Origin of the sequence: Thiomonas sp. FB-Cd (assembly GCF_000733775.1) — a bacterium.
Taxonomy (GTDB): domain Bacteria; phylum Pseudomonadota; class Gammaproteobacteria; order Burkholderiales; family Burkholderiaceae_C; genus Thiomonas_A.
In genome coordinates, this window is record NZ_JPOE01000005.1 from 228616 (window position 1) to 286041 (window position 57426).

Annotated in this window: 51 protein-coding genes and 1 tRNA gene (2 of these 52 cut by a window edge); 22 read left to right on the top strand and 30 right to left on the bottom strand. The window is 61.9% G+C overall.

Going from position 1 to position 57426, the window contains the following annotated elements; genetic code table 11:
* From CD04_RS0114670 to CD04_RS0114750, 17 genes are all read right to left on the bottom strand, one after another.
* Positions 1–299 carry the 5' end (the start) of a 4-oxalomesaconate tautomerase gene (locus tag CD04_RS0114670; RefSeq protein ID WP_031408059.1) on the bottom strand. The gene continues 811 nt to the left of window position 1, outside the view, so the window shows 299 of its 1110 coding nt (coding positions 1–299); it begins with the start codon at positions 297–299; the stop codon falls past the left edge of the window.
* Between the two features lie 87 nt (positions 300–386).
* Complete coding sequence (locus CD04_RS0114675; protein ID WP_031408061.1) at positions 387–1331, bottom strand: LysR family transcriptional regulator; 945 nt, start codon at positions 1329–1331, stop codon at positions 387–389.
* A gap of 129 nt (positions 1332–1460) precedes the next feature.
* Entirely contained in the window at positions 1461–3431 is a 1971-nt protein-coding gene (gene recD / locus CD04_RS0114680; protein ID WP_231480652.1) for an exodeoxyribonuclease V subunit alpha, read from the bottom strand.
* The gene (recB, locus tag CD04_RS0114685) at positions 3428–6985 is read right to left on the bottom strand and encodes an exodeoxyribonuclease V subunit beta (protein ID WP_031408065.1); all 3558 of its coding nucleotides are present in this window, start codon (positions 6983–6985) and stop codon (positions 3428–3430) included. Before recB ends, recD begins: the two co-directional genes overlap by 4 nt.
* On the bottom strand, positions 6975–10454 hold the full coding sequence (gene recC, locus CD04_RS0114690; protein WP_031408066.1) for an exodeoxyribonuclease V subunit gamma: 3480 nt from the start codon (positions 10452–10454) through the stop codon (positions 6975–6977). The genes recB and recC overlap by 11 nt, the downstream gene beginning before the upstream one ends.
* Before the next feature lie 694 nt (positions 10455–11148).
* Complete coding sequence (gene arsC / locus CD04_RS0114695; protein ID WP_031408067.1) at positions 11149–11568, bottom strand: arsenate reductase (glutaredoxin); 420 nt, start codon at positions 11566–11568, stop codon at positions 11149–11151.
* Between the two features lie 31 nt (positions 11569–11599).
* Entirely contained in the window at positions 11600–12907 is a 1308-nt protein-coding gene (locus tag CD04_RS0114700; protein WP_031408069.1) for an arsenic transporter, read from the bottom strand.
* Positions 12908–13050: 143 nt separating this feature from the next.
* Positions 13051–13587: an arsenate reductase ArsC gene (locus CD04_RS0114705; RefSeq protein WP_031408072.1), complete on the bottom strand. Its 537-nt coding sequence runs from the start codon at positions 13585–13587 to the stop codon at positions 13051–13053.
* 38 nt (positions 13588–13625) lie between these two features.
* On the bottom strand, positions 13626–14111 hold the full coding sequence (locus tag CD04_RS0114710; protein ID WP_031408084.1) for an ArsI/CadI family heavy metal resistance metalloenzyme: 486 nt from the start codon (positions 14109–14111) through the stop codon (positions 13626–13628).
* 5 nt (positions 14112–14116) lie between these two features.
* Positions 14117–14470, bottom strand: coding sequence for a helix-turn-helix transcriptional regulator (locus CD04_RS0114715; protein WP_031408089.1), 354 nt, complete (start codon positions 14468–14470; stop codon positions 14117–14119).
* Between the two features lie 88 nt (positions 14471–14558).
* A complete protein-coding gene (locus CD04_RS0114720) occupies positions 14559–14939 on the bottom strand; it encodes a DUF2784 domain-containing protein (protein WP_031408098.1) in 381 nt (126 codons plus the stop codon).
* Between the two features lie 278 nt (positions 14940–15217).
* Positions 15218–16501: an amino acid deaminase gene (locus CD04_RS0114725; RefSeq protein WP_031408106.1), complete on the bottom strand. Its 1284-nt coding sequence runs from the start codon at positions 16499–16501 to the stop codon at positions 15218–15220.
* A gap of 128 nt (positions 16502–16629) precedes the next feature.
* A complete protein-coding gene (locus CD04_RS0114730; protein WP_031408108.1) occupies positions 16630–17985 on the bottom strand; it encodes an FAD-binding oxidoreductase in 1356 nt (451 codons plus the stop codon).
* Complete coding sequence (locus tag CD04_RS0114735; RefSeq protein WP_031408110.1) at positions 17975–19186, bottom strand: cyclopropane-fatty-acyl-phospholipid synthase family protein; 1212 nt, start codon at positions 19184–19186, stop codon at positions 17975–17977. Before CD04_RS0114735 ends, CD04_RS0114730 begins: the two co-directional genes overlap by 11 nt.
* A gap of 253 nt (positions 19187–19439) precedes the next feature.
* Positions 19440–20801, bottom strand: a complete 1362-nt coding sequence (locus CD04_RS0114740) for a sigma-54 dependent transcriptional regulator (protein WP_031408112.1) — start codon at positions 20799–20801, stop codon at positions 19440–19442.
* Between the two features lie 71 nt (positions 20802–20872).
* On the bottom strand, positions 20873–22312 hold the full coding sequence (locus CD04_RS0114745) for a HAMP domain-containing sensor histidine kinase (protein WP_051849319.1): 1440 nt from the start codon (positions 22310–22312) through the stop codon (positions 20873–20875).
* Positions 22309–23199, bottom strand: coding sequence for a PhnD/SsuA/transferrin family substrate-binding protein (locus tag CD04_RS0114750; protein WP_031408115.1), 891 nt, complete (start codon positions 23197–23199; stop codon positions 22309–22311). The genes CD04_RS0114745 and CD04_RS0114750 overlap by 4 nt, the downstream gene beginning before the upstream one ends.
* 207 nt (positions 23200–23406) lie before the next feature.
* Between CD04_RS0114750 and CD04_RS0114755 the strand changes: the two genes are divergently transcribed.
* The 4 genes from CD04_RS0114755 (at position 23407) to CD04_RS0114770 (ending at position 29028) form a co-directional block, all read left to right on the top strand.
* A complete protein-coding gene (locus tag CD04_RS0114755; RefSeq protein WP_031408116.1) occupies positions 23407–23946 on the top strand; it encodes an arsenate reductase (azurin) small subunit in 540 nt (179 codons plus the stop codon).
* A gap of 29 nt (positions 23947–23975) precedes the next feature.
* Positions 23976–26498 (top strand): arsenate reductase (azurin) large subunit, encoded by a 2523-nt coding sequence (locus CD04_RS0114760; RefSeq protein ID WP_031408118.1) that lies wholly within the window; start codon positions 23976–23978, stop codon positions 26496–26498.
* Between the two features lie 393 nt (positions 26499–26891).
* Positions 26892–27929, top strand: a complete 1038-nt coding sequence (locus CD04_RS0114765; RefSeq protein ID WP_031408119.1) for an IS630 family transposase — start codon at positions 26892–26894, stop codon at positions 27927–27929.
* A gap of 514 nt (positions 27930–28443) precedes the next feature.
* Entirely contained in the window at positions 28444–29028 is a 585-nt protein-coding gene (locus tag CD04_RS0114770) for a nitroreductase (protein ID WP_197033186.1), read from the top strand.
* Positions 29029–29497: 469 nt separating this feature from the next.
* Here CD04_RS0114770 and CD04_RS0114775 read toward each other — a convergent pair whose 3' ends face one another.
* From CD04_RS0114775 to CD04_RS0114790, 4 genes are read right to left on the bottom strand one after another with little or no spacing between them, the layout of a single operon-like run.
* Positions 29498–30127: a molecular chaperone TorD family protein gene (locus CD04_RS0114775; RefSeq protein WP_031408123.1), complete on the bottom strand. Its 630-nt coding sequence runs from the start codon at positions 30125–30127 to the stop codon at positions 29498–29500.
* A complete protein-coding gene (locus tag CD04_RS0114780) occupies positions 30120–33194 on the bottom strand; it encodes a molybdopterin dinucleotide binding domain-containing protein (RefSeq protein WP_031408125.1) in 3075 nt (1024 codons plus the stop codon). Before CD04_RS0114780 ends, CD04_RS0114775 begins: the two co-directional genes overlap by 8 nt.
* 4 nt (positions 33195–33198) lie before the next feature.
* Positions 33199–34377: a hypothetical protein gene (locus tag CD04_RS0114785; RefSeq protein WP_031408127.1), complete on the bottom strand. Its 1179-nt coding sequence runs from the start codon at positions 34375–34377 to the stop codon at positions 33199–33201.
* Positions 34370–35302: a 4Fe-4S dicluster domain-containing protein gene (locus CD04_RS0114790; RefSeq protein ID WP_231480653.1), complete on the bottom strand. Its 933-nt coding sequence runs from the start codon at positions 35300–35302 to the stop codon at positions 34370–34372. Before CD04_RS0114790 ends, CD04_RS0114785 begins: the two co-directional genes overlap by 8 nt.
* Before the next feature lie 451 nt (positions 35303–35753).
* Here CD04_RS0114790 and CD04_RS0114795 point away from each other — a divergent pair, with 451 nt between their 5' ends.
* Positions 35754–36827 (top strand): permease, encoded by a 1074-nt coding sequence (locus tag CD04_RS0114795; RefSeq protein ID WP_038168431.1) that lies wholly within the window; start codon positions 35754–35756, stop codon positions 36825–36827.
* Here CD04_RS0114795 and CD04_RS25330 read toward each other — a convergent pair.
* The gene (locus tag CD04_RS25330) at positions 36811–36993 is read right to left on the bottom strand and encodes a hypothetical protein (protein WP_197033139.1); all 183 of its coding nucleotides are present in this window, start codon (positions 36991–36993) and stop codon (positions 36811–36813) included. The two genes, CD04_RS0114795 and CD04_RS25330, sit on opposite strands and share 17 nt — an antisense overlap.
* 19 nt (positions 36994–37012) lie before the next feature.
* Between CD04_RS25330 and CD04_RS25335 the strand changes: the two genes are divergently transcribed.
* From CD04_RS25335 to CD04_RS0114860, 13 genes are all read left to right on the top strand, one after another.
* Positions 37013–37129, top strand: coding sequence for a hypothetical protein (locus tag CD04_RS25335; RefSeq protein WP_197033140.1), 117 nt, complete (start codon positions 37013–37015; stop codon positions 37127–37129).
* 22 nt (positions 37130–37151) lie between these two features.
* The gene (locus tag CD04_RS0114805; protein ID WP_031408133.1) at positions 37152–37529 is read left to right on the top strand and encodes a carboxymuconolactone decarboxylase family protein; all 378 of its coding nucleotides are present in this window, start codon (positions 37152–37154) and stop codon (positions 37527–37529) included.
* Positions 37530–37564: 35 nt separating this feature from the next.
* A complete protein-coding gene (locus CD04_RS0114810; protein ID WP_031408135.1) occupies positions 37565–37801 on the top strand; it encodes a thioredoxin family protein in 237 nt (78 codons plus the stop codon).
* Between the two features lie 94 nt (positions 37802–37895).
* Entirely contained in the window at positions 37896–38192 is a 297-nt protein-coding gene (locus CD04_RS0114815) for a hypothetical protein (RefSeq protein WP_051849321.1), read from the top strand.
* Entirely contained in the window at positions 38189–39139 is a 951-nt protein-coding gene (locus CD04_RS0114820; protein ID WP_031408138.1) for a cation diffusion facilitator family transporter, read from the top strand. Before CD04_RS0114815 ends, CD04_RS0114820 begins: the two co-directional genes overlap by 4 nt.
* Positions 39136–40374 carry a hypothetical protein gene (locus CD04_RS0114825; RefSeq protein WP_031408140.1) on the top strand — a complete coding sequence of 413 codons (1239 nt, stop codon included), beginning with the start codon at positions 39136–39138 and terminating at the stop codon, positions 40372–40374. The genes CD04_RS0114820 and CD04_RS0114825 overlap by 4 nt, the downstream gene beginning before the upstream one ends.
* 175 nt (positions 40375–40549) lie before the next feature.
* Complete coding sequence (locus CD04_RS0114830; protein ID WP_156030302.1) at positions 40550–40828, top strand: hypothetical protein; 279 nt, start codon at positions 40550–40552, stop codon at positions 40826–40828.
* A gap of 98 nt (positions 40829–40926) precedes the next feature.
* Positions 40927–43548 (top strand): cation-translocating P-type ATPase, encoded by a 2622-nt coding sequence (locus CD04_RS0114835; protein WP_081858036.1) that lies wholly within the window; start codon positions 40927–40929, stop codon positions 43546–43548.
* Between the two features lie 130 nt (positions 43549–43678).
* Positions 43679–44095 (top strand): DUF2202 domain-containing protein, encoded by a 417-nt coding sequence (locus tag CD04_RS0114840; protein ID WP_051849498.1) that lies wholly within the window; start codon positions 43679–43681, stop codon positions 44093–44095.
* A 16-nt stretch (positions 44096–44111) separates the two neighbouring features.
* Positions 44112–44549 (top strand): OsmC family protein, encoded by a 438-nt coding sequence (locus CD04_RS0114845; protein ID WP_031408147.1) that lies wholly within the window; start codon positions 44112–44114, stop codon positions 44547–44549.
* Positions 44546–45961: a TolC family protein gene (locus CD04_RS0114850; RefSeq protein WP_031408149.1), complete on the top strand. Its 1416-nt coding sequence runs from the start codon at positions 44546–44548 to the stop codon at positions 45959–45961. The genes CD04_RS0114845 and CD04_RS0114850 overlap by 4 nt, the downstream gene beginning before the upstream one ends.
* Positions 45958–47130 carry an efflux RND transporter periplasmic adaptor subunit gene (locus CD04_RS0114855; protein WP_031408151.1) on the top strand — a complete coding sequence of 391 codons (1173 nt, stop codon included), beginning with the start codon at positions 45958–45960 and terminating at the stop codon, positions 47128–47130. The genes CD04_RS0114850 and CD04_RS0114855 overlap by 4 nt, the downstream gene beginning before the upstream one ends.
* Positions 47127–50246 (top strand): efflux RND transporter permease subunit, encoded by a 3120-nt coding sequence (locus tag CD04_RS0114860; RefSeq protein WP_031408153.1) that lies wholly within the window; start codon positions 47127–47129, stop codon positions 50244–50246. The genes CD04_RS0114855 and CD04_RS0114860 overlap by 4 nt, the downstream gene beginning before the upstream one ends.
* A gap of 57 nt (positions 50247–50303) precedes the next feature.
* On the opposite strand, the gene panD is transcribed toward CD04_RS0114860, so the two are convergent.
* Positions 50304–50672 carry an aspartate 1-decarboxylase gene (panD, locus tag CD04_RS0114865; RefSeq protein ID WP_038168432.1) on the bottom strand — a complete coding sequence of 123 codons (369 nt, stop codon included), beginning with the start codon at positions 50670–50672 and terminating at the stop codon, positions 50304–50306.
* Between the two features lie 82 nt (positions 50673–50754).
* Entirely contained in the window at positions 50755–51276 is a 522-nt protein-coding gene (locus tag CD04_RS0114870; protein ID WP_081858037.1) for a DUF3291 domain-containing protein, read from the bottom strand.
* A 70-nt stretch (positions 51277–51346) separates the two neighbouring features.
* Here CD04_RS0114870 and CD04_RS22050 point away from each other — a divergent pair, with 70 nt between their 5' ends.
* Positions 51347–51781, top strand: a complete 435-nt coding sequence (locus CD04_RS22050; RefSeq protein WP_038168433.1) for a hypothetical protein — start codon at positions 51347–51349, stop codon at positions 51779–51781.
* Positions 51782–51951: 170 nt separating this feature from the next.
* Here CD04_RS22050 and CD04_RS0114880 read toward each other — a convergent pair whose 3' ends face one another.
* Entirely contained in the window at positions 51952–53229 is a 1278-nt protein-coding gene (locus tag CD04_RS0114880; RefSeq protein ID WP_031408158.1) for an RNA-guided endonuclease TnpB family protein, read from the bottom strand.
* Positions 53230–53382: 153 nt separating this feature from the next.
* Between CD04_RS0114880 and CD04_RS23865 the strand changes: the two genes are divergently transcribed.
* The gene (locus tag CD04_RS23865) at positions 53383–53568 is read left to right on the top strand and encodes a hypothetical protein (protein WP_156030303.1); all 186 of its coding nucleotides are present in this window, start codon (positions 53383–53385) and stop codon (positions 53566–53568) included.
* Positions 53569–53900: 332 nt separating this feature from the next.
* Here the strand turns inward: CD04_RS23865 and CD04_RS0114890 are convergent.
* Positions 53901–53976 (bottom strand) — tRNA-Arg (locus CD04_RS0114890).
* Positions 53977–54245: 269 nt separating this feature from the next.
* Between CD04_RS0114890 and CD04_RS24840 the strand changes: the two genes are divergently transcribed.
* Both CD04_RS24840 and CD04_RS24845 read left to right on the top strand, forming a co-directional pair.
* The gene (locus CD04_RS24840; protein WP_231480735.1) at positions 54246–54692 is read left to right on the top strand and encodes a hypothetical protein; all 447 of its coding nucleotides are present in this window, start codon (positions 54246–54248) and stop codon (positions 54690–54692) included.
* Positions 54693–54709: 17 nt separating this feature from the next.
* Positions 54710–54904, top strand: a complete 195-nt coding sequence (locus CD04_RS24845; RefSeq protein ID WP_231480714.1) for a cytochrome c5 family protein — start codon at positions 54710–54712, stop codon at positions 54902–54904.
* Between the two features lie 112 nt (positions 54905–55016).
* Here the strand turns inward: CD04_RS24845 and CD04_RS22060 are convergent, their stop codons facing one another.
* The 4 genes in view from CD04_RS22060 to purU are tightly spaced (at most 56 nt apart) and all read right to left on the bottom strand, a layout consistent with a single transcriptional unit that may run on beyond the window.
* A complete protein-coding gene (locus CD04_RS22060) occupies positions 55017–55613 on the bottom strand; it encodes a DUF2946 family protein (RefSeq protein ID WP_038168435.1) in 597 nt (198 codons plus the stop codon).
* A gap of 1 nt (position 55614) precedes the next feature.
* On the bottom strand, positions 55615–56646 hold the full coding sequence (locus tag CD04_RS0114910) for a YheT family hydrolase (protein WP_081858038.1): 1032 nt from the start codon (positions 56644–56646) through the stop codon (positions 55615–55617).
* Between the two features lie 13 nt (positions 56647–56659).
* Positions 56660–57112 carry a nuclear transport factor 2 family protein gene (locus tag CD04_RS0114915; RefSeq protein ID WP_031408169.1) on the bottom strand — a complete coding sequence of 151 codons (453 nt, stop codon included), beginning with the start codon at positions 57110–57112 and terminating at the stop codon, positions 56660–56662.
* A 56-nt stretch (positions 57113–57168) separates the two neighbouring features.
* A protein-coding gene (gene purU / locus CD04_RS0114920) for a formyltetrahydrofolate deformylase (protein WP_031408171.1) crosses the window boundary here: on the bottom strand, positions 57169–57426 show its final stretch. It continues 618 nt past the right edge of the window; 258 of the gene's 876 nt are visible here — the last part of the coding sequence; the start codon falls outside the window, past its right edge; it ends in the stop codon at positions 57169–57171.

The following is a 57426-nucleotide window of genomic DNA, read 5'->3' on the forward strand; positions in this document are numbered from 1 at the left end:
GCTGCCAACATGTTGCCGCAATTTGGCGTCGTATCGACCACTGGCTTGTCAACCATGACCTGTGCGAAGAGAAAATCCAAGTCGACCCCCGGTTCACGACCGAGTCGGACGATTCCAACTTTGCTTGTCAACGGATGGGCACCACCAAGGCCGTCAATCTCGCGCCTGTCGGGTGAGCCCATTGCTGCCAGCAAAACCCGATCGCGACTCAAAATATCCGCAGGGAGGTCACCCTCGTTGAAAAACGGCCCACGAGACGTACCGCCGCGCATGAAGAGGCATGGGATTGGAGTTTGCATGGTGTGAGGTGACTCCACAGGTTGGAGTACGCCCATTATGGCAACGCTGCCGGCACCATCCAAGCGGGGCAGCTGCGCTAGCAGCTATCACGAATTGATATGGTTGCCACCGCTGACCTGCGTACGGATCAAATCAGCAAGCATGCGCATCGTGTGGCGCATCAGGGGGGTCGTTGGCTTGTGTGCTGACGACGCGAGGAAAAGCCGGCTAAAGATCTGTGGCCTCACGATGCGGCTGGTACGAAATGCCATCGGCAGCCCCGACGTCAGAACCGCTCCTTGCGTCAAGATCGCGTGGCCGTGCCCCCGCCGAACGAGATCAAGAATCGACTGGACGCCTGAGACCTCCCAGGCAACTTGCAATTTGATTCCGGCAAGGGCAGCCTGCGCTTCGATCATCTTGCGAATCGCATGGGTCCGCTCGGGGATCACAAGTGGGTACTGCGGTAAATTTTCGAACAACACGGAAGCGTTCGCATCCGTTTCTGCTGCCGAGCGGTGATCAATGGAGTCGACGCCCGATGGGCTTACGAGGCATAAAGCCTCGTCCAAAACTGGCTGAACTTCGATCGCCTCTTGGGCCTCAGGATTCAGGACAAGGCCAATATCCACGCGGCCGGTTGCAATCCACTCCGTAATGTGCGTCGAGAGTCCTTCAACGATCGCCAACTTGGCCTTGGGTAGCGATTCCCTGAACCCATCAACCAGCGGTAGCGTCAGAAGCCGTCCCATACTGGGGGGAAGTGCGATGACAATGCGCCCCATAGGCTCATCGCGAGTGGCCTCAAGATCTTCACGCGCCAGCGAAATCAGCTGCAGGATTCCCACACTGTGTTCGAACAGTCGCTTTCCCGCCTCCGTTAAAACCACGCCTCGGCCTGTGCGTTGCAACAAAACGGTACGCAGATCCGTTTCCAGCAAGCGCACTTGACGGCTGAGGGCCGGCTGGGCGATATCGAGAATTCGTGCCGCCTTGCTGAAGCTTCCAAGTTCGGCAACGCGAACAAAGTATTCAAGCTGTTTCAGATTCATCGCTCTATTGGATCACTTCGAGCGTTTCACGCATGGCGCGAACACATCGAGCCGCTCCCGCCGTGAACGGGAGATGTCCACTTCGCCGAACGCGGCGAAGTGGCGCTTACAAAAAGACGAACGCACAGGTCAACGGCCCGAAGGACCGCCAATCCGATCCAGCAAGCCGCTGCTGCGTTTGGTCATCCTCGAGATACCATCAGACAGTGCTTCAGGGCGCTCGGTCAAGAGCGTAAAAGCGGCGCGCGCCCTTGTAATTCCCGTGTAGATCAACTCGCGCACAATGCCGCCACCAGCTGGAAGGGCAAGGACTGTATGTTCGAACTCGGATCCTTGCGCCTTGTGTACGGTCAGAGCAAACGCCGTTTCCACGTGTGCCAAGCGACTGACGCTAATCGAGTGCACGCCACCGGCGCTGGCGAAATACACACGCAACCCTGCCTGCCCCGCACCGCTGCGCAGGACGATGCCGATATCGCCGTTAAATATGCCAAGATGACGGTCATTACGCGTCACGATCACCGGCCGCCCCTCATACCATTCGGCCTGCGCCGCAATGAGCCCCCTTGCTCTGAGCCCCACCTCGATCGCGCGGTTGAGTTCCTCAACGCCCCAAGGCCCATGCCTGACCGCACAAAGCACACGGAAGCGGTCGAAGGCCTGCAATACACCCAGCGCCCATGCATTGCGTTCGTGTTCCGTCGCCGCGCCGACCCGCACGAGCGCAAGGTAGTCGGTGAAACCATTGCCGCTCGCGCCTTCGCGGCCACCGAGCGCCAACGCTACGACCATATCCGGTTCGGCTCTTGGCACCCATTGCAGCGCGCCGGGCATGCCGAGAATCTCGGTCGCAGCCACTGCATCGCCGGCGTTGACGGCTAAAGCGAGTCGCCCGATGTCGCCGCTGAATCGCCGACTTTTCCGGAGCATGACTACCTGCTGAGCAAGATCCGATCCGTCCGGGTCAATCAGACTCGCAGGCAACGCCATCCCACACGCGAGCCGGATCGCTTCTGCGGTCTCGCTCCTGTAATGTCCACGTTGTGCGCCCGCACAGAGGTCTCCGAGAACTGCCCCCGCCTCAACGCTGGCGAGCTGGTCCTTGTCACCGAGAAGGATCACCCGGGCCTGTCCAGGCACGGCATCGAGCAAGTCTGCCATCATTTCCAGATGAACCATCGATGCCTCGTCCACGATCAACACGTCGACGTCCAGAGGGTTGCCGGCGTGGTAACTCAGCTTTCGCGTGTCCGGACGCGATCCTAACAATGCATGCAAGGTGCGCGCCGGCGGAACATGCGCTGCCAGAGCAGCAAGCGGCGTGCTCTCGCCGAGCTGCCCGACGACCTCGGCCATCGATTGATCGATTGACTGCTTCAAGCGCGCCGCAGCCTTGCCGGTCGGTGCGGCAAGCGCCACGCGCACCCGTGCCGGGTCATCCGCCACCGCGAACAGCACGGCCAGAAGTCGTGCCGCGGTAAAGGTCTTCCCCGTGCCGGGCCCGCCCGTGATGACGCTAAAACCTGCGCGCAACGCAAAGGCGCAGGCAACCTTCTGCCAATCCAGTCCGGACTCGGGCGAGTCGGGGAACAGGCGATCCAGCCAAGGCCGCACCAAAGTCGGATCAATCTCGCAGGGAAGCGTCGTGCGACAGCGCACCTGCGATGCCACACGACGTTCGAAATTCCAATACCGACGCAAGTACAGGTAGGCGCTGTCAAGCACAAGGGGCTGGCCTGCATCTGAGCCCTCCCCCACCACGTAAACGGCCTCACAGGCACGGAGTCCCGCCAGCAACGCGTCCCGCGCTGTGGCATCCAGACCGCGCAGCTCACGCACCAGTTCCGCGGACAAACCGAACTCGCCCGCTGCTGCAGGCGGCCACTCACTGAGGTCTAGACAGCTATGCCCGCGTCCCTCCAGCTGCGCGAGGACGGCTGCGGCCAGAAGCGCGGGCGCATCAACGCTCGGCGCAAGGTTCGCAATGAATCGCGCAAAGGCTACGTCAAGGCGACGCAGCCATCCTGCCTCAGCCCATCGTCGGAGCAAAACCAACAGCTCGCCCTGGGTACGACCCGCCACTGCCAAATGCTCGCTCAAGGGCTCACCTCATCGGATTGTGACAACGCGGCTTCGAGCCGCTCGAGCAGCTCCAGGTTGGCTGGCATGACGAAACATCCCGACGCGGGGCCGCGGATGCCACGGATGAACAGATTCATGGCGCCGCCAAGCTGGCGGACCGGGTCGTAGCTGGCACCCAGACGAGCCCTCAACAGGCGGTGTAACGCCGACAAATACAGCATGGCCTGGACGTCGTAGCGATGTGCGGCGACTGCGTTCGTGATTGCCTCTGCCGTGTAATCGGCGTCGCCTGCGCCGAGCGCGTTGGACTTGTAGTCGAGCACCCACCAGCGGCCTTCCCACTCGAACACAAGATCGGCGAAACCCATCACCAGGCCCTGCAGCGCTCGCTCGGTCAGCGGCGCACGCTGGCGCCCCGGCAGCAAGCGCTCACCGCAGATGGCGTCGATGGCAGCCGCACGGGCCCCGGCAACTGGAAACCAGAATTCCATCTCGGGCAGAAGGCTGTTGAGCTGTGCAAGCGACGCCCCCAACTCCGGCAGGGGCGTCACCACCAACTCCTCGAACCATACGCAAATCTGCTCTGCCCGGTTACCCCACCCCAGTCGGTCACTGCGCTGCGCCAGACGATCGCGCAGGGCACGATTACCCTTGAGCCCGAAACCCTGCGTGGCGAGCCAGGCTAGCTGATCGTGCAGGAACTTACCGGCGAACGCACCCCGCGGAAATTCATGTCGTGGCGCATCCCGCGTTGGCTGGATAGCCAACTCCTGCACCTCGTCTTCGAGATTTTGCAAAGCAGCGCGCCGCTCGCCAGGCCAGGCACCGAGACCGCGAACCAGCGCCGTGAAGCTGCTGATCGACCAGTCACGCTCGAAGCGCCCGGTGTACATCGGCGGCTCGCGTAGTGCGGTGGCGGGCGCCGACGGAACAAGGCGCGTGAACCCGCACTGTACGTCCGCAACTTCGAGACACGTCGCTGGCAGCGCCCCAAATGCGTCGCGCACAAGTGCAGGTATGGCCTCGGCTGCCTGTTCCTGGTTGCCGCCCAGCAAATAGCCCAAGGCACTTTTGTGCAACGAGCACGACCGCGCATTGCGCACGCTAACCGCTGCAACGCCCAGCCACAGGGCATGGCGCGCGCGCGTCAGGGCGACATAAAGCAGCCGAAGGTCCTCCTGCAGACGCGCGACGTCATCAACCGCGCCTGGCCCATCATCATCGGCTTCGCGAAAATTGCACGCGAAGGGCAAATACACGACCGGGTACTCCAGCCCTTTAGCCTTGTGGATGGTGACGATCTTGACAAGATCCGCTTCGCTTTCGAGTCGCACCTGTTGCTCCTCGAGTGCGCCCACCTTGCCTTTGACAGCTTCAGCCATCCAGCGCACGAGTGCCTGCTCGCCCTCAACCAATGAGCTGGCCTCTTGGAGAATCTCAGCGAGGTGCAGCATGTTGGTCAGCCGTCGCTCGCCGCCCTCGCTCCGAAGCCAGCGCGCGGGCAGGTCAAGGCGGTGCAAACTCTGTCGCAGCATGGCAAGAACGCCCTGCCGCTGCCAAACGCCTTGAAGTTCCAGAAGCAGCTCGCTTCGCTCCTCAAATGCGCGGTCGTCTGTTGCCAAGGCAGCCATTTCGGCCAGGCTCAGCTCCAGACTTGGCGATGCAAAGGCTGCGCGTGCGAGGCGACCGTCGCGCGGCTGCCCCACTGCGCGCAACCAACGCAGAAGGTCAGCCGCCTCGGCGCTGGCCAATACCGAATCGCGATCCGACAGATATACGGATGCAACGCCTCGGCGGCTGAGAGACCGACGCACCGCATCAGCCTCGATCTTGCCGCGCACCAAAACCGCAATATCGGCCGCCTGCAACCGGGCGAGCGTTCCGTCACCGTGCACGAAACCACAGTCGGGTGCATTCAGCATGCGCACCATATGCTCGGCGCAGAGCTCGGCAAAGCGCGTGCGCACGCTCGTCATCGAGGCGAGTTCGGCTGCATACACCACGTGCATGGCAGGAGCCGCTCCGGCTGCGGTCACAAGCGCTTCGCTCCGACCACGAGCCCGCACTGCGACGAAGGGAACGGGGTCATCGCGCGCGTCGCGAAACTGGAAGGCGCCAGGCCCCTCGCGCGTCTCAGCCCGCTCGAAGAGGCAATTGACCGCATCGACGACTGCGGCCGTCGAGCGGAAATTCATCGCAAGCGCGTAGTGCCTGCCCGTGGTCGCGTGCCTGGCCTGGATGTAGCTCTGGATATCCGCGCCGCGGAAGGCATAAATCGATTGCTTGGGATCGCCAATGAGGAGAATTGCCGCGCTCGCGTCATTGGCTGCGATGTCGTAGACACGATCGAACAGGCTGAATTGCCGAGTCGACGTATCCTGGAATTCATCGATCATGACCACAGGATATTGTTTACGAATGCGCCGCCTCAGGTTGTCACCTCGGGCGCCTGCCAACGCAAGGTCGAGACGCTCCTGCATGTCTTCGAACCCGTAAGTGCGCGCCGCATCCTTGAGCTCGCGCAAGCGCCGCTGCACGAGCCCGGCAGCGGCACGACCCAGTTCGACGCTGACGTCGGGAGCCGCGGCCAATGCGGTAGCCAGATCCCGAAACGCCTCGAATTCATGCGGAATCGCGACTGCTTCGCCCTTCTTGAGTGCAGCGCGCAGCCCTTCGCAATTGAGCCGGTCCCAGGCCCGGTTCGGCAAATCCAGTGCAATCTCCCCGACACCGATAACCCAGGCGTCGATGGCGTCAAACCACGCACTGACCTTGGTCGCGTCCACCATGTTGGCTTTGAAGCAAGAGCCCATTGGCGGCAGGCGCTCAAGCAGCCAGCGGCGCAGCAATGGGGAGCGCTGTGCCCATTGCGCCTTGACCGGTGCCATGGCATCCTGACTTGCAGCCATGGCCCGCGCCCACACAGCCCCAAGTGCACATCCCACGGCGTCTCCGGCACGCCCGCGAATACTTGCCTTGAATACCTCGAGATTGGGCCAGACAGCAAGAATACCGGCAAGTGTCGCACCGTCCAACGGATAGGTCTCCTTCCGCCACACATCGCGCACGGCCTGCTCGAACAATTCACTTTCGTCTGCGATGAGTTCGACATCAAACAGGCTTTCGCTGTCAAACGCATGCTCGCGAAGCATGCGCTGGCACCAAGCGTCGATCGTGAATACGGCTGCTGTGTCCATTGCATCGGCGGCTGCTTCCAGCTTCCAAGCAGCTTGTATGCGCGCGCCGTCCGAAGCATATTGGGCGAGAAGATCCCGAAGAAATGTATCGTCGGAATCCGGCTCGCGCTTGCCGCGAAAGCACGCCGCGGCGGCGGCCAGGCGCACGCGGATGCGCTCCGACAACTCCTTGGTTGCCGCGCGCGTAAAAGTCATGACCAAGATCTGATCCGGTCCGAGCGGTTCGGCAAACGCCTCGCCCGAAGCACCATGCCCGAGCACCAGGCGTACATACAGCGCTCCGATGGTCCATGTCTTGCCCGTGCCAGCACTGGCCTCAATCAGTCGGCTTCCCCACAGGGGCAAGCGCAAGGGGTCGAGCAGCTCACTTGCCATCGGCGTTGCCCTCTTCGTCGCCGGCCAGCCCGGTGTGCTCGAGGATGCCTGCGCGCTCCGCGGCCCATTCGCTTATCGGTGCAAAGAGTAACTCGGCGTAATGGGCGAAACGCCCATCAGCACGCAGGGCATCGAAGTCGGGGAAGATACGCGCAAGGCTAGGGTCCTCGCGATCGCAAAATGGCGCCCCATAGCCGCCTTCGTACGTGCGCTGCGGACCGTGCCCTTCGACTTCGGCGAGCGCCGTGCGCGCAGCCCAGGGCAACGGCTGTTCCATGCCGGCGCGCCAAGTCTCGAGAATCTGGCCAAAGCGCTGGTACGCCTGCTCGCGCGCCAGCGAAGGCAGTTCGAGCACGACGTCTCGCCCGACAAGATAGCCGGTGAACGCGACCCCGCAATTGGTGGCCGCGAGCATTCGCAGCCACGGTTCGATCAATCTCTCGCTAACAACGCATCGGTCGCCTTCGGATCCCTTGCACAGCTCCGAAGCTGTCATACCGATCCACACCGGACCACGCGCAGCCCCACGCAGCCCGACGAGCCAGTCATCGAACACGATACCGTCATGCTCGAACCGCAGCGGAACTTTCGGCGACTCCGTGGCGTAGCGCAACGCAAGCTGGCGCCAACTCTGCAGCATGGGCAGTGCGTCTGTGGCCAACTCCTGCGCGATCAATTCCCCGGCCCCGGCCATGGGCAGACGCCCGCTGCCGATGACGCGCTTCATGCGCCGCGCAATGACATGGCGCGGGTCCTGGGTCAAAGTCATGGGCGGGTCTGACAAGATTTCCTGCAGCAACGAATGCCGCTGCAGGCCGTCGAGCTTGAACATCTCCTCATCTTCCACCGCTTCGTCGTCAACATCGAAGGACACGTCGAGCCGTGCCCGAAAGAAGGCCTTCACCGGATTACGCAAAAATGCGGCAAGTTGCGAGACTCCCACCGCCACACCCGTGTCGTCAAACACAGGCATCGTCGCCGGCTCACGCGCTGGGTCGTGCCGATACGCTGCTCGCCATTCCCTCGCCCACGTATTGAGCGGCCCTCCTTCGAAGTAGCGGCGGCTGAATGGCTGAAGCGGATGCACAGTCGTGATCTGCTGCAACAGCAACTCACCGGATGGATCCGCCTGGACTCCGGCTTCTGCGGCCCAACCCGCTGCGAGGTAGTCGCGCAGTTGCCCCACCAGCACCGAGGGTGGAAGGTCGCTGTTGTCGCGCGGACTACGTCCGCTCCAGCTGATTGACAGGGTGCGCCGCGCGGAAAGCAGCGCCTCGAGCATGAGGTAGCGGTCGTCGTCGCGGCGCGAACGATCTCCTGGACGGTACAGCCCCGGCAACGCCATCAGGTCGAAGTCACTGCGACTGCCGACGCGAGGATAGTCACCGTCATTCATGCCGAGCAGGCACACGACTTCAAAGGGAACCGATCGCAGCGGCAAGAGGCTGCAGAAAGTGACCCCGCCCGCAAGAAAACGCCCCGACTCGCCAGGCGCTTCGAGCCCTGCAAGCCAAGCCTCGCGGAACACCGCAAGCGGAATATCGCTGGAGAAACCCGCGCTCTCGCAGGCGTCGAGCCACCCGGACAGCGCGTCTTGCATCGCTGCCATCGTCAGGCGCTCGCGCTCGTCGGTGGGTTCCATCCAGTCTCGCAACAGATCGCGCGCTCGCTGAGCCCAGGCTGACGGTGCCACGGGCACCGCGGCAAGCGACCACCAATGCTCGAGCGCATCAAGGAAGCTCGCAAGTACGCCGACAAGGGTGGCGTCGAGCCCCCCAATCTCGTCGTAGGGTTCGATGTCCTTGAAACCGTCGGTGCTGCCGCTCGCATAGCCAAGCAGCATGCGACGAATGCCTGCCGTCCACGTATTTTGCTCGCCGCAGGCCCCGAGACCGAGGCTGCCGCGCTGGCGCGCATCGAGACCCCACCGGACTCCGGCGCCGTGAATCCACTGCGCCATGCGGGGTTTGTCAGCCTCATCCAGGCCAAAGCGTGCTGCAATCGCCGGCACGTCGAACAGATCGCGTACCTCGCTACTGGTCATGCGGCGGGCCGACACGTCAAGGATCCATTCAAGCGCCAGCATGAGTGGATTGCTCCCGCGCTGCGTCAGGTCGGAAATGTCAAATGGGATATAGCGAGCATCGCTTCTGGGGTATTGCCCAAAGACCGCCCGGATTGACGGCGCGAAGACGTCAATATCGGGCACCATAACCACGATGTCACGCGGCCGCAGTGGTGGCGTCGCGCCGAGCATCGTCAGCAACTGATCGTGCAGAATCTCGACCTCACGTTGCGCACTATGCGCGATGTTGAACACGATCGAGCGGTCGGCCTCCGGTACTGCAGCATGCGCGCTGGCCTGCGCCCTGGGGTGCTCGTCGAGCGGCAGCAAATCCCGGATCGCAGCCTGCAGCTGCTCGAGCAGGCTGTGCCCTGGTGTCAGATCGAACAGGTCGGTGCGCGGCAATGCAAAGCGCCGGCGTGAACTCTCGGCATCATCGAAGGCATCGAGCTGGCGCATGAAGTCCCGTCCCTGACGGCCCCATGCGGCCAAAAGGGGGTGGGCATGGGCGTGCATGTCCTGCAGCGGGACAGCAGCCAGGTCGAGCCCGCCACGCATCGCATGACGGCGCGCTGCAGCGTGCAGAAGCTCGCGCCCGTCGATGATGTCGGCCCAGTGGTAGCGGGAGGGATTCGGAACGGCGATGATGACCTGGGCATGCCTGGACAACTCGGCAAGAACATCGAGGGTCACGCCAGGAACGGTCGCGGCGCCGAACAGGGTGACCCGGCGCGGCAGGGGCGCAGCGAAACCGCTGCCCGTCTTCAGACGCTCGATCGCTTCGCGGTGCACCACGGGTCGCACCGCAGCTCGCTGCTCGGTATCGAGTTCGGCAACCAGAGCGCGCCAAAGCCGGGCCTGCCATAACTCCTGTGCAGGCAGGGGCCGCCTGAGGCCATGGGCATCGACGGTGACCTCAATGCCACGCTCCCAACAATCGAGCCAGTCGGCCCGGTAGATCTGGTACTGATCAAACAGATCAGCCAGATGCTGCGCAAGTTGCAGCAGCCGCTCTGGGCTTTCGTCCCGCAGGTAGGCCCTGATCGGCTCGAAACCGGGCCCCTCCACAAGATCCGGAAGCAAACGCATCAGGCGCCAGGTCAGGGGACTTTTGTCGAGCGCAGACTGCCCCGGGAGCCGGTCGCGACCCAGGATCTGCCGATAAAGACGCCACAAAAAGCGCGCCGGCAATTCAATGCTGCTTGCGGCGCAGATCCCGGTGGCCAACGCCTGCGTGGCCTTGAACCACTCGCCGGCCCCGTTGCTTTGCACCAGGACAACTTCCTCCTCTAACGGTTGCAGCGGCCATTTGGCCAGGCATTGCAGGACGAGGTCGTGCAGCATTTCAAGGCGGTTGCCATGAAGCACGATCAATCCGGATGGAATTTCGTTGGTCTTATTCACTTGGTGCGAGAAAGTCGTGCGCAGAAGAACGTGGGCCGGGCCAATCCTAGGGTATCGATGCGGAATGCGCGTGCGCATTTGGCGCGAAGCAGGGACCTACGGGGTGACCGAGCGCCGATTCCTCCCCAAGCGGCCGTCGCGCAGGGCTCGCGCGCCAAACATCAGCAACCGACCGCAAGTGGCATGGTGCGTCCTTACCGATCAAGGCCCAGTGTCAAAGACTCGCGGCAGTCATTATGCTGGGCGCGATGTGCCGAGTTGCGAGCGCTGCCTCGCCAAGCCATGCGTGTTTCAGGTGTCTTGTGCTTACAAGACCATGAGACCTTCCCACGCAGGCACATCGAGGGCACATCCCGCGCGCGGCCCCCTCCTCCTCGAGCGCGCATGGGCACGGTACGCGCCAGCATGCGGGGTGCAGTGAGGTCATCAATCCAGCCAATCAGTGCGCCCAAGCTTGCCGAGCATCGATGTGCGACCAAACCCTGCCGTTTCACAAGGCAGCCCGCTGATCGGGCGCATCGGTATGGCGACTTTCCGCGGTCATGTGCGCAATATGCGCATGCACAAGAGAGACACAGGAACTTGGGAGCATGAGCAACGGCACGAATCGAGCTGACGGCTGGCGAAGCCGCCCTCCCGCGCCGTTCGCCTCACAGGTCGATCGGAGCAACGAGCAGCCGACGCCCGACGGCTTTCAGCGCACGCGTCGGTTTTGCGCGTCGATCACGACGTCGCCATCTTCCTTGCGGAAGGGTCCCCGTTGCCGCTGCGGCAGGATGTCGAGCACGGCCTCGGAGGGGCGGCATAACCGCGTGCCATATTCGGTGACGACGATTGGCCTCTCGATCAAGATCGGATGGGCGAGCATGGCGTCGAGCAGGGCATCGTCGGACACGGTGGCATCATCCAGCCCAAGCTCATCATAGGGAGTGCCCTTGCGCCTCAGCAGCTGGCGCGGCGCCATATTCATGGCGCTCAGCAATGCAATCAGGGTGGCCCGATCAGGCGGAGATTTGATGTATTCAATAACGTCGGGCTCGACGCCAGCGTTGCGAATCAGCGCCAGGACATTTCTGGAGGTGCCGCAGGCGGGGTTGTGATACATGCGAATCATGACGTGCGAAGGGTTTGGTGGAATGAAGGCTTCACCCCAAGCGCAGGCGCAGCGCCAGAGCTGTGAGGGTCGCGAGCAAGACAGGCGTGGTCAATAGCAGGCCGACACGAAAGTAATAACCCCAACTGATGGTCATGCCCTTGCGTGCCAGCACGTGCAGCCACAGCAGCGTAGCCAGACTGCCGATGGGGGTGAATTTCGGCCCCAGGTCGCAGCCGATGACGTTCGCGTACACCATGGCCTCGCGCACGGGCCCGCTCACGCCCTGAGCTTGATGAATGCCCAAGGCTCCGATCAGCACCGTGGGCATATTGTTCATGACCGCTGAAAGCATCGCGCTGATGATGCCTGTTCCCAGCGCCGCTGCCATCACTCCGTGCTGCCCGACCGATTCCAGCGCATGCGCCAGCAGCAACGTGAGTCCAGCGTTGCGCAAGCCGTAGACCACCAGGTACATCCCCAGGCTGAACAGCACAATCTGCCAAGGCGCTCCCTTCACGATCTTCCACACGTCGATACGCGCACCCCGTCCGCTGCGCCACCAGCGCCCAGCCAGCGCCAGCATCAGGGCTGCAGCGATGCCCGTAACAAAAGACACCGGCACGGCGTAGGCGGCTGTGGCGAAATAGGCCACGAGCAGTAACCCGAGCACGGGGAAGGCCCAACGGAAGACCAGCGGATCCCTGATCGCGCTGCTTGGCGCATCGAGCAATGCGATCTCGTAGTGCCGAGGAATGTCGCGCCTGAAATAGACAGACAAAATCAGCAGGGTTGCCGCAAGCGCCACGGCGTCCACCGGCACCATCACGCTGGCGTAGCGGTCGAAGGGCAGCTGGAAATACCCGGCGCTGACTATATTGACCAAATTGGAAATCACCAGCGGCAATGAGGTGGTATCAGCGACAAACCCCGTCGCCATGACGAAGGCCAGCGCCGCCTTGGGCGAGAAGCCCAGCGCCAACAACATGGCCAACACGATGGGCGTGAGGATCAGCGCTGCGCCATCGTTGGCAAAGAAGGCCGCAATCACCGCGCCGAGCAGGACGATGAGGGGAAAGAGAAGCCGTCCGCGGCCCCCACCCCAGCGCGCCACGTGCAGTGCGGCCCAGTGGAAAAAACCAGCCTCATCGAGCAGCAAGGAAATGATGATGAGTCCAACGAAGGTGAACGTGGCATCCCACACGATGTGCCACACCACCGGAATGTCGTTCCACTGAATGACACCTGCAGCCAGTGCCACGGCCGCACCGCCGAGTGCACTCCAGCCGATGCCCAGACCACGGGGTTGCCAGATGACGAATACAAGGGTGGCGATGAAAATCAGGAGTGCAAGGAGCATGCGTTGGGCGTCGGAAGAGATTTTGTCGGCAAGCTGCAGCGATGGGCGAAAGGGAAAAACCAGTCAGGAGCTGGCGACCCGTGCCATGGGGGCCGATCGGCTCCGAAGCCACATGAGCCTGAGTGGCGGCGCCACGTCGCGTGTCAGATTGAGTCTGTCGCGCTCCGTGCGTCTTCTTGCTGCTCGACCGGCATCTGGCCAATCTTCGCGATCTCGCGCTTGATGGCCGCCGCGTCCAGCTTGTCGAGCGGCAGCGCGACGAAACTCTGCACCCGGTTGCGAATTTGACGAAACACCTGAGCGAAGGCTCGCCGCTTGTCCGCATCAGTGCCCTGCGCGGCAGCAGGGTCTTCGAAGCCCCATTGCGCCGTCATCGGATGGCCAGGCCAGATTGGACACATCTCCCCAGCAGCCTTGTCGCAAACGGTGAAGACGAAGTCCATGTGCGGCGCGCCCGGCGCGGCAAACTCGTCCCAGCTCTTGCTGCGCAGCGTTTCGGTGGGATAGCCGATGGCGCGCAGTTGCTCGATTGCGTAGGGGTTCACGGTCCCACCGGGGTGACTACCCGCGCTGAACGCGCAAAACCGCCCCTTGCCCAGCGTGTTGATGAGCGCTTCGCCCAGGATCGAGCGGGCCGAATTGCCTGTGCACAGCACCAGGACGTTATAGGTCTTATCCATGGTTGCCTATCGTCTTGGCCTGGATGCGGTAAACAAACTCAACAGCAACTGCGGCCAGCCTTGCCTGAGGCAGAGACGCTGCAGCAAGCATCTGCCCTCGTCGTCTTGGCATCGGCAGCAGGCACGCAGCACGCATGCTCGTCCGCACCGTCATTGAACATCGGGATCGTGTCAAGCGTGTGATAGGTTTCCCAGGCAATGCCCACCGGGTCGTGGGCCCAGTATTTATCGGAGCGCGCATAGCAGCAGGCGGCGCCTGGCTCCGCAACGTAGTCCGCGTCCATGCTTTCCAAACGCTTCTGCATCTCATGCAATTCGTCGTCGGACTCCACCTGCACGCCTAAATGGTTGAGCCCGGGCGCGGCGCCGCGTTGCGAGATGGCGAAGTTCACCCGCGGGTCATCCATCATCCACTTGGCGTAGTCCGGCTTGTGCACCGTGGGGCCAGCGCCGAACAAGCCGGAATAAAAGCGAACGGCATCGTCCAGCGCAGGCACGCTGATATGCACGTGAAAGCGCTTCATGATCGTCAATCCTCCAATGTGGTTGACACCGCTTGCGCTGCGGCGCACGGCGCCTGGCGCACGGTGTTGCAGGGGTTGCCACCGCAACAGTTGTCGGTCAGGAATGCCAGCAGGGCGTTCATGGCGCCAAACTGCGCCACATAGATGACGAACCGCCCTGCCTGCCGCGACGACACCAGCGCGGCGTGGTTCAGTTCCTTGAGGTGAAAGGACAGCGAGGAGGGCACGATGCCCGTGGCCTCGCTGATTTGTCCTGCCGCCATTCCGGCGGGCCCGGCCTGCACCAAGGTGCGAAAGACGCGCAGACGGGATTCATGGGCCAGTGCAGCGAGAGCCGAAAGCGCTTGTTGTGTTTCCATGATTCGATAATACTCGAAAAATTGAAGGAAGCCTGGCTCAATTTCGAAAGACGCCATGGCTCGTCGTGGCTCAGGGCGCCGGCTTGGCTTACCCTTTGAGGCGCCGTGCTCGCACAAGCCTTGGCCATAAATACCCATACACGAAGGCGTTGACCAGCACAACGCCAATTCCCAGCCCGATTTGCATCCGGCGGGAGAGACCATCCGGGTAGATCATTGCGAAGAGGTAGTGCGCGAGAAAGCCGCCCTGGTAACCAGCGACACCAGTGGCCACGCGCAACCAGTCCTCAAGGAATGTCAGTGGGCAAATCCATCCATTGATTTCAACAACCGCGCCCCATGCTGCTGCGGCGAGGTGCCAGCCGAGCAACTTTCGGAATCGCATCGCCAACAAACCGCCGCCTACGACGAACAGGACGAAAGCACCGTGAAACAGCAAAAGCGCGTCGAGGGCGAAGGCAACCATCATGGCAAGTACGCATTGCGTGCCGCTAGAGCAGAACCAAGGAGATTCGACATGAGCCTAATCGCTCGCCCGAAATAATCAAATGGATTGTCGCGATAGGTCCCGACTCAGTCCGGTCCGAGCGCCACGCGGCCCATCAGCCGTAGCCGACTGAGCATGTCCAAACGACCACTGTCGCATCTGCTTTCGTGTGGTTCGAAGGCACCATCAGGCCCTGCCCCGGGCCGATCCCCGGGGCCGATTGATCTCCGCGCCAACTGCGGACGATTGCAGCCACGCGATCAAAAGAAAGTCACGATCGCATCGACCACGCGATAGTCATCGTCGACGATTGGCATCCATCGCCACTTGTCGAAGGTTGTACACGGGTGTGACAACCCAAGAACAATGCGATCCCCAACGGCTAAAGATCGCATGTCGCCGCGAAGGTAGGCGTGCTGATCATTCATTCCGCTGACTTGCCACCCTTTCGGCGCCTCGACGCGCAGGGCCTTGCCACGTGCATAGGTGGCAAGTGGTAGGGGCCACCCCATGTCGAAGGATATGTCTCGTTTGCCGACTGCGAGAATCGCCAGGTCCGGCTCGGGGATCGACTGCACCGTGGTCCATACCTCCATTGCTGCCTTCAATCCAAGGCCCTCTGAGCAACCAAGGCGGCGGTCAACGGCCGAAACAAAACGCCTGTAATGGCCTTGATCATGGGTGATATAGCAGCCGGAGCGCAAAATTCCCGTCACTGGACGCGACAGACGTTGCCGTAGCGCGGGAACCACCAGATCGAAGATCCCCGAGCCACCAGCGGACAGGATGACTGTGGTGCTGTCAAAGAGGTTCTCTCGATCGGCGAGCACCGCCACGTCGGACACCACTCGCATGAGATCCTGGGCAAACGCACGATCGTGGCCGTCCTCCCCCGTAGCGCCCAGCCCCTCGTAACACTCGATGCCGACGAGTCGTACGCACGAACTGCTTCTGGCCTGGCGGGCCAACGCCATCGCCGCCTCTTCGGTCCTGCAGCCGGTGCGTCCGCCGGCATACCCAATTTCCAAAAGCACATCGAACGGATGGTCCTCATCCACTGCCTCGATCAGATCGATCTGTTCCGTCGAGTCGATCAGGAACAGGATCTGAAGATTCGGGTTTTCGCGCTTGAGGTGGACTATTGCCCGCAAGTCAATGGATGTGATGACCTCATTGGCGATTAACACATGCAGAGCTCCCGCAGCAATGGCGACCTGAAGCTGCTGGACCGTGGCCACGGTGATCCCCCATGCGCCGCCCGCCAGTTGGCGTTGAAAGAGCTGCGGCGACATCGTTGTCTTGCCATGAGGCGCCAAGGCAATCGCGTTCTCAGCGCAGTACCGCTGCATCCAGCGGATGTTGTGGTCGAGTTCGCGCTGCTTGATCACGGCCAACGGAAGTGGCAGATTGCCAGCGAGCACGTCCCAACCTTGCATGCCGATTTCCGAGCGCCTGAGCACTGGCGAAGCGTGCGGATATCCCTTCATACCTGGGTGCAGGATGGGATCAAGCCAAGATTGAGGCAGATCGACGCGAGCGGGCATTGGGGTTTCCTTGGTGCACGGGGTGACGGCCGTCCTGCCCCGGCCGCTGTCCCGGCCTGATGCAAAACGTGCGATTGCTTTGGCGCCTGCCCTCAAACGTTTCGAGCGGCGGCCCGGCGATCCACAAGTCACGCCTTCAGCACGCACTTTTCGTACAGACCCAACATGCGCTCTGACGGGTCGTACTTCGCCTTCAGCGCTTCATATTGTTGCATCGCATAAGCACTCGCAAATTCTTCCCGAGTGAAGTAACTTTCGGAGTAGAGAGACTTGATGCCGCCAAGCCGTACCACCTCACGCTCCACCAAGCGGTTGAAATAACCGGGCTCATGGGCCTGCCTACTTTGCACCACATCCCAGAAGCCGAAGTTCACATGCCGGGTGTCGGCTGTCAACGGGAATAGGGTGAACGGCGACTGCGGCAGGGGGGCGCGCACAGGGCATATCCAGATCGGCAGAATGCCGATCTCACGGAACAAAAAGGCCAGGAATTCCGGCGCATGCGCCACCGGAATATCGACGTCCTGGATGACGGACTCGGTATGCAGGCCACGCAGACGAGCCAACCGGCGCGTCAGGCCCCAGCGGGCATTCCAGCGCATGATCCGCGTGTAGGTTCGCGAATTGAGCCGTGACGGTCCGAGCAGAAAACGTACAAGCCGATTCTGCGCATGCACGCTCTTCGAACACCAGAACCAGTCAGTATCCCAACGCCAGATGTAGTCCTGCACACGCATGTAGTCCACCGACCTTTCCAGCAGGGATCGGTAGTAGACATGCTGGTAGGTGTAGTCGCTGAGCCAGGGGGCAGAATCGACGAAACAGCCGGCGTTGAGAATCTGCTGCTTTGGCCCGAAGACCACCCCGTCGACAAAGTCGGCGTCGCCCTGGCAGCGCGCGTCCAGGGCGCGAAAAAAAGAGACCGAATCCTCGTGCGGCACATGCTCCACTTTGACAAATGGCTTGACCGGCAGCGTGCGCACGCGCAGCCGCAGCGCATAGCCCAGCGTTCCATAGGAGTTGGGAAAGCCGTAGAAAAGATCACGATACTCGTTGTCCGGCCGGCAGGTCACGATGTCGCCCCCGGGTAGCAGTACGTCCAACTCCAGCAGCGTGTCATGCACAAGACCCCACCGATGTGATGTGGCTTCGATCCCGACACCCGCCGCTGCGCCTCCGACGGTAATGGTCTTGAGTTGTGGCACGACGGCCGGCATGACCCCAAGCTTCAATGTCTGAGCCACCAGCGCCTCGTACGTTGTCAAGCCCTCAACGTCAACCCAGTTCTGCTCAGTGTCGATCTTTAAAACATGACAAAAGTCGCTCAGGTCGAGCTTATGCTTGGCTCCCTCGTTTCGATCGCGAAACAAGTTGGAACTCGTCTTGCCCAGACCGAGCGGTGCTGCGCCGACTGCGCTGAGCGCACGCAACCGTGTGGCCAGTGCAACTTGGCGCGCAGCGTACCCAGATGCATCAGCGACCATAGAGATGCGCCCGGCTCATCGGGTAGTTGACCCGGGTGATGTTCCCCTTGCTGAAGACGATCTGAAACAAGTGTGTGTAGCCTGCGGATGAACGGAACATTTCGGCGCAGCCCCGCAGATAAACGCGCCACACCCTATAGAACCGCTCGTCAAAGCGCTGCGGGTCAAGCGCCTGGATCACGGCCCACTGTTTTTCAAATCTCTCGGCCCACACGTCCAGCGTCAAGGCGTAGTGGCGCCGCAAATTCTCGACATCTACCACCTCCAGCCCGCAACGCTCCATCGCCACGATCACTTCCGAGAGTGCCGGGATCCAGCCACCGGGGAAGACGTGTTTGCGAATGAACAGATCCGTCTCGCGTTGGCCGATATGGCCGATGAAATGCAGCATGCCAAGCCCGCCGGGCTTCAGAAAGTCCGCATGGGCGCGAACGACTTCGCTCAGTTGGTCACGCCCCGCATGCTCGAGCACGCCAATCGACACCACCTTGTCGTACTGCGCATCAACATCGCGAAAATCGGCCTCACGCACCTTGATCCTGTCCGTGAGGCCCCGGCGCGTGATTTCATCGCGCAGCCAATCAACCTGCTCGGTGGTGGTGTTAAGACCGGTGCCCAAAACACCAAGCGTCTCCCACGCCCGGAACAGAAAACCCCCGAAGCCACAACCAATGTCGATACAGCGTTCTCCGCGCGCCAACTGGATCTTGTGGCAGACATGGTCGATCTTGGCGTGCTGTGCCTGCTCCAGGGTCTGGGTCCCTTCAGGCCAATAGCCACACGTGTACATCATCAGGGGATCGTCAAGCCAGAGGCGATAGAACCCGGCCCCCAGGCCATAGTGTGCACGGGCATTGGCTTTGGCCTGGCTTGGGCTACGATTGGAATTGCGCAATTCATGAATGCTGTTTTCGGCCGTGATCAGCGTCTTTGGCATATCCAGACCGCTGAGCATGCCGGCTGCCAGCGCCGCACCGAGATCGCCCTCGACATCCAGGCTCTGGTCGAAATAGGATTCCAGCAAACCCAGATGCCCGCGCGAAAATGCCTGCAGCAGCGCAGCGTCCGTGCGAAACAACACCCTGAACACCGGCTCGCCCGGGCCAGTCCGGTAGGGTTTGCCATCCGGAAGTTGGATGGCAAACGACATGCCACAACGCGCTTGCAGCGAGTCGATCAGCTTTTGTACCGGGAAAAGCATGCCCCCTCCTTGTGTCGGACCACTCAGGCGGTAGTGCGGACTGCTCCATATCCTGGCGTCGCATCGCGTCAGCTTGGCAAATTGGGGCGGTACTCCCGCACTCGTAGGCTCTTCCTGACAAATAGGCGGACCAATTGCAGAGCCCCTACGCCTCATCCCCCAAGGTGCTGGCCGCTTCAGCTTAAGCTACACCAACGGGCAACTCCCTTCCGTGTGGAATTTAAAGAGCAACGCAATGACAAGGGCGCGCCACTCACGAAAAGCTGCCCGAGTCTTGCGATCCGATCTTGTAGCGTTTGAGTTTTTCCCAAAGGGTTTTGCGGCTGATCCCCAATCTGTCAGCCGTCTTCATCATCTGGCCGCTGTTCTGAGAGACGCATTGCTTGAGGTAATCGCGTTCGATTCGCGCGAGATATTGCTCCAAGGGTTCAGGGTCCGAATTCGCCCCCAAGCCTTGCCCTGGCGTACCTCTCGAGCAGGGCAGCCCGGCTCGCTCCCAGCGCACCCAGCAATCGGGCGAGAAATGGTAGGCCCGATCCAGAGTGGCGAAGAGCTCTCGCACGTTACCCTCCCACGCCTGTAGCTTGGCCCAGCCAATGAATTGGCTGTCAAGACGCTTGGACTGACCCATCTTCGCGTTGAGCGCGTCGACGTGCCGCTGTGCCAGCCATGCAATATCCTGCTCCCGCTCGCGCAGGGGGGGCAGGTGAATGGGAACACCGCTGATTCGAAAAAAGAGATCATGCCTGAACTTCCCGGATTCGACGAGTTTGTCCAGAGGCTTGTGCGTGGCGCAAATCAATCGCACGGCAACCTGAATCGTCTTCTCGCTGCCCACTCTCCTGATCTGCCCGTCTTGCAACACACGCAGCAACTTTGCTTGAACATTGACGGGCATATCGCCGATTTCGTCGAGGAATAGGATGCCCCCGTTCGCTTGCTCGAACACGCCCACGTGACGTTTGCACGCGCCGGTGAATGCGCCCGGCTCATGACCAAAAAGCTCTGACTCAAGAAGACCCTCACTGATGGCCGCGCAGTTGATGGCCACGAATGGCGGGCTCGCCTTGGCCGCGCGGCCATTGCATATGCGGGTATGGATGTACTGCGCAACGATTTCTTTGCCCGTACCGGATTCTCCCTGAATCAAGATCGGCAAATCGAGTGTGGAGATGCGATCGATGAGTTGCTCCAATGCGCGCGAAACGGGGGATACCCCGAACCAGGCATCCGACGAAGCATCATCAAACGGCAACCACTCGTGAATCCGTTGCATCAACAGATCGACGTCAAATGGCTTCTGAATGTAGTCCCAGGCGCCGTCGCGAACCAGACGCACCGCCTGGGCAACTGAACCGTAACCGGTCATGAACACGACGGGAGGACAGCAACCGCCATAGCGCTGCGTCATGGCGGCGAGCAATGACTCACCGTCGCCATCAGGTAGGCAAATGTCGCTCAGGACCAAGGGATAAAGCTTGCCATCAAGTGCACGGCGTGCTTGATCGAGGTCACGGACCCACTCAACGGGGTAGTGTTCCAGTTTGAGTCGTTCCAGCAGGGATTCCCCCATAATGGGATCGTCCTCCACAAGCAATATGCGCTGGTCGTACACGGCAATCTCCTCGGGACTCGTAGTCGCGCCGCTCTGATGGCAGCATGCGTCAAATGTAATGCCGCTTGGCATCAGGCACGTAGGGGGATTTCGATAAGGGCTGTCGTCCAGCCATCCGCGTGCGTCAGCACCAGCCTGCCACCAATGTCGGAAAGAAGCCTGCGACTTTCCCACAATCCGAACCCAACTCCTCCTAGGGGCATGCTTGGCGTGCCAATGCTCGACATCATGGCGGCTGGCGGTGCTTCACCAGCGTTGCACACGGCGATGCGCAAGAGTCCCGCCGCGGCTGTATCGGCTTGGAGGATTAATGTGCCTCCGGGGTGTGCTGCGCGGCAAGCGTTGAGCAGGATGTTCAAGGTTGCTTGGCGCACCGGGCCAGCGGCTACGGGAATACTGTTGGGGATGTCGATCCGGGTTTGCAGCCCAACCCTACGCTCACGCTGGCAAGGAGTCATGAGTTCGGCCAGATCACGAAAATCCTGCTGACTCAGGTCGCGCTCCGCGGGACGCGTTTGTGCCAGAAGTGCCTGTGCGATCGTACGCAGTTGTTCCAACCCCCGGTCGAGAAGGTCGAGGGTCCGGCCGGTGGTTTCATCAAAGGTTCCAAATCGCGTGGCCGTCCTCAACGCATTGATCATGCCGCCCAACGGATTGTTGATCTCATGGGCAGTGGCGGCAGCCAAGGTGCCGACGGCGGCAAGCTTTTCGGCTTGCCGCGCCACATCAACTTGTTCCAGCAACCGCGTAAATGCGCCAGCCAAAGCGCCAACTTCATCGGATCTGACGGACAGCTCGGTGCCCACACGCCGTGCCCGTGAACCGTCCAGGTCCATGGACCGCCGCAGCTCCCCCAGTGGACGGAGCATGCGCCTGCTCAGCATCCAGACGACGGGCACAAATACAGCGACGGCCAGTGCGGTGATGGCCGCAATCCACCACAGCATGGATAACAAACGAGATTGATACAAGGCATCACTGACAGCGTAAACCAGCGTACCAACGCCAGGGCCTGTGCCACTGCGTAGCGCGCTGACGTACAGGCGCCAGCGACCACTTTGAATGGGCGGAGACAGCCCTGGATGAACGCTGCCGACCGGGCTCTCAGGCGCCGAAAGCCTAAGGGTCCCCGCAGTCCATAGGGGAGTCCAGTTTGGCAGGCGCGCCGTTGGGAATGCTCGCGGGTCCGAACTGGCGAAAACCTGCCCATTGGCTCCTAGCACTACCGCCAGAGCCGCCCCGTGTTGTTGCCCAACGTCTGCCTTGGTCACGGAGGTAAGGGCCTCATACACGGCCCAGACGTTGTCCTGCTGAATCAGTGTCGGCAGGCTCTTGTTCCAAGACGACATGGCCTGGAAAGCGCCTGAGTCAACATCTTCAATAAGGTAGCGCTGAGTCAATAACCCCAAGCCTGCAGCCATCAACAGCGCCGTCAACACCACCAGCGTTGCCGCGACGAGGGGCAGCCGGAGCAAAAGGGAATTGCGCAGACTCGGGCGTGCCGTACTCATGCCGTTTCGTAAATTGCCCCAACGGGAATCGGGGCATGCGTCCCATCCAGAATCTCGCTCAACTCTTGAATCCCGGAAAACCAGCCTTCCTGCGGCAAAAGGAAAGTTTGCAAGTCCAGAACTTCGAGCAACCGCCGTCCTTCCACGAAACTTTGCGCATCGAGCAAAGCGTGTTGCAGGTGCGCGTGAAGGGTCGGCTCAAGGTTTTTGCGTGTGACGATCGGTGGAAAACCGTAGCGCTTCGACTTCGCCACGATCCGGGTCTTGAGTGCCGACGGCGATCGCTTCTGATGAAGGATTTCCCAGATATAGCCATCAACCGTTCCCGAATCGGCCAGTCCACTGCCTACAGCCTCGACCACTTTATGGAGTGAGTACGTATAAAAGGTGCCCCTGAAAAAGCTCTGTGGGGTTTGCCCCATTCCCCGCAGGGCGACCACAGGTACGAGATAACCCGAATTGGACAATGGGTCATCGAATGCAAAGACATCACCCTTCAGATCAGCAAGCGAATGGGCCTGGGTTCTCCCTGCCGAGGTGATCAGATAGCTCTGGTACCAGGGCTGGCCATGCCAGCCCGGCTGGGCGCATAGCCTGACGAACCCCTTGGCAACGACGTAGGGAAATCCACAGATCCACGCGGCCTCCATTTCATCCGAGCGCAAAGCTTCGAGGGATTCCTGATAGCTCGACTTCTGGATGATCTGCACCGGCATGCCCAACCGGGACTGTAAAAAATCCTGCCATAGATGAATTGCCCCATCGTGCAGAAAAACATCCGTCACCCCAAACCGGAACGCCTTGACGCCTATCGCGCGATTGACTTGCGCCAATGCCCGAGACGCGCCAGCAAGCCCCAACATCGCAATCAGTGCTCTCCGATCCATGACTGAACTCCGACGTTACGAACGAGAAACACTTCGACCGACGCGCGTTACGCATTCGTAACGCGCAATTCGCCTTGGACGCGCCGCTTCGCGCGAAATGGCGCCTAGGTTGTTGATTTATCGACTTTGACGCTCCACGACCCGCCTCGGCATGGGGCTTGCGTAGGTTAGGGGCGATTGTGCAATTCCCAACCCAGAGGAGACATCATGACCGAAAGACTTTCGCGCCGCATATTCTTGAAAGTTGCCGGAACGAGCGTAGCAGGCGTGGGTGCGGCCGTCACTCCGGTCGGCTCCGCAATGGCCGCCGGCAATAGCCAAGCTGCCGCGCAGGCCGCGGCTGGCGCCGCGGTGTTGCCCTACCCCAAAACTTCCGTGGGCAAAGCCGGGGCCATGCAGGCCAACACCCCCGTCTCATTCAACTACCCCGATGCCGATTCCCCATGCGTGGCCATCAAAATGGGGGAGCGCGTAGCGGGGGGCGTCGGTCCGGATGGCGACATCGTGGCCTACAGCAACCTGTGCACCCACATGGGCTGCCCGTTGATGTACGACCCGGCCACGAAAAGCTTCAAGTGCCCGTGCCACTACAGCATGTTCGACCCCGAGAAGTCCGGCCAGATGATCTGCGGCCAAGCCACGCAGGATCTGCCCCAAATCCAACTCAGCTATGACCCGACGTCCGACTCAGTGCACGCCGTGGCCGTCAATGGCCTGATCTACGGCCGCCAAGCCAACGTCCTGTAAGCCGCCCCCCCTCAGAGGAGACAAACACCATGTCGCAATTCAAGGATCGTGTCGCGCTGCCGCCTGTCGACGCGCAGAAAACAAATCTCACGTGCCAGTTCTGCATCGTCGGCTGCGGTTATCACGCGTACAAGTGGGATGCTGAACGCGAGGGCGGTCGCGCTCCCAATCAGAACGCGCTCGGGCAGGACTTTCGCAAGCAGCTCCCACCTTTCGCCGCAACCATGACCCCGGCGATGACGAACGTGCTCACGGACAAAAACGGCAAGCGCTACAACGTCATGATCGTGCCCGACAAGGCCTGTGTGGTGAACCAAGGGCTTAGCTCCACACGCGGAGGCAAGATGGCTTCCTACTTCTACAACGCCGATGGCATCACGCGCGAGCGCCTTCTTCACCCTCGCATGTACCAGGGCGGGCAATGGCTGGATACGTCCTGGGACTATGCCCTGCAGGTGTATGGCGGCATGGTCAAGAAAATCCTCGACAAGGATGGACCCGACGCCATCGCCGTGGCGATGTTCGATCATGGTGGCTCCGGTGGCGGGTTCGAGAACACGTGGGGCACTGGCAAACTCATCTTCTCAGCGATCCAGACACCGACGGTACGCATCCACAACCGTCCAGCCTATAACTCCGAATGCCACGGCAATCGCGACATGGGCATTTTCGAGTTGAACAACAGCTACGAAGACGCCGAACTCGCCGATGTGATCTGGTCGAACGGCAACAACCCATACGAGAACCAGTCGAATTACTTTCTCGTGCACTGGCTTCCCAACCTGCAAGGGGCGACTGTGGACAAGAAAAAGAAAATGTTTCCCGACGAGCCTGTGGCTGCTGGGAAGTTCATTTTTGTCGATCCACGGCGTACACCATCGATTTCGATTTCCGAGTCGGTCGCCAAAGACCAGGTGCTGCATTTGGCCATCAATCCGGGCACGGATGGCGCCTTGTGGAACGGCCTTCTGACCTACATCGTGGACCAGGGCTGGATCGACAAGGATTTCATTGCCAACCACACGGAAGGCTTCGAAGCGGCAGTGAACGCGAACAAGATGTCCCTTGATGAATGCAGCCGAATTACAGGACTACCCGTGGCGCAAATCAAGCAGGCGGCCGAATGGAGCTACAAGCCCAAGGCTCCGGGTAAGTTGCCCCGCGCCATGCACGCGTTCGAGAAGGGCATCATCTGGGGCAACAACAACTACGTGACTGAGCAGGCGATGGGTGCCGTGGTGGTGGCCACCCATAACGTGGGCCGCCGTGGCGCGGGATGGGTGCGCATGGGCGGCCATCAGGAAGGCTATTGCCGACCAGGTTATCCAGAGCCCGCCCATCGCTACCCCGCAGCGAATTTCCCCATTCCCATGCACGACAAATTGATCGAGGTCGACGATTACCTGATCAATGGCAAGGGCAAAATGATGACCTATTGGGCCTGCAATAGTTTCCAGACGACCAACAACGCGCAGGCCCTGCGCGATGCCGTCATTCGCCGCAGCCAGATCGTCCGCCAAGCTATGGCCAAGGCTCATGGGGCAACGCCCAAAGAGATGGTGGATGTGATTTACGCTGCCACGCAAAAGGGCGGTTTGTTTGTCGGCATGATGAACATCTACCCGACCATGCTTGCCGAGGCAGCGCATGTCATGTTCCCCGCGGCCGTCTCAGGCGAGATGAACTTGACCTCAATGAACGGCGAGCGGCGCATGCGCCTGTCTGAGAAATTTATCGATCCCCCAGGCGAAGCCCTGCCCGATTGCTTGATCGCGGCAAGGATCGCGAACACCGTGCGTGTGATGTACGAGGGAGAGGGCAACGCAAAAATGGCCAAGCGGTTCGAGGGCTTCCAATGGAGCACCGAAGAGGACGCTTTCAACGATGGTTTCCGTCGAGCCGGTCAACCCGGAGTGGGCGAAATCGACAGCCAAGGCGGCAAAACCGGCTATATGGCGACTTACCCGCTGCTGAGCAAGGCGGCCAATAATGGCGTTCAACTGCCGGTGAAGAAGGTTGACGGCGACAAGCTCATCGGTACCGAGATGTTGTACGTGGACGGCAAGTTCGACACGCCCAATGGCAAGGCCAAGGTATTTCCGGCCAAATGGGCAGGCATGCTCAAGCCGGCCGCCGATCTCAAGGCCAAGTACACGTATTGGATCAACAACGGACGCCTCAACGAGGTCTGGCAGTCTTGGTTCAACAACGAGTTCGATTCCTTCATCACTGATCGCTATCCAGTGGCCATCATCCAGATGAACCCCGGTGACATGAAGGCATTGGGCATCCAGGCCACGGATATCGTCGAGGTTTACAACGACTATGGCACGACCACCGCCATGGCATACCCCGAACCCTCGCTCAAGCAGCATGAAACTTTTATGGTATTCGGCGCACCCAAGGGTGTTCAGGGTTCAGTGACCAGCACGGCGACCGATGCGCATTTCCTGCCTTATTACAAGGGGGCGTGGGGCAACATACGTCGCATCGGGTCCATGCCTGACTGGAAGCGCAAGGTTTCCACCAAGAGCCGGATGTACGGCACTTGACGAATTGAGCGTTTTCCCGGGGCCAGCGGCGGCTCCGGGAACGGCCGCGCGGTTGCTGGCGCGGCGACTCCTTGGGCTCCCCGTCGGAGCTCATCTTTTGAGATCCAAGACTGCACAGCACACATCCGAGACCAACGATGAAGAAGCCCCCTGCGCTCGCCCTACTTTGCTTTGAGCTTTCGCATTTCAGGCTTGGCCCGCCTCTGACGTGATGGCTCTTGCCAAACACAAGAACTGCTGGCCTGCCATGCCGTAGGCGCGAAGACCGTCAGCCGCGCATACAGAATTGCTGCGCAGAAATATGCGGGTGAACCGGGTGCCGAACAGATGCTCGTTATAGACACGGCACGATTTATCCGTGAACTTTAATGTGCCTGTGGTGTCTTACTACAGATGGAAAAAGAAGACGCCCGCAAGCAGTCGCGAGAAGTACTGCACGAGAGACGAAAACAAGTCATCCGCATGCACCGCAAAGGGATGCCAGTGATGCAGATTGTTGAGCACAGCGGTCTCAGTTGGTATGCCGTGAACGCTGCGCTGACCGCGTATTCGACTGCGGGGGCAGCGGCACTCAAGCCTGCTGCACGTGGCAAGAAACCAGGCAGTGGACGCATGCTGAGCGAATCGCAAGAGAACGCGGTTCGGCAACTCATCTGCGACAAGCGCCCTGAACAACTGAAGATGGAATTTGCGCTATGGAACCGGGCTGCGGTCATGCAGTTGGTTGAACGCGAATGCGGCATCAAGTTGTCGGTGCGCGGCGTTGGCAACTACCTCAAGCGCTGGGGATTCACGCCGCAAAAGCCGATCAAGAAGGCGTATGAGCAGCGTCCAGAAGCCGTACAAGCCTGGCTGGACGATGAATACCCGGCCATCGAACAACGCGCCAAGTCCGAGGGTGCCGAGATTCACTGGGGCGACGAAACCGCGGTCGTGAATACCGACGTGCGTGGCCGCTGCTACGCACCGGCGGGCAAAACACCGGTGACCTTTGCGGTCGGTGGCACACGCCAGAAACTGTCGATGATCGCCACCGTCACCAACCAGGGCACGACACGCTGGATGATCATTGACGAGGCGTTCAACGCAGACAAGCTGATTGAGTTTCTGGGTGCACTGATCCAGGACGCCGGCAAGAAAGTGTTCCTGATTCTCGACAACCTGCGCGTCCATCACAGCAAGCCGGTCAAGGCCTGGGTTGAGAGGCGTCAAGACAAGATCGAGTTGTTCTATCTGCCCAGCTATAGCCCTGAGCTCAACCCGGAAGAACGGCTCAATGCCGATTTGAAACAGGCTCCTTATACGAAGGTGCCGGTACGCACCAAGGCCAAATTGAAAACCGCCGCAACAGAGCACATGCAGACGTTGGAGAAATCACCCGCGCGGGTGAGAAAGTTCTTCCAGGATGCACGCGTTAAATATGCAGCATGATTCACGGATAAATCAGGCCGGATCAATAGTGTTCTGCCGTTCGAGGAACAGGTGTGAGCAACTCCACTGCCCTCTCCCCGAGGAAAAGACATGCCCACGTTAGACACTCTGTCCAATGTTTCAGATCCAAAACACGAGGATTAGTCTATGGGCTGACACCAGAAGAGTTCCAGCGAGAAGCCAATACGAATCCGGTCTTGCGCGCCCTGATTGGTTATCGCAAATCGGGCCACAGGACCGTGCGCGTGAATGCAGCGGGGCAGGCCCGTTGCCGTTCCTTTCCTGCCTAAATACCAGGATTTAAATACCAGGATTTCGCCGCGCAACTGATGAACGAGGCCAACGCACGGTGCTGCCACCGGGTCACCCCATCTCACACCGGGACCGACTGAGTCCATTGAGATGATGATCTTTTATGCCCAAAACACCGATGAACTATGTAGCCATTGCTGGCCTTCGAGGAATTTGGCCTTGCGGTGACCCGATTCTCAGCAATCCCAGGATGAATAACGCAATGGACCCACTCGACACGACTGCTTGGACGCTTGAACTGCTTCGCAAGCGGCAGCAGGTCTCTCCGAAGCGCTTAACAGCTCCGGGGCCCTCGCCGTCGCAGATCCGCCAATTGTTCGACGCCGCGGCGCAGGCACCTGATCATGGCCTGATTCTGCCGTGGCGTTTCGTCCAATTCTCTGACGCCGCACGTGCAGATCTGGGAGAAGCGTTTGCCGCAGCATTGGTGGAGCGTGATCCGGTGGCGTCCGCCCAACAATTGCAGGATGCGCGCGACAAGGCACAGCGCGCGCCGTTCGTGGCCGTGGCCATCGTGCGAACGCATGACGATCATCTGGAGATTCCACCTGGCGAACGGATCGTTTCGCTCGGATGCGCACTGCAAAACATCCTTCTTGCCGCGTGCGCGCAAGGGTTTGGGGCAGGGCTCGTCAGCGGACAGGCGATGGATTCCCACGCGTTGCGCCGCTTGCTCACTCTTGCGCACGGTGAGCAAGCAATCTGCTTCATCACAATTGGCACGATCAAGACATCCAAGGCGGCACGGGTTCGGCCGGATCCTGACGCGTTTGTCACCGTGCTATAAATCACTTGCAATATCGTCGGCAATACACGTGCCAAGCAAATCGACGACGAACTATCAAGGGATACGTTGACTTGGTGCGTCAGGCGCGCTGCCTTCATCTTTCTCGCAGAAGGTCCCACGCGTGGATTGCGGCCGGAATGAAGAACGACCTTGGAGGGGGGTGACACACGCACCTACCATACTCCCGGAAGGCAATAGGTCGCTCGATCAGAATCGGAGGCTCAAGCATGGCATTGAGTAGCGTGACGTCGGACATCGTGACAACATGGAGCGCCTTATCGTTCGATGGGACTTGCCCTGACGCCCAAAAACATGTGCAGTGACCGCGCGGCTAAATCGCCCATGGGTTTAACCATGACCGCCGATCACAACCGATGACGCTGGCGCACACCATCGCCTCGCGCACGGATCCGCCGAAACGCTGTTGCCGATGGATGCCCACGGCGCGGCAAATGGTTCGCGCCGCTACTTACTCCACCTGAATCGGAATATGCTTCGGTGGCGCGATGAACGGCCTCGGCAGCATAGGTGGAAACGCTTCGCACACAGTATCGAACAAATCGCGCAGCATGGCACCGAGCTGTGAAATGTAGGGACTTTGCGCCTGCACCAGAAGGTTCACGAAGGTTTGAGCCCAGGGCTGGAGATGTTCACCAAGGAACTCGGCCAGCACCGCGCGGTCCGCCTCACTGTCCTGTGCGGCGTCAAGCAAGAGAGCTAAATAGGCTAACAGCGTGCCTACATGGTCAAGCGGCCGGTTGGCGGACGCCAAGATCGAGTCGGCGGGAAGCAGAGACGCGTCAAATCCAGCGGCGTCATACCACTGCATCAGTGCGTCGCCGCCATCATATCTCGGCGTCGGAAAGTGCCAGTATTCAGCGGCTTCCTGCGCTTGGCTCAGCACATGGGCGAAGGGCGGCAGAAAACATCCCGATTGCGGGATGCACAGGTAATCGTAAAAATCCTGTCGTGCGCTGCCCAACTCCAGCGGCTTATGCGACTCGCGCTGCAGCACAGCCAAGGTATCCGCATCGGGTGCGTTGAGCAGTAAGTACGAGGCGGCGCTCGCAAGGCTGGCCAGTTCAGAAACGTCAGACACGCGCCGTCTCCTTTTCCAGACGGGCTTTGGTGTTGTAAAAGACCACGCTCCCCCCGGTAAGATCCATGAGCGACATCTGCCACACGTCAGGGTCGCGTCGCATGATGGGGTTGAGGTGAATACCGGCGCGGCGAACCGCGTCACCCATCACCCGTTTGCCTCCAACCTGGTAGTTGCTCGCGCCATAGCCCCAGTGCCCATAGCCCACTTCAAACAGGATCACTCCGGGTCGGATGCCTTCGAGCACCACGGCACGGCCTTTGCGTTTGCCTTCGGGCGTCACCACCCAGATCCAGTCGCCGTTACTGATGCCCATGCGCTTTGCGTCTTCGGCTGCCATGTGCACGCCATTGCTCGGGTTGATCTCGCGCAGACTGTAGTTCGAAACCAGTCGGGAATGCGACTGCAACGCGCCCTTCATGGTGATGATGGTCATCGGCCAGTCCTTGGGGTCATCGAGCTGGTCGAGATGCTTGCCTAATGCGGTAGTCGGTTCAACCCAGCGCGTCGTGCCATGGAAGAACTGGCCATTCATGCTATTGCGCGTGGTCCCGGTCTTTTCCGCGTAGAAGTGCAGCCGCTTGGTGTACTGGTAGGCAAGTTGACCGCCCCTGCGCGAGCCGGTATGGGGTTGGAAACGCCCCCCGCGAACGAGGCAACCCATGACAATGGGCCACTCCTCGGGTTTGAGCGAATCCGCGAATCTCCTGCGGTATTCATCCAACGCCGTGATAGCGATTTCCTGGACCGAGGCAGCAGGCACCGCGTCGCCTTCGACCCCCTTCGCCGCAACCAGGTTGGCGACCGCCTTGAGGTAAAAATCTTCGCGGCGGTTCAACGGCCAGTATTTGCCGTCAGCATCGGGAATGCCCTTTGATCCGTAGCCGGGCATGCCGATGCGTTTGGCCACGTCGATGAGGAATTCTTCCATGCACACATGTCTGCCATCGGGCGTTTTGGAGGTGAGGCTGACGGCGGGCCACCTTACGCCCGTGCCTTTGGTCAAAGTTGTCGGAAAGGTGTCGACCAAGTCATAGCTTTCCAGATGCGACACATCGGGAACGATGTAGTCGGCAAACATGCTTGAATCCCCGATGACAATTTCGGATGCGATGATCAGCGGGATGTTCTTCGGATCCTTGATCGCGGCCAGAAACTCCGGATTGCCCTGCCCTGGCACGCTATATAGCGGGGTGGCCTTTTGCCACATCAAAATATCGACGCCATAGGGATAACGCTGTACCGCCGACGGCAGGGTTTCGGTGTACATGGCGAAGCTCAGCGGAAACCACGGGCGCTTGGGCGGGTAAGGGTTCTGGCCCGCTGCGACCTTGGCCTTGTACTCGCTGGTGTCCTCGTAATGAAACTTCTCGCGGTTGATGATCACGCCCTTGGCGAGACTCTCGGCCTCTGGAACGCTGGCGATGTCATAGCGCCCCTTGGCCACCGGATAGCCCCCGCCGCCTGCAGTCAGGCCTCCTGTCCAATTCATGTTGCCCACCAGGAGGTTGAGCATCAGAACGGCCACGCCGTTGTAATAGCCATTGGGATGTTTGACCACTCCTCGGTACATCGTGCTGGCGACTTTGCGGCCATGGCTGGTGAACTCACGTGCCACCTCGATGATGCGCGGGGGCTCGATGCCGCAGATCTGCGCGTATTGCTCGATGGTGTGCTCTTCGGCGGCTTCCTTAAGAAGACGGAACGCCGTCTTCACCGCGACACCGTTCACCTCGCCGGCAAAGTCGAGCTGCGCGGCTTTAATGCTGGCCGCCTGCGCCGGTTTGCCGGTTGTGGGGTCGATCACCACGCGGTCATCTTCACCCTGCGCCATCGGTTTGCCCAAGCCGGCGATTTCGGCGGTGAGAAAGTGGCGCGACTGAGGATGGCTGGGGTCGACCACGACAAGGTGCGTGGCATCGGTATGCGACAACTCTCCCGCCGCCTGCGCTGCGGCCAGTGTGGGATAAGACAGGTAGGCTGTGTTGTAGCGCTGGTTGTCGATGATCCAGCGGATCATGCCCAATGCCAGCGCGCCATCGGTACTGGGCTTGATTGGCAGCCAGCTCGCGCGATCGCCAACCACGCCGCCGCGGCTGAGCTTGGGATCGACCACCACATACTTCAGCCCGTCGGGCTTGGCCCGCGCCTCGGCGACATACTTGCCCTGGGTCTGCATCGGGAAGTTGGCATCTCCCGGCTGGGTTCCCCAATAGATGATGAATTTGGCCTCACGCACGTCGGGTTGCGTCATATTGATGCCCGAAAACACATGCTGATGCGCAATGTGGTGCGACAGTTCACATTCATTGACGTGATCGAACACGTTGACTGTGCCGAAGGTGTTGCCGAATCGCTGGGCAAAGGTCATGCGTGTCCCCACCAGCCGTCCGCCCTGCAGGACGAAGCCGTTGGTGCGCATGCCGAGTTCAGGCGCGTTCGGGTCCATCAACTCTTTGCGCTTGGCATACAGGCCGCGGAAGCCCAGCACGTCAAGATCCTTGCTTGCTGGATCGATGGTGTCAGCGAAGATCTTGCCGCCTTCGGTGACCTCGGTGATCAGAGTGCTCCACGCGATCGGTTTCCACTGGCCGCTGCCACGCGGGCCCACGCGCTTGAGCGGAACCAGCACACGGTAGGGATCGTAGGTCGACTGGATGCCGGTATTACCCCGCGCGCACACCGTGCCGGGAAGCGCCGCCGTGTCGATCAGCGGGGTGGTGACAGCGGTGTATTCGCTGAGGGTGTTGGGGTGGTAGGGGTTGCCGATGATGCGCTGGATGCGTCCGGTCTTGCGATCGATCTTCACCCGCAGGCCGCATTCGCTGTGGCATTGCAAATCGACCGTGTGGTGCAGCGTCCACTGCGGGTTGGGCACGAGCTTGCCGCTGGCGGTGTCGCGCAGCCACTCGGGAGTATTGGAATTGCCGTACACCGGATGCAGCGCTTTGCGGCCTCGTTGATGCAGCGGGATGAGATCGACGAGGCGCTTGGAAAAGCCGAGGGTGCCTGCGCCAAGTCCGGCGATGGCGCCCAGGGAGAGAAGTCCGCGACGTGAGATATCCATGATGTCAAGCCTTGTTGGCAGCAGAGAAGGGAGCCGACTGGGTGTCGCGCGGCATGGCCGCGAGCAGCGCCGCCAGGATGCCCAGGAACAGCAGCACGCTGACCCCCGTGTACCAGAGCTCCTCGAAATTCAGGTGGAAGACGTAGTAGCCCGCACCGCTGCGGTTGATCGCCTCGCCGCCGAGGACGATGCCCATACGCGCGGCATACGAGCCCCACGTGGCAGCGAGCAGCGCGATCCACTGCGCGCCATAGCTGCGGCCCGTGGGCAGCAGGAGCAGCGCCAAGGGAACGAGCAGGCCGACGATGGTCCAGTTCCAGGTGATCTGGGCCATGTATGGCCCCATGAAGAGATTGGCCGCGCGCAATTCCTCGATCGTGCCGAAGCGCCCGAGCCACCACATCCAGCCGTACCAGGTGACCAGGCAGATACCGAGCGCCACGGCAGCGGTGGTGCGATGCCCCCTTTGCGCCTTTGGACGGTTGGCCGTGACCAGCCATGCGAGCAGCGGAATCAGCGCCATTTCTGCCAACGCTGCCACCGCGATTGCACTGGCGAGGAACAATATGGCAGCGGCTGGTGAGTTCCAGACGGGCACACCATGTTCGTTCATCAGAAACACGGCCGAATACAGTGGTGCGAACAAGCCCAGGAACACGGTGAGCACCAGTGTCGGTTTGAACCAGCGCGACTCGAACACGCTGTAATGGCGGCTCCACAGCGAAAAAACGTCTGCCAGCTTGCGCCATCCCTTGCTGAGCGGTTCGATTTCAGCCGCCAGTCGTGCGCGCGGAATGGACTGAAAACTCAGCCACCAGGCCAGCAGCAGGAAGATGGGGAGCAGGATGATGCCGTACTTGATGATCGCGGTGTCCCAGTTGGACCAACCGAGGAAGTAGCCGAAGATCAGACGGCCCGGCTGGTTGACTTCGGCCAGCACGTTGACGAAGCCGCCGAGAATGAGCCCGACGACCAGCGGCATGGTGAAGCGATACTCCACCGCGTCGGTGCGTCCGCGCCAGGCGTTGATCGCCCAGATCAGCGCCAGCGCCCCGGCCACTCCCAGTGCCCACGAATAGTTGGCGAACAGGATGGAAAATGGCCGGTCATGAACAACGTTGTAAAGCTCGCTGAGATGCCGAAGCGGCGGCACGAATTGCGGAGTGATGAGCGGGTTAGACATGATCGGCCTCCTTGCCCGTGGCGATGCCCCAATCGTGATCATTCCGATCCATGTCCTGCTGCTCCTTGGACCACAGTGTCGGGATGCCGGGCGGGTTGTTTTGCAGTTCGGTGGTCAGCCCGATGTAAAACACGCGCGGCTCGTTTCCGGTGCCGGGTTTGAGTTGCTGGATGACTTCGCTAAGCACCTGCTTGGTCATCGGGTCGTTGGGGTCGTTGAGGTCGCCGAACTGGCGCGCGCCCCCCACACAGGTTTCGACGCAGGCCGGAAGCAGCCCCTGATCGACGCGCTGCGAGCAGAACGTGCACTTGTCGGCGGTCTTGGTGATGGGGTTGATGAAGCGTGCGTCATACGGGCAGGCGTTGACGCAGGCGCCGCAACCCCAGCACAAGTCATAGTCGATCTCGACAATGCCGTCCTTGCGCTGCCAGGTGGCGCCCGCCGGACAGACCTCGATGCACGATGGACGCTCGCAGTGGTTGCACAAACGCGGCAAGAATGCGCGCTTGGTCTCCGGATAAGTTCCCAGCTCCACATCCGGCACCCAGGTGCGGAAGACGCCCGTGGGAATGTTGTTCTCGAACTTGCAGGCCACGGTACAGGCCTGGCAACCAATGCACTTGCGCAGGTCAATCAGCATGCCCCAACGCTTGCCTTCGAACCCTTCCTTGGCCAGGTTGCCGTCCTTCCGCGTGTAGGCATAGGCCGAGCGGTCGTGCGCGAGCTCAAAGTCAGTGCCGGCCGGAGTGAGTGCTTCGGGTGTATCGCCGAAGGCGTCGTCGCCGGGCACTGCTGCTTGTTCCTTGCCTGCAGGGGAAGCGCCAACCGCAACCGTAGCGACTGTTGCTGCGCCTGCACCGAGCGCCTTTTGTAGAAACCCCCGGCGCCTCGTGAGCGTGTCGCCGGGATGTTCGGAATTTTGCATGTCGAGCCTCGCTTGACTGTTTTTGCTGACGATGATTCAAGGATATGCACCGATCGATAAAGAACCGTGATGCAGGTCAAGGCATAGTTAATTCAGATGACGACACCCGTTACATAATGTGTAATCCGTCTTTTGGTCGGCTTGGTCATCAATGGAGCAACGGATCGGCTCAATGTCGAGATTGGCACAGGAAGCCTTTTGGCCGAAAAGCGGGGCGGAACCTTTCGACCAACTTCAAGGCCTCTTTTGCTTCCGTAAGCGCCGGAGTGGCGATAAATCCGGCGGGACCGGTCTAAGCCACGCGCCTGACGCTCGAACACACCTGAGAACCGCCCGAAGATAGGGAGTAACTCAAAAGTCGGCCGCATTTGGTCACTCCGCGCTCGAGCCTGCATCCTTTTGCCGTCGCATTCGTCTTCACACGTGTCACTCTTTCTTTTGTGAGTCTTCAATGAACACGCAAGTCCAATCCTCCCCGGCCTCGGGCGCAGCCCAAAGGGCTATGCCTCTCTGGCGCGCCTGGACGGTACCCACAGTGTTTGTCATGGGCTGGGTCCTGCTCTACAGCCAGCTCCAATCTGCCACCGATGCGTTCATGCACTGGCTGTCCGGCGCAAGCGGCATGGTCGCCGCCAGCCATCTCTACGGTGCGGTGAGTTTCTTCGCCTTCGAAGTGCCCAAGGTGCTGATGCTGCTGGCGCTGATCGTCTTCGTCGTCGGCGTCATTCAGACTTTCTTTACGCCCGAGAAGACGCGCGCCATTCTGGCCGGCCGGCGCCAGGGCGTGGGCAACGTGCTGGCGGCCACGCTGGGCATCGTCACACCCTTTTGCTCATGCTCGGCGGTGCCGCTGTTCATCGGTTTTCTCACCGCCGGCGTGCCGCTGGGCGTGACATTTTCCTTTCTCGTGTCGGCGCCCATGGTCAACGAGGTGGCGCTGGCGCTGCTGTTCGGCATGTTCGGCTGGAAGATCGCGTCGATCTACCTGGGGCTGGGCCTGGCCATCGCCATCCTGGCGGGGCTGGTGATCGGGCGGCTGAACCCGGTGAAGCTTGTCGAGCCCTGGGTGTTCGATATCCCGGCCGTCAGCAATGCCGAAACCAGGCCCGGCTGGGATGCGCGCTTTGCCCAAGGCTGGAAACATGTGCGCGAGATCGTGCTCAAGGTGGCGCCCTACATCGTCGCCGGCGTCGGCGTGGGTGCGTGGATTCACGGCTACGTGCCGCAAGACTTCATGGCGCATCTCATGGGCAAGGGCAACTGGTGGTCGGTGCCCCTGGCCGTGCTCATCGGCGTGCCCATGTACTCCAATGCGGCGGGCATCATCCCCGTGGTGCAGGCGCTCCTGGGAAAGGGCGCGGCGCTGGGCACCACCCTGGCGTTCATGATGGCTGTCACCGCCTTGTCCTTCCCCGAGTTCATGATCCTTAAAAAGGTGATGAAACCCAAGCTGATTGCGCTATTCGCCGGCGTTGTGGCCGTGGGCATCATCATCGTGGGCTACGTCTTCAACGCCCTGATGTAACGCGCAGGTCGATCACTTCCCTATCTTTCCACAATCCAAGGAGATTTTCATGACCACCAATCGCATGGTGAGCATCATGGCCGGGTTCATGGTTCTGCTCAGCCTGATGCTGGCGCAGATCACCGGCCAGATCGACCTGTTGCACCCCCACCTGGCTGTGGCTCACGGGCTTCGTCGGCCTGAACGTGTTCCAGATGGGTTTCACCGGCTTTTGTCCCGCGGCCAAGGTGTTCAAGGCACTGGGCTTCAGGGACGCCACCAATGCCAGTAGCGCCATGGCTTCAGACAAGAGCTGCTGCTGAATTTGTCTCTCGGAGTCAAACCATGACCACTCAAATGATGCCGTCCGCGCAAGAACTGCTGGCCAAGATGCGCGCCGGAATGGGCCGCGTGCCCGCCGCAATCGAAAAATCCACCGTCGTCGACGACGGACTGATCCAGGAGCACATGCGCTCGCGCACGTACGCGATGCCCGAGGGCGGCGCACTCGACGAGCAGACCCGCACCCTGATCTATCTTGCTGCAGCGCTGGCCAGTTCCAGCCCGGCCTGCGTGCGCGCCATGTCCGACAAGGTGGTGCAGCAGGGCATCCCCAAGGCCAAGTTACTTGAGACCTTGCACATCGTGCGCTTTGCCATGGCGACCAAGGTCATCGGCGACGCCGAACCAGTGTTTGACGCCTTGGTTGGGGCGCAGAAGTAAACCCCGACTGAGCTTAAATGAAGGACAACGCAACCATGACCAACGTCAAAATCCTCGGCACGGGCTGTGCCAATTGCAAGACCACGCAAAAACTGGTCGAAGACGTGATCGCCGCCAAAGGCGTGCAGGCGCAGGTGAACAAAGTTGAGGACATACCCTCCATCATGAAATACGGCGTGATGAGCACCCCGGGCGTGGTGATCGATGGCAAGGTGGTGCACTCTGGCGGCGTGCCCAGCCGGGCGCAGGTCGAAAGCTGGTTTGGAGTCTGACCATGCGCCCAGCTGGGCACGCCGCCGGTTTGGCGCCGCATGATCGAGCGCCAATCCACTTGGCATATATGGTTACGGAAAGGAGATCTGCGCCATGATCTGTGCCACCGGAGCGCAACCTTGCCCGCTGCGTTTTGAAATTCTTGGTTCGGGCGCCGAGGCTGAAAAGCTCAGGCGCCGTCTTGCGTGCGCGCTGGGCGGCCTGGGTTGGTCGGCTGGCATTCCCATCCGAACGGATGCCGAGGCTGCGCTCAATGCGGGAGCAACGCGCGACCCGGTGCTCTTGGCGGACGACGTCTTGTTCGCACAAGGTCTGCCGCGCACCGAAGATCTCGAGGAGCTTCTGCGCACGCAGATCGGAGTGCCACCAGCAGCTCGGACAATGCCATGAGCCATGATCGTGACCATCGTCACGCGGCGCCGCAAGACTTCGGCGCGCGTTTCGCCTTCGGCATTGCCCTGAACATCATTTTTGTCGCGATCGAAGCCTTCTACGGCTGGCGTGCTGGCTCGCTCGCCCTCCTTGCCGATGCCGGTCATAACTTGGGCGACGTCGGGGGGTTAGCACTGGCCTGGGCGGGGCTCGCAACCGGGCGTCTGCGCGCGAACGACCGCCACACCTACGGCTGGCAGCGGGGCTCTGTCCTCGCCAGTTTTTTCAACGCCACGCTGCTGCTCGTGCTCATGGGGGCCTTGGCATTGGAGGCGGCGTCACGGCTCTCCAGCCCCGCGCCAGTTGACGAATGGCCGGTTCTGGTCGTCGCCGCGGTAGGCATTGCCATCAATGGAATCACGGCCTGGTTGTTTTTGGCGGGCAGCAAAGGTGATCTCAACATTCGCGGCGCCTTCCTGCACATGACGGCCGACGCGCTGGTGTCGCTGGGGGTGGTGATCGGCGCGGCGGTCGTGCTCGCCACCGGCTGGCTGTGGATCGATCCGGCGATTTCCCTGCTAATCGTCGCCGTGGTCGTGTGGGGCACATGGTCGCTTTTCGCACAGTCGCTGCACCTGCTGTTCGACGGCGTGCCGCATGGGGTCGACCTGGCTGCGATACGCGCCCGACTCCTGGCCCTGCCGGGGGTACTGAGCCTGCACGATCTCCATGTGTGGGCGCTGAGCACATCGAAAGTCGGCCTGACTGCGCATCTGGTCGTGCGCGACGAAACCCCCAGCGCCGATGCGATTCTCGAACAGGCCGAGCAGCTATTGCACGAAGCTTTCGAGATCAAGCACGTCACGCTGCAGCTCGAGTCCCCCGAATTCGCTGCGCATTGCGAGCTCGCGGACGGCGAAGAACCAGGGTGCGCGGGCAGCGAGGCGGCGAGGCGAACGGCATGAGCAAGCCGCTCGTCGCTGCGCCCCCGAAGACACTGCAGAGTGGCGCGGCGAGCGTGCCAGGATTCGTACTTCTGTTTTCCTCCTCGTTGTTGCCGGGCTTTAGTGGCTTCCAGAACAGTTTCGACGGCTTCGCGCCGATTCCTGACGCGAGTGCGTCCGCGCTGCGCTCATGGCGCGATGCCGCGCAAGCCCATGTGCTCGGCCCAGCATTCATCCAAGCCGCGCGGCTTTCGCTGCGCTGCGTTGGGCGCATCGAACTCAACAAGGGAGATGCGGATGCGCCTGGGCACGCCGATATTTCCCTGCTCACCCATGTTGCCGGGGTGGCCGTTTGGGAGGCGTGGATGCCCGGGCCGCGGCAGGAGTTCGATGCGGCGCGCTGGACGCGATGGTTGGATCCAGAGCAACCCGGAAGCCCAGCTGCGCAGGTCTGGGCGCAGATCTTGCCATTGAGCCGTGCGATCTCGGGCCGAGCTGACTATGGCGCATATCTTCCGCTGTCGGTCATCCGCTTGCCGGAAGTTGAACTTGACGACTGGTTGGGCGAGCACACCGAGCAGGTCGTCAACCTGCTGTGGCGCGACCGGATCGCGCGAGCACTTAAGCCGGAGGTGGTCGACAGCGAGCTTGCCCGCGACACTTGCGCCCGGGTTGGCGGCATCACCCTGCTGGGACGACGTAGTGCGCTGGACCTCCATGGCAGCCGCGACGACAGTGCCGCCGAGGCGCAGGAACTGGCCCTGCCGCCGCGCAGCGTGTTTCCCTTTCTCATCACGCTGGAATTGCTGAGCGTCGAGCGTGCCGTGCTGCAGCGCCTGTACGACCGCCTGGCGCATGCGGGCCCACGCTCGATCGACGACCTTCTCGCCCTGAAAAAGGAGGTGATGGACGGCCTAGAGGAGTATTACGGCTCGACTCTGGCAAGCACGCGGTTTAACGATGTAGTGGCCGAACAGGGCGAGGCGATGCTGGGCATCGTCGACCTGTTCGACGCCGTCACCGACCGGCTCGACATGGTCAGCTTTACCCTCACCACAAACTACCAGCAGCGCATGACAGCGCTGCAGTTCTGGCTCACTGTGGTATTCGGTGCCACGGAAATCGGATTCATTGCCACGAGTATCGCCACATGGTTTTACCGCAGCGGTCTGGGCGTTGTTCTCACTTGGACCCTCGGTGCAAGCATCGTGTCTGGCGCCGTTTTGGTAGCTCTTTTGCGGAGCAAAATCAAATGACACCGATCCTTTGTCGCATCGCCCAGGATTCAGGGCGACGAGTATGATTTTTTGATGCAGATCATGTGCACACGGTGCGGGCCGGCTTACCTTGGTATGGGTCAGATGCGTCCGGTGCGAGCCGGCTTATCTTGATTTCACGAGTCATATGCCTTTTTAACCAATGGAGTATTCGATGAAGCACATTTATCGTCATCTCGCCTTCGCCGCATCCCTGCTAGCTCTTGTCTTTCCCGTTGCCGCGCAGGCGCAGGGATGGCCCGGCGGCGGGCCAGGACCCTATGGCCCCTATGCCGCTCCTATGTATCGCTCGGCCAACCCCTACGCCTCCGAACTCAATGCACTGGCGGTCAAGAATCCAGCCAAGCACGACACCTGCTTCAATGAGGCCAACGCAAAGAATCTGCGTCGTGATGCGCGCTGGAAATTCATGGTCGAGTGCATGAAGAAGTAAACACGTGGCGCTGCCCTCGTGCGCAGACGCGAAGGCAGGCCATGGACGTGCGGTGTGAAACCGCGTGAGGCTGTCGGTTGCCGCCATCGTGACGCGTGATGGGGCAACCTGATCGGGCCGCGAATCGAAGGGATGACGTGGATCCGGACGCGGTATCGACAGGAGCGGACGACACCCGCCAGGGATTATTGAGCGCCGAGGTAGCACGACGGCTGGCTGTCGGCGGCCCAAACCTGCTGCCCGGCGCCGCGCCCAAACCCGCCTGGGTCATTGCGCTGGGAGTGCTGCGCGAGCCAATGTTTCTCATGCTGCTGGCCGCCGGTGGCATCTACTTGCTACTTGGCGACCGCGGCGAGGCACTGTTCCTGCTGGGCTTCGTGTTCGTGGTGATCGGCATCACCTTGGGGCAGGAGCGCAAGACCCAGCGCGCGCTGGAATCGCTGCGCGACCTGTCAGCACCGCGCGCGCTGGTCATCCGGGATGGCCGCGAACAACGCATTGCCGGGCGCGACGTGGTGGTCGACGACCTGTTGGTTCTGCACGAGGGCGACCGCATTCCGGCCGATGCGCAATTGATCATTGGCCAGCTCGACGTCGACGAGTCGCTGCTCACAGGTGAGTCCGTGCCGGTGAGCAAGCTGCCCGATGCCGTGGTTCACCCGGCCGCCGCCCCAGGCGAAGCTAGCGGCGCCACGCTATTTGCCAGCACCGTGGTCACCAAGGGCGTGGGGCGCGCAGTGGTGCAAGCCACCGGCGCACTCACCGTAGTGGGTGGCATCGGCACGGCGTTGGGTAGGACGGCTGAGATGGATTCCGGCCTGCAGCGCGCTTCGCGCGGGCTGATCCGCAACCTGACGATGGTCGCACTCGGGCTGGCGCTGGCACTGGTGCTGGTGAGCTGGGCGTGGGACGGACGCTCGCTGCTCAAGAGCCTGCTGTCGGGCGTCGCGCTGGCCATGGCCATCCTGCCGGAGGAAATCCCGGTCATCCTCACCGTGTTCCTTGCGCTGGGCGCCTGGCGGCTGTCCAAGACCAAGGTGCTCACGCGCCGCGTGCCTGCGGTCGAAGCGCTGGGGGCGATCACCGTACTGGCCGTGGACAAGACAGGCACGCTGACGCAGAACCGCATGCAGGTCGCCGAACTGGCCATGAGCGAAGCCCGGTTCGACGCCGACCATGCCGAATTGCCCGAGCCGTTTCACCCTCTGGTCGAGTTCGCCATGCTCGCGACCCCGCTCGACCCGTTCGACCCGATGGAAAGGGCCATCCAGGTCTTTGGCCGTGCGCGGCTAGCGGGCACTGAGCATGTGCACGACGATCGCAACCTGTCGCACCAGTACGACCTCGCGCCGGATATCCTGGCCATGACCCGCGTGTTCGCCGACGCCCGGCCCGACACCTATGCGCTGGCCACCAAGGGTGCGCCCGAAGCGGTGGCCGAGCTCTGCCACCTGCCCGCGCCTGAGCGTGCGGCGATTGCACATCAAGTCGAAGCCATGGCCGCACGCGGCTTGCGGGTGCTGGGGGTGGCGCGTGGAACCTGGCAGGCGGCCACGGCAGGCGCCCCTTGGCCCGCAAGCCAGCATGACTTCGATTTCAGCTTTCTTGGCCTCATCGGCCTGATCGATCCACCGCGCCCCGACGTGCCTGCGGCAATCGCCGAATGCCGCGCCGCCGGGGTGCGCATCGTGATGATGACGGGCGACCATCCGGCCACTGCGCGGGCCATCGCCGCGCAGGTGGGGTTGTCGGAGCGGGCCGAGGTCGTCACCGGCCCGGAACTCGCCGCGCTGGAGGACGCCGCGCTGCGCGAGCGTCTTCGCCACGTAGACGTCTGCGCCCGCCTCGCGCCCGAGCACAAGTTGCGTCTGGTGCGCGCGTTGCAGGCTGACGGCCAGGTGGTGGCGATGACCGGCGACGGGGTTAACGACGCCCCGGCGCTGAAGGCCGCCGACGTGGGCATCGCCATGGGCGAGCGCGGCACCGATGTGGCGCGCGAGGCGGCCGCGCTGGTGCTGCTCGACGACAGCTTTGCCAGCATCGTGCAGGCCATCCGCGGCGGACGACGCATTTTCGACAACATCACCAAGGCCACGCGCTTCGTGTTCGCCGTGCACATGCCGATCATCGCGCTGGCACTGCTGCCGGCTCTGCTGCACTGGCCAGTACTTCTGCTGCCGGTGCACATCGTGCTGCTGGAGCTGCTCATCGACCCGGCCTGTTCCATCGTGTTCGAGGCCGAGCCGGCGGCAGCCGATGTGATGCAGCGCCCGCCACGGCCGCTGGCCGCCAGCCCGTTCACCCTGGACAATATCGGCTTTGCCTTGCTGCAGGGGCTGGGCATCGCCGCAGTACTCTTGGCCGGGCACGCCGGGCTGCAGGCGACGACTGGCTGGGGCGAGGGCAATTTGCGGCTGGCGGTGTTCGTGGCGCTGGTACTCGCGCTGTTCCTGCTGATCGTGTCCAACCGCGATCTGCGCCATGCTGCGATGTTCAACCTGCGCGCAGACAATCCGTGGCTGGCGCGCATGTTCGCTGCAGTGGCGGCGGTGCTGGCCGCGGTGCTGCTGATTCCGGGGTTGCGGAAGGTGATGGGCTTTGCCAGCGTGAGTCTGCACCCGCTGACTGCGGCGCTCGGCCTGCTGGTGCTCTGCGGACTGTGGTTGCAGGGTTTGCGGCTGGCCTGGGGACGGAGGGTCGAACAGCCTGTCGATACCTGATTGGCCCTGGACACGGGGTGCGTCTGATCCAGATCAAACCAACCCAACATAAACATGGCGTTTCGCTGCATCCTTTTCTGTGCCGCTCCGTCTTCTGGAGTGACGCTTTCATGAAAACATGGTGAACCTGATGCAAAATTCAACAACGCTTCTCCCTGCGGAAGCGCAGGGCCTGCTCGACGCGCTGGACGATGAATACAAAGCCTGGGCAACCTATGATCAAGTGATCCGTGATTTCGGCGTCCAGCGGCCTTTCAGCAATATTGTGGAGGCCGAGCAGCGTCATATCGACGCTTTGCTCGATCTCTGCGCGCGTTATGGCGTGACGCCGGTGGCGAATCGCTGGCCTGGACGGGTGCCCCGCTATGACTCGATCCATGCGGCCTGCGTCCAGTCCGTACAGGGCGAAATCGACAACGCCGCGCTGTATGACCGCTTGCTGCAGAGCACGCAGCGCGAGGACATTCTTGCGGTGTATCGCGCACTGCAAAGTGCCTCGACCGATCGCCACCTTCGCGCTTTTCAGCGTTGCGCCGCAGGCGGCTGACAGGCCGGAGATGCCAATGTTGACTTATGACGTGACGCTGGACCGAATCGATGCCGACGGCAGCCAGGCGCACTGCAAGGAGGCGCGCATCAAAGTCGATTCCGCGCTGGAAGGGCGCGCCGATGCGTTCAATCCTGCCGAGTTGCTCCTCGCTGCGGTGGGGGCGTGCATGCTCAAGAACATCGAACGGGTCGCGCCGATCCTCAAATTCCGCTACAGCCGCGTGCACATCGAGGTGCATGGCGAGCGCCAGGACACGCCACCCAGGATGCAGCGCATCAGCTACCGCATCATCGTCGATACCGACGAAGACGCTCATCGTCTTGCCCTGCTACACCACAATGTGCAGCAGTTCGGCACCGTCTACAACACGGTCGCAGGCGGCACACAACTCGAAGGCCACATCGAACGGGGCAGTCTGACCCCTGTCCAGCCATCCGCCGATCCATCATGAACCGAAATTTTCCGATCTGGCCCACGCGGCAGCGTGTCGCGCTGGCGCTTGTTTTGCTCACCGCGGCGCGGCTCGCCCTGGCGCAGCAGCCCCCTGCGGCGCATGCGCCAAATCCGGCGAACACCGCCTCGGCGCCTGTAGCCGCGGCACCAGCCAAGCCCGTGGCCAATCTGGGTGCGGTACTGCAGATCATCGGCGCGCGTTCCCCCGACGTGCTCGCTGCCCAGGCCGCCCGGACGCAAGCCGATGCGCAGGTGCAGCAGGCGCGCGCGGCGTGGTTCGGCAAGGTTGATGCCTACGCGCTGTCGCAGCACTACAACGATCCGCGGCTGACTCGCGCGATCACCCTGCCGCCGAATGTGGCGGCCTATCCGTTTTCGGCTGATCAGTTCGGCTATGGTTTGAACGCGCAGCTGCCGATCGATCTCAGCGGCCAGATCGCCGCCGAGGTCGATGCCGCCCGCGCCCGCGCCGCCGGTGCGCAGTGGAGCGCCGACGACGTGAGGCTGCGCGCCCTGCTGCAAGGCGCCACGCTCTTTCGCAACCTGCAGGCGCTGGCCGGGCAGCGGCAGGCCCTGGACAAGCAATTGCAATCGCTGCAAGCCAGCATGCGCGTGGCCCGGGCCGGGCTGAAGGTCGGCAACATCGCCCGCGTCAATCTGCTGCGGGTGCAGGCGGCGGTGGCTGCGGCACAGGCGCAGCTCGCTAGCGTCGACGGGCAGGAACGCAAGCTGCGCGCGCAGCTCGCTGCGGTGATGGGCGTGCCCAGCTTCAACGCTGCCGTGCCCGCGCCGGGCTCCGGGCCATCGCACTTCCCAGCCAACCGCGATCTGCTGCCGCCGTCGATCCAGGCGGCGCAAAGCGCGTTGCAGGCCAGTCAGGACAAGGTGCGTTCGGCGCAGCGGGCCATGCTGCCGCAGTTCGCTGCCACTGGTGGCTGGAACCGCAACGCGGTGCATTGGGACAACCGTGCCATCGACACCTGGCAGTTCAACCTCGGCGTGACCTTCAATCTCTGGTCGGGCGGGGCGCAGACGGCGGCGGTCGATGCCGCGCAGGCCGCGGTCGACCAGGCGCAGCAACAAGTGCAATCTGCGCAGGACAATCTGCGCGCTGCGCGGGATGGTGCGTTGGCGCTGTGGAACTCACAGGATCAGTCGTGGCGCGCCGCCGAATCAGGACTGGGCGCGGCAGCGGAAAGCGCACGCATCGAGCAGGACCGGTTCAAGAACGGCCTGGGCTCCGCGACCGACCTCATCGATGCCGAAGCGGCACTGGCCAGCGCCCGCGCAACGGTGGCCAGCGCGCTGGTCGGCTGGTGGCAGGCCGATGATGCGCTGCGCTATGCCTACGGTGAGCCGCCCGCAGCCTTGCACACGACCAATTCAACCGCATCGAGTACTCAGCCATGACGACACGCGTCACTACTGCTTCTACCGCCCCTGCGCGCAAGCGCAAGCTTTGGTATCTGCTGCTCATTTCCATCCTGCTGATCGCCGGTGGCCTGTGGCTGCACTTACACCGCCTGCATCAGGCCGATGCCAGCCCGCCCGCCATGGCCACGCCGTGGGCGGTGCAGACCGGCACGGTCGGTCATGGCGTCGTCGCCAACAGCCTACAAAGCGTGGCCACGGTGGAAGCTCCCAATGTCATCACGCTGTCGCCGCAAATTCAGGGCACGGTGACCTTTGTCGGCCCGCGCTCGGGTGTGGCGGTCAAGCGCGGTGAGTTGCTCGCGCGCATCGACTCCCGCGCGATTGCCAGCAATATCGCGGCCTTGGAGCAGCAGCGCATCGCCGCCCGTGCCAACGCCGACTACGCTGCCAAACAGCAGGCGCGCACCGACGCCGTGCTGGCCGAAGGGGGTGTGAGTCAGGCGCAAGCCGACCAGGCGCGTACCGCGACCGACGCCGCGCGTGCCTCGGTGCAGGCGCTGTCCGACCAAATCGCCGCATTACGCGTCAACCTGGGCTATGCCGAGATCCGCGCACCGCAGAACGCCGTCGTCGCTCAGCGTCTCGTGGAGGTGGGCGACACTGCCGCCGCGGGCAAACCGGTCTATCAACTCACCGCAGGCCAGGGTGCAGTGGTACGCGTCAGCCTGCCCGCCGACCAGCTCGCCGAGGTCAAGCCGGATGATTCCTTACGGCTTCATCAAGGCGGCGCCTCGCTCACGCTGCCCATCAGCCGCATCGCACCGGCAGTCAATGCCGCCGGGTTGGGCACGGTCGAGGCCGATGCCCCGAGCAGCCCCTTCGGTCTGCCCAGTGGCAGCAGTGTGGCCGCGACCATCGCGCTGCAATCGCAAGCGGCGTCGACGCTGACCGTGCCCGCAGCGGCGGTAGTCGGCAGCGGCGACCACGCGCATGTGGTGGCATTCAACCCGGGCGCCAAGGCGGGTGAGCCGGGGCGGCTGCGCATCGTGCCGGTCAAGGTGCTGCAGGAAGGGGCCAACGCCGCGGCGGTCAGCGGTTCGCTGCAGCCGGGTGAGCAGGTGGTGGTCGGTCAAACCGCGGTGCTGGCGCAAATGCGCGACGGCGACGCGGCAGTGACCGCGACTGCGGCAGGAGCAGCGCAATGAACGGCATGCAACGCCTGCTCGGCAGGCCGCACGCCATCATTGCCATTGCTTTGTTGGTGGTGGTGGCCGGCATTGCGGCGTACTTCACCATGCCGATGAATCTGTTCCCGGACACCAACCGGCCGATGATCAGCGTGGTCACGCAATGGCCGGGCGCCGAGGCCAGCGACGTGGAACAGGACGTCACCCATCCGATCGAAACCCAGCTCTCGGCCATCGACGGCGTGCGCCGCGTCACCTCGGTGTCGCGCGATCAGGTGTCGGCGGTGACGGTCGAGTTCGAATACGGAAACGACATCAACATCGCCGCCACCAAGGTGCTGACCGAGCTCAAGCGGGTGGAGTCCAGCCTGCCCGCAGGCACACGTGCGCCGGTGATCTTCCGCATCACCAACGCGGCGCAACCGGTCACGGTGCTGGCGCTCACACCAGCGGCGCAGTCCAACCTCGGTTTGAGCGAGGTGCGGCGCATTGCCGAAAACCAGTTCCGCGACCGACTGCTGCGCATCCCCGGCGTATCCGAGGTCGAAGTGTTCGGTGGGCACACCCGGCAGGCGCAGGTCGATCTCGACCGCAGTGCGCTGGCCGCGCATCACCTGAACGTGGCACAAGTGGCCGCAGCGCTGGCGTCGAGCAATATCACCGCGCCGCAAGGGCTGGTGCATCGCGATGGCTACCGCTTTTTGCTGACGCTGAACGCCCTGGCGCACAATCCGCAGCAACTCGCCGACGCTCAGGTGCCGCTGCCTGGCGGCGGCTTCGTGCGCGTGGGCGATCTGGGCAAGGTGGGCTGGGACGATGCCGACCCGACCTCGCTTTACCGCGGCAACGGCAAAGAGGCCATCGCGGTCTCGCTGCTGCGCGGGGACAACGGCTACGCCGCGACCACCGCGCGCAATATCGACGCGGCGCTGCCGGCCATCCGTGCCGAATTCCCGATGCTGCACATCGCACAGGCCGACGGCCAGTTGCGGCTGATCGATCTCACCGTGGACAACATGCTCGGCGCACTGCGCGATGCGCTGATCATGACGGTTTTCGTGATCCTGCTGTTTCTCGCTGACACCCGTGCCGCCTTCATCACCGCCTTGTCGCTGCCGTTCACCTACCTGCTCACTTTTTTGGTCATGAAGCTCATCGGCTACGAGTTCGACATGATCACCCTCACGGCCATCATCATCGCCGTGGGCCTGCTGGCCGATGACGCCATCGTGGTGATCGAGAACATCGAGCGACGCATGCGCGAGCATGGCGAATCGGGATTTGCGGTGGCGGCCAACGGCACGCAGGAGGTGATGCTGGCGGTGCTCTCGGGCACCCTTGCCAACGGTGTGGTGCTGCTACCCATCGTGTTCATCGGCGGCTTCGTGCAAACGGTGCTGCGGCCGCTGTCGGTGAGTCTCATGGTGGCGCTGGCCGCCTCGTTCATCGTCGCGGTGACCATCATCCCACTGCTCACGCCCTGGCTGCTCAAGCCCGGTGCGCGCGATCCGCTGCGCAAGCCCTTGTCCTACTTCGACACCTGGGTGCTCAAGCCGCTCAAGCGTTTTTATGCGGGCACGGTGAGCTGGGCCTTGGAACACCCCAAGCGTGTGCTGTTCATTGCCCTGGTGCTCACGGCCGTCTCGCTGCGGCAATTGCCGGTGGTCGGCCGCGAACTCATGCCGCTGATGGACTCCGGCATCACCCAAGTCAGTTTCGAGGCGCAACCCGACACCGACGCCGCCCAGATGCAGCGCATCGCCAAACAAGTCGATGCCGCAATTCGCGCCTCGGTCAAGCCGGACTGGTTGATCTCCACCTCGACGGTGGTCGGTGCCGAGCCGCAGGACAAATCTTTTGGTGCCGCGCGCATCTTCTCGCAGGGAATGGCCACGGTCAACCTGGTCGACCGGTTCCACCGTGACGAGACCATTTTCCAGCTCAACAAGATCATCCAGGACAAGGTGCGCGCCATTCCCGGCGTGATCGATGCCAATGCGGTTGTCTACGGCGCCACACCCCTGTCATCGATTCGCGGCACCGTGGACCTGATGGTCAGCGGCCCCGACTGGCGGGTGCTCGACCATATTGCCAACGAGTTGCAGGCGCGACTGGCCAAGGTCGGCGGGCTCACCGGCTTCGAGCGTAGCTGGCAAGGCGATTCCAAGCGCCTGCAGCTTGACGTGGAGGGTGCCAAGGCGTCGAGCTATGGACTCACCCCGGGCGCCATCGCACAGCAGGTCGCGGCGCAGGTCAATGGCATTCCGGGCGGCAGCCTGCGCGTGCAGGGCGAGAACAGCATTCCCGTGTGGGTACGGCTGCGCGCGGACGAACGATCCAGCCCGCCAGCCATCGCCGCGCTGACAATCACCGCGCCCAGCGGCGCCGTCGTGCCGCTGGCGCAGGTGGCCACGGTCAAAACCGTCTATGCACCCACGTCCTACACCCACCAGAATTTGGTGCGCACCGTGGACGTGATCGGCTATCGCCGCAACATTTCGGTGACCGCGCTCGATAACCACGTGGCTGAGGCACTCAAGGGTCTGCAATTGCCGCGCGGTTACAGCATCTCCGACGAAGGCGAGATGAAGGAGATGAATGCCTCATTCGTGCGCCTTGGTCAGTCACTCGCTTTGGGCATCGTGCTGTTGGCCGTCGTGCTCGTGATCGCCTTTCGCTCATTCGTCACCCCGATCGCCATCCTGGTCACGCTGCCGCTGGCGGTGATCGGCGCCGCCTGGGCCATGCTGATCGCCGACAAGCACGGCTGCATGCCATCGTTCATGGGACTGATCCTGCTCATGGGTATCATCGTCAAGAACGGTATTCTGCTCGTGGACTTTGCGCAGGAGGCACTCAACCGCGGCGTGCCGCTCAAAGCTGCCATCCTGCAGGCAGTGGATCTGCGCACCCGACCGATCCTGATGACGGCCGCCGCCGCAGCCGTCGGCATGGTGCCGGTGGCATTCGAGTGGGCGGTCGGGCTGGAGCGGCTGTCGCCACTCGCGGTGGTGGCCATCGGCGGGCTCATCGTCGGCACGTTCCTCACCCTGCTGATCGTGCCGGTGCTTCTATACCTTTTGCTCAAGCGCCGCTATCCAGAGACGGTGCCGACGCCACTCAACCCGCATTAATCAATCTCAGGTGAGTACGCATTAACTGCGACTTAGCCGCAATGGAAACCGGGGCCGTCATTCCTTCGTCGCGGCGATGCAGTTATTTGGGTCGAGTAGCGCAATCCGCGGGCAGAATGCCCGCGCTGTGGCGTCATCCATGAGGGAGTAGGTGCAGATGATGAGCAAATCACCGATTGCAGCATGGCGGGCGGCGGACCCGTTAAGGGTGATGCGGCTGCTTCCTGCAGGTTCCGCGATCGCGTAGGTGCTTAAGCGTGCACCGTTCGTAACGTTGTAGATCTCGATTTGCTCGCCCGCGATGATGTCGCATGCATTGAGCAGGTTCAGGTCAATTCCGCACGATCCCTCGTAATGCAAGTCAGCACCGGTGAGCGTGGCACGGTGAATTTTGGCGCGCAGCATGAAACGGGAAGGAATAGCCATAGAGGTCTCAGAGATCGGGGTCTGGGGAGTGAAAGCCATGGGCGGCCAAGTGCCAATGCCAAAATCGGGAATCAAGGATACTTCAGCGCCTTCGTGAGATTTCAGCGAAGGCCGATGTTGGACGGAGCATCGCTTCCGGCTCGCTCGTTAAGGATGGCGCATCGCTTGGCGGTGGAAAGATCCGTCTGAACGCGAACGCCTCTGGCGTCGGGCCGCGGCTCACCAAGAGATCCAGTTTTGACTTGGCCTCACGCACCGAAGGACGATGGTTTTGAGCAACCCACCAGAGCACCACATGCGGTTGACTCAATCGCGTGAACCAATCCTTCCTGCAGCGAATGTATTGGGCATGCTCGGATTTATAGACAAAGCCAATCAGTGCGTCAAGGCTTCGCCAGATGGAGAGATTAAACAGGACAGGATTCGTCGCCTCCAGCAATACATGGGCGTCGCCGTCTTCCGATATGTGCTGCCACACAAAACCCTGGTCAGCCGTGGCAAGTGCCTTGATCCGCTCTCGATTGGTGACGAAGTCGTGCATTTCCGGGCTACTCAATGGGGCCTCTGCCACGGCAATATTGAGTTGCGCAAGGTGATATCGCATGGATGTGCTCGATTGGTAAGTTCTTACAGCTCAGAAAATCTCAACAAACGCCGCGGGACCGTGCGAAGCCTTGCGGAGCTCACCCCCCGAACGGTCCGAAATCGGCTTTAGGACGACGCACTTTATTTCCAGATATTCAGCGATCCCGTGGTGCGCAAGGGTCTTCGGCTACGCCCACATCCCTCAGCGCCACGCTGCGCGCTTCAACACGTTCTGCGTCGAGTACCTCGACCCGCTCCTGAACTTCCACCGCCCCTGCCTGTTCGCCACCGAGGTCCCCGACCCCAAAAAGCCCGGGCGCATCAAACGCGTCTACCGCCCCGCCGACGCCATGACCCCACTGGACAAGCTCGCCAGCCTGCCCGAGGCCGCCAGATGCCTGCGCCAGGACATCACCCTCGAACACCTGCAGCAACTCGCACGCGCGCTCACCGACGTGCAGGCCGCCGAGGAACTCAACGAAGCACGCGCCGCCCTGTTCAGGAGAATCCCAGCAAGCGCTTGATCAAGGCCCCGATACACTGACTTCCATCCAAAACGGATCGACGCGCTGCACCCTCCGATCCCAGCCTGCTCCAGGCCCGTACCTGATTTGGAAAAGACTGATAGAACGCGCTCGCCGAGCCTCCCGGCATTCCGATGTGATCTGGATGATCCGCATGAACTCTCCCGCCACTAAACCGCTTGCGCGGTTGTCGTGGGGGTTTCGCGGGTCACAGACTTCGACTTGCCACGTTGCCGTGGCAGAGGTTTCGGTCTCGCCGCCACGCCCATTCCAGGCGTGTTCGCGTCGATGAGCACCACCAACGCGCTGTTCTGGTCGCGTTGCATGACATGCCCGCAGTGCGGGCAGACATGCATGCGGTCTGCGAGCGTCTTGGGCACAATCTCCCAGCACGCCGCGCAGCGTTGCGACGGTTTGAGCTGGCGCGTATTGCTCAGATGCAGCCGCGTACCAGCTTCTTCCGCTTTGTACGCGAGCATCGAATGCGCCACGCCGAACCCTGCCGAGAGGATCTCCCGGTTGAGTCCGGCCTTTTGCCGCACGCGACGGCCCGGTGCATCCACCGTGCCCTTCGCGCTGCGGCTCATGGTCTTCGGAGCCAGTTGCTCAGTCGCCAGGACGGCGCATTGCCGCACCATCCTGGTTGTTTCCTTGTGCACGAAGTCCCGGCGCCGATTGCCGATACGCTCGTGCAGCCGCGCGATGCGACGCCCGAGCCGTTTGAAGCGCAACGATCCGTTCTTCTTCCTGGCGCGCTGCCGCTGCAGCGCGGCAAGGTGCGGCAGTTCCTCGCGCAGCCAGCGCGGGTTCGCGATGGGCGGACCCTCGTCGAACGTCGCCCAGTCGTTGATCCCGAAATCCACGCCACGTCGAAAATCAGCGGTGCGCTCACGCGCACAGGCCGCATCGGGCACGCGCAGCGTCACCGACACGAACCACTGATCGTTCCTGCGCGTGAGCGTGATGTCGTTGGGTTTGGCCTCAACCCCGAAGCGGTGCCGGCCGCGCGCCCGAATGGACATCGCCGCATCGCCGCTTCCCAAGCGCAGCGTGGCACCACGGCCGCCATGCTGCATGAGCTTCCAGCCAGCTGGGTCGGGGTATGAGAAGCCGGAGAACCGCTTGGCGGCCTTGAACCGCGGGAATCCGGGCGTTTGACCAGCTTTGACCCGGCGAAAGAACGACTGGAAGGCGAGATCCAGCCGCCGCAGCGTCTGCTGCAAGGCATGACTGCCGAGCGCGATGAACTCAGGCCGATCCGCCTTGATCTGTGGCAGCGCGTTTTGCTGGTCGAAGTAGCTGATCGACTTCCTGGCCTTGCGCCAGGCGTCGATGCGTTCTTCCAGCGCCGCGTTGTACAACTCGCAGTGCAGCCGCGTCCACGCCTCAAGCCGCGCAGCTTGCGCGGCATTGGGATACGGCTTGAGCGTGACTTTGCGCCGTTGCATACTGGTATTTTATCCAGCCTGGAGAGGAACAACGAGCGAAAGTCGCCCGCTTGACCCCCTCCTGCCCGGTCGGCTTCGCCTGAGCGACGCTGTGCGTCGGGCCGGGCGAGGAAGGGGAATGCGCGGGCATTTGTTCACGTTGTAGGCCAGCACATGCAAACTCATCTCGGTCTAAACCTGCCGGAGGGATCGCATCGGGAAGTGTCGAGTCCCCATCGAGAACTGGATGGTGCCGAAGCGATGCTCGACGGTTCGCCTTCGAACGCGCGTCATGCATGGGGACCCACCCAGGCGGCGCTGCATGGCTTCGAGGACGTCTTCGTGCTCACACATCACTGAACCGCCGATACGGGCTGCGCGTGCATTGCGCTTCAATGGGGCAGCGCGGGCAGTCTGAACTCCAGTACCAATGTATTCGAAACGCTGCACCAAGGCAGGGCGACCGTCGCTGAATGGCGCCGTGACTTCAACGAGGTCCGTCCCACCACACAGCTTCTTTCCCGACCTCCCGACCTGGCGCACGGCAATGCACGCCCTTGTCGTGCAGCTCGTCCATGCCAACATGGTACCCATGGGGAAATTGTCCCCCAGAATCGGTGCTTTTGGACGCCAAAGGCGCGGCGCCCGCGATGAGCGCTGTCTACTAAATTTTTGTTTTACTGGGGACTTCATGGTGCGCCCGGCTGGAATCGAACCAGCGGCCCTTGGCTTCGGAGGCCAATACTCTATCCACTGAGCTACGGGCGCATGACCATGCCTTCACAGGCTGGCGTGCAATGGTCATCTTAACGCCCCGCCAAGATGACCTCTACTTTTCGATGGCGATACTCCAGCGGCTGCGCGCAGTGCGCATGGGGGAGGCATGGGGCCAGATGCATCGTATCGGAAGGCGGCGATTGAAGCCCACAGGACGCGCCACCTGCATCAAGACGAACCTCAACTTGGCAGTGTATCAGGTGCCCTATTCGGGATAGTGCGGGTCAACGCCAAGCGAAGAGCTCATATCATTTGGCGAGTTGCACGATCTTGATATTGTTCATTCCACCGCACTGATCATGAGCTCACATCAAACAAAAACCTCCAGCGAAGGTAGTGATCTTCCGTTTGCATCGACACTGCGCAAAACGATCATCATTCTTCTTATTGGTTTTGCTACCCCCATCATTGCACTGCTGTTGATTGTGCATTTCATTTCCAACGAGTCGGTGCCCCCGCCGGTTCGGGCTCGCTGTCCACGGCGGCCACGGATCAGCGCATCGCACCGGTGGCACAGATCGCGGTGGCATCCAGTGCGCAGACCGCGTCACAAGCCACCGCCACCTCAAGCTCAAGCTCAAACGTTGCGCCAACGAGTAGCGCATCTGCAGCCGGCACAGGTTCGCAGCCATCCAATGGCGGTGCGGCAGCGGGTGCAGTTGCAACCGCCGACGCTGGCAAAAAACTGTACGAAAGCACCTGCATAGCCTGTCACGGCGCAGGCATCGCGGGCGCCCCGAAATTCGGCGACAAGGCCGATTGGGGCCCAATCATTGCCCAAGGAATGCCCACGCTCTATGACCGGGCCATCCATGGCTACACAGGCAAACGCGGAATGATGCCTCCCAAAGGTGGGAGTACCGCAACCGACGCGGACGTCAAGGCAGCGGTCGATTACATGGTTGCGCAATCAAAGTGAGCCGTGTGTGGCGAGGCGCCGCCGGGACAACTCAGACGCGCTTGGTCTCTGTGGCCACGCAATTCCACCGCATCGCGCCACGTGCGGTTTTTTTTCGGCGTTCCCTGGCTAGCTAACTCGGAAAGCGCAAAACGGATGACGGCTGCACTTGAAACCTTAGTCGGTGCTGCAGCGCCTCACTCTGCAAGGTTTCGAGCACCATGGTTGGCACCCTAGGCAGGCTCAGGAATTGAAGCGATTCGTCAAGCCACGGTGTGAGAAGGGCCACGTCGAGGCTGTGCAATACGCCGGGGCCCGCGCTGGTAGCGAGAAATAAGCGACCCAGCTCATCGACATACGCAGCATGTGGTTTGCAGGCTTGCCCAGTCTGTGTGGTCCACATTAGGTCTGTCGGCGAGTCCGCCTTGACCTGCAGACGCAACACGAGCGGCGCCGCTTCAAGGTCGACATACACCCGCTGTGGCCCATTCTGGAAGAACCAGTAGCCTTGCGCGTCTGCGGCGTAGTTGCGCTGAATGAAGCCAATCAGCTTCCAGTTCTGCACCCTGCTTGCGCCAGTCTTGTCAAGAAGGCCCTGTGGCGAGCGCGGCCATGGATGCACTTCGGCATCGCGTATCCACCAGTCGCCGCGTGCGTCCAGTGCCAGCCAGCCTGTGCAGGCCGGCACATCAGGCCACCGCTTTAATGCCTGCAGAACGAGATCATCCATCTCACAGCCCGTGAGCAAAAAACTGCAGTATGCGCTGCGGTAGCCAGTCCAGGACCCCAGGCGGGCCTCCCCTGGCAAAGCCGACATGCCCGCCCTCCTCTGGCTGCTCCAGCCACACACCGGGCGCGATTTCACCCGCTGCAGGCAAGGCGCTGGCTGGAAGAAAGGGATCATTTCGGGCGTTGATGAGCAGTGTCGGTACGCGGATACGCGCCAGGTGTGGTTTGGCTGAAGCCCGCCGCCAGTAGTCATCGGTATCACGAAATCCATGCACAGGCGCGGTAAACGCATTATCGAAAGCGCGAAGGTCTTGTGCCGCCGCGATGGCGCGCGCATCGGCCAATCCTGGATACCTGTGCACCATATCGATCGCCTTGGGTTTGAGCGTGCGCAGAAACATGCGCGTGTATATCAAGCGGTTAAACCCGCGCGAGATCGCCGCGCCGCCAGCAGCCAAATCAATAGGCGCGCTCACACTGACCAAGGAATGAACAACGTCCATCGCCGCATGGCCCGCTTCCTCCGCCCATCGCAGAAGCGCATTGCCACCGAGTGAAACACCGATCGCATGCAGCGCACCGCTGTGGGTTGCGCGAAAGCGCCGCACGATCCAGTCAATCTCAGGCCAGTCCCCCGAGTGGTAGGCACGCGGCGCACGGTTCGGCTCCCCTGAGCAACCCCGGAAATGGGGCACAGCGATACTCCATCCCGCTCGCATGCAAGCATGGGCTACCGCTTGTGCGTAATGACTTCGCGACGAGCCTTCCAATCCGTGGAACAGCACGATCAGTGGTGCGGCGCCGCGCCTTTCAACAGAGATGCGGTCAACGTCGATGAAATCACCATCAGGGGTGTCCCATCGTTCCCGTGCCCACTGCAAAGGCATCCCCGCAGATGCCGGACGGGAAAAAAGCGCCGGCCAGATGGTTTGCGCATGCGCCCCGGGAAGCCAGCGCGGCGCGACGTATAACGCGTCGCTTCGCCGCAAAGGGAGGTCGCGCCCCAGACCGAAACCCACAGGGCCATCACCCATACTGGCTGGCCCCTCAGTGCAAGCGCTCGGGCATGGACATGACTTCCGCCACCTCATGCGCCGTCGCAGGACTTGCGTGGTGCAGCACCATACGCCACCCGTCAGGCGTCTTGGTGTAGGCATTGGTTGCCAAAACGAATCCAAACTGCTGCTCGCCGGGCTTGCTCTGCATCACCACCCGTTCCACCACGTTGTGCACGGCGCAGCCCAAGGTGACCGAGCGCAGTACACGCTCCGGGACAATACGCAACGCGCCCCCGGCAAGCAGTTGCTCGAAACTCGAACGAATTGCCGCTGCCCCCACGATGCGTGGTCCGCCGGGATGAACGCAGACCAGATCGTCATCATCTGCCCAGACCTGCATGAGCGCGTCCACGTCCGCGGCCTGCAGGGCCTCGTAAAAGGCCGCCTCGGCTGCCTCGGCAGAGCTTTGCAAACTGGCGCGCGGCGCGGAAGGACGTGGCATGAAAGTATCCGGTTATTGCAGTGGGTGGCTAGATGCGCAATCGTGCTGCGATCCGCTTATTGGAACACCACGGTCTTGTGTCCGTTGAGCAGGATGCGCCGCTCGACATGCCAGCGCACGGCGCGGGCAAGCACCTGGTTCTCCACGTCCTGCCCCGCGGCCGTCAACGCATCAACGCTTTGGCTGTGATCCACCCGCACCACATCTTGCTCAATGATGGGGCCTTCGTCCAGTTCCGCTGTCACATAATGCGCCGTGGCACCAATGAGCTTGACCCCGCGATCATGCGCCTGCGCATAGGGTCGTGCCCCCTT

What these genes read in the sequence shown, in the direction of transcription:
- CD04_RS0114725 (WP_031408106.1), bottom strand. Translation starts at nt 16,501, where the DNA reads ATGCCCGCTCGCGTCGATCTGCCTCAATCTTGGCTTGATCCCATCCTG.
- CD04_RS0114675 (WP_031408061.1), bottom strand. Translation starts at nt 1,331, where the DNA reads ATGAATCTGAAACAGCTTGAATACTTTGTTCGCGTTGCCGAACTTGGA.
- CD04_RS0114785 (WP_031408127.1), bottom strand. Translation starts at nt 34,377, where the DNA reads ATGTCTAACCCGCTCATCACTCCGCAATTCGTGCCGCCGCTTCGGCAT.
- CD04_RS0114790 (WP_231480653.1), bottom strand. Translation starts at nt 35,302, where the DNA reads ATGCAAAATTCCGAACATCCCGGCGACACGCTCACGAGGCGCCGGGGG.
- CD04_RS0114845 (WP_031408147.1), top strand. Translation starts at nt 44,112, where the DNA reads ATGTTGACTTATGACGTGACGCTGGACCGAATCGATGCCGACGGCAGC.
- CD04_RS0114805 (WP_031408133.1), top strand. Translation starts at nt 37,152, where the DNA reads ATGACCACTCAAATGATGCCGTCCGCGCAAGAACTGCTGGCCAAGATG.
- CD04_RS0114770 (WP_197033186.1), top strand. Translation starts at nt 28,444, where the DNA reads ATGGACCCACTCGACACGACTGCTTGGACGCTTGAACTGCTTCGCAAG.
- CD04_RS0114755 (WP_031408116.1), top strand. Translation starts at nt 23,407, where the DNA reads ATGACCGAAAGACTTTCGCGCCGCATATTCTTGAAAGTTGCCGGAACG.
- panD (WP_038168432.1), bottom strand. Translation starts at nt 50,672, where the DNA reads ATGGCTATTCCTTCCCGTTTCATGCTGCGCGCCAAAATTCACCGTGCC.
- CD04_RS0114870 (WP_081858037.1), bottom strand. Translation starts at nt 51,276, where the DNA reads ATGCGATATCACCTTGCGCAACTCAATATTGCCGTGGCAGAGGCCCCA.
- CD04_RS0114765 (WP_031408119.1), top strand. Translation starts at nt 26,892, where the DNA reads ATGGAAAAAGAAGACGCCCGCAAGCAGTCGCGAGAAGTACTGCACGAG.
- CD04_RS22060 (WP_038168435.1), bottom strand. Translation starts at nt 55,613, where the DNA reads ATGGATGATCTCGTTCTGCAGGCATTAAAGCGGTGGCCTGATGTGCCG.
- CD04_RS0114745 (WP_051849319.1), bottom strand. Translation starts at nt 22,312, where the DNA reads ATGAGTACGGCACGCCCGAGTCTGCGCAATTCCCTTTTGCTCCGGCTG.
- CD04_RS0114840 (WP_051849498.1), top strand. Translation starts at nt 43,679, where the DNA reads ATGCAAAATTCAACAACGCTTCTCCCTGCGGAAGCGCAGGGCCTGCTC.
- CD04_RS0114850 (WP_031408149.1), top strand. Translation starts at nt 44,546, where the DNA reads ATGAACCGAAATTTTCCGATCTGGCCCACGCGGCAGCGTGTCGCGCTG.
- CD04_RS0114700 (WP_031408069.1), bottom strand. Translation starts at nt 12,907, where the DNA reads ATGCTCCTTGCACTCCTGATTTTCATCGCCACCCTTGTATTCGTCATC.
- CD04_RS0114715 (WP_031408089.1), bottom strand. Translation starts at nt 14,470, where the DNA reads ATGGAAACACAACAAGCGCTTTCGGCTCTCGCTGCACTGGCCCATGAA.
- CD04_RS0114835 (WP_081858036.1), top strand. Translation starts at nt 40,927, where the DNA reads ATGGGGCAACCTGATCGGGCCGCGAATCGAAGGGATGACGTGGATCCG.
- CD04_RS0114710 (WP_031408084.1), bottom strand. Translation starts at nt 14,111, where the DNA reads ATGAAGCGCTTTCACGTGCATATCAGCGTGCCTGCGCTGGACGATGCC.
- CD04_RS0114795 (WP_038168431.1), top strand. Translation starts at nt 35,754, where the DNA reads ATGAACACGCAAGTCCAATCCTCCCCGGCCTCGGGCGCAGCCCAAAGG.
- CD04_RS0114760 (WP_031408118.1), top strand. Translation starts at nt 23,976, where the DNA reads ATGTCGCAATTCAAGGATCGTGTCGCGCTGCCGCCTGTCGACGCGCAG.
- CD04_RS0114820 (WP_031408138.1), top strand. Translation starts at nt 38,189, where the DNA reads ATGAGCCATGATCGTGACCATCGTCACGCGGCGCCGCAAGACTTCGGC.
- CD04_RS0114810 (WP_031408135.1), top strand. Translation starts at nt 37,565, where the DNA reads ATGACCAACGTCAAAATCCTCGGCACGGGCTGTGCCAATTGCAAGACC.
- CD04_RS0114830 (WP_156030302.1), top strand. Translation starts at nt 40,550, where the DNA reads ATGAAGCACATTTATCGTCATCTCGCCTTCGCCGCATCCCTGCTAGCT.
- CD04_RS0114705 (WP_031408072.1), bottom strand. Translation starts at nt 13,587, where the DNA reads ATGGATAAGACCTATAACGTCCTGGTGCTGTGCACAGGCAATTCGGCC.
- CD04_RS0114815 (WP_051849321.1), top strand. Translation starts at nt 37,896, where the DNA reads ATGATCTGTGCCACCGGAGCGCAACCTTGCCCGCTGCGTTTTGAAATT.
- CD04_RS0114910 (WP_081858038.1), bottom strand. Translation starts at nt 56,646, where the DNA reads ATGGGTGATGGCCCTGTGGGTTTCGGTCTGGGGCGCGACCTCCCTTTG.
- CD04_RS0114720 (WP_031408098.1), bottom strand. Translation starts at nt 14,939, where the DNA reads ATGATGGTTGCCTTCGCCCTCGACGCGCTTTTGCTGTTTCACGGTGCT.
- arsC (WP_031408067.1), bottom strand. Translation starts at nt 11,568, where the DNA reads ATGATTCGCATGTATCACAACCCCGCCTGCGGCACCTCCAGAAATGTC.
- recB (WP_031408065.1), bottom strand. Translation starts at nt 6,985, where the DNA reads ATGGCAAGTGAGCTGCTCGACCCCTTGCGCTTGCCCCTGTGGGGAAGC.
- CD04_RS0114915 (WP_031408169.1), bottom strand. Translation starts at nt 57,112, where the DNA reads ATGCCACGTCCTTCCGCGCCGCGCGCCAGTTTGCAAAGCTCTGCCGAG.
- CD04_RS0114825 (WP_031408140.1), top strand. Translation starts at nt 39,136, where the DNA reads ATGAGCAAGCCGCTCGTCGCTGCGCCCCCGAAGACACTGCAGAGTGGC.
- CD04_RS0114735 (WP_031408110.1), bottom strand. Translation starts at nt 19,186, where the DNA reads ATGCTTTTCCCGGTACAAAAGCTGATCGACTCGCTGCAAGCGCGTTGT.
- CD04_RS0114730 (WP_031408108.1), bottom strand. Translation starts at nt 17,985, where the DNA reads ATGGTCGCTGATGCATCTGGGTACGCTGCGCGCCAAGTTGCACTGGCC.
- CD04_RS23865 (WP_156030303.1), top strand. Translation starts at nt 53,383, where the DNA reads ATGCAAACTCATCTCGGTCTAAACCTGCCGGAGGGATCGCATCGGGAA.
- CD04_RS0114750 (WP_031408115.1), bottom strand. Translation starts at nt 23,199, where the DNA reads ATGGATCGGAGAGCACTGATTGCGATGTTGGGGCTTGCTGGCGCGTCT.
- CD04_RS0114780 (WP_031408125.1), bottom strand. Translation starts at nt 33,194, where the DNA reads ATGGATATCTCACGTCGCGGACTTCTCTCCCTGGGCGCCATCGCCGGA.
- CD04_RS0114880 (WP_031408158.1), bottom strand. Translation starts at nt 53,229, where the DNA reads ATGCAACGGCGCAAAGTCACGCTCAAGCCGTATCCCAATGCCGCGCAA.
- CD04_RS0114855 (WP_031408151.1), top strand. Translation starts at nt 45,958, where the DNA reads ATGACGACACGCGTCACTACTGCTTCTACCGCCCCTGCGCGCAAGCGC.
- CD04_RS0114860 (WP_031408153.1), top strand. Translation starts at nt 47,127, where the DNA reads ATGAACGGCATGCAACGCCTGCTCGGCAGGCCGCACGCCATCATTGCC.